We start from the raw sequence: 47,157 nt of genomic DNA, 5'->3' as shown, positions 1-47,157 counted from the left end.
ATTTTAACAAAACAAAAAAATGCAAATTATACAGAGTCTGCAATTTTTATTCAAGATTCCGATTGCAATATTATCGAACTGAGTCAATTTATGGAACAATGATTTTATTCTCCATGACAACAGTTACAATAGTTGCAGATTTGTATATGATTTTAGTGACCATATATTAGTTTTCAATAATACTAATATATATTTGTTGTTTGCTATTGTCCTCGTCCTGGTTTGCAGTCTGCGAAACCTAATGCTTCGGTATCTAGGAAACTAGCGATCGCCATTTCAATAATAGCTTCTACTGGATAGTCAATTTCAGCAGCACGGGCAATTAAAGCTGCTTTGATTTTTTCTGGTAAGCGTTCTAAGATAATTTTAGCGTCAGTAGCGGAAAGTTGCTCTAAAAGTTCTACTTGCATAATGTTACTGCTCACTTGGTATTTGAACGTTGTAAGGAGGTTCAGTAGCTCTGAGAATAATTGCTTCTAATTCCAATAATAGCCCAGGATTTTCCCAATGAGAAATTGCTTGTACTGCAATACGCACATCTTCGTCTCTATATTTATCTAGCCATGCCTATAAAAAAGCTTTGTGACCTCCACTGAAACGACTACGTAGATTTTGTGCTTTACCAATGTAAAGTAATCTTTCCGTTTTGTGTCTAATAGCGTAGATACCAGGACTTCGAGATATGTTATCAAACCTGCGGTTTAAGGGTTGACATTGCTCAAAGGAAGTAAAAGCTATTGCATCTAATATTACTTGAGCCTGAATTTTTAGATCAGATTCTTTTGCGGACATAAAAACAATCAGGGTAATTCCATAAGAATTATTCCACAGTTTAACGTTAGTCACGAAAAGAAAAAATGATAAAATCTTGTTTCAATTATCTTCAGTTTTTAGGGAATATGTGAGAAATTCTTCTAAAGTTGACAATCATCAAGTTTAGAAGAATCAGCCCTAGTTTGTTAATGCAATTTGAGGTAAAACCTGATTTAATTTACCACTACGATAGCCTTCTAAGTCTAAGGTGACATAGATAAATCCCCAGTTTTGAAATGCGGATACTAAAGTTGGTAAATCTGTAGTTGAGACAAAATCTTTAATTTTATCCGGTGATAATTCAATTCTGGCTGTATCACCTTCAGAACGGACTCGTAAATTTTGCCAACCTAAATTTCGTAAATAAATTTCGGCTCTACCGACTCGCTGTAATTTGGCGATGGTAATTTCTTCACCGTAGGGAAAGCGCGAACTTAAACAGGGTTGAGCGGGTTTATCCCACCAAGGTAAACCTAATTGTTGGGAAATTTGCCGAACTTCGGCTTTAGTCACCCCAATTTCTGCTAAAGGCGATCGCGCACCTCTTTCTTTTGCAGCTTGAATACCCGGACGATAATCATGTAAATCGTCTGCATTTACACCATCTACTACATAAGGATAACCCAACTCTAAAGCCAAAGGTTTGAGGGTATCGTGTAATTCACTTTTGCAAAAATAACAACGGTTGACTGGGTTAGATGTGTAATTGGGATTGTCCATTTCTTGTGTTTGGACAACTTTGTGAGATATTCCGATAGTTGCGGCTTGAATTTTCGCGTCTTCTAATTCTTCCGGTAATAGAGAAGGGGAAACGGCTGTTACAGCCAAAGCGCGATCGCCTAACACATCATAAGCAATCTTAGCCACCAATGTACTGTCAACTCCCCCCGAATAGGCTATTAAAGCCTGATCCATTTCTCTAAATAACTCTTTTAACTGCTCTAGTTGTTCTGTCCAACTCATCTTCCTAAAACCCCATAACGCCTAACCACTTCTATTTTAATCATTAGTTATTATTAGATCACCAATATTTTCAAGAATTTATCACCCAATACGTCAACTACGGATTATAATATTCTTCATAATCTATTCTTTACTTGCTACTGAGTGAATTACAAAGATGAGATAAGATGTAATAAACTTCGCTAATTTTTATTGAAAACCATGAGAGTTAAACGACTAAAAATGCAATCTTTTCGCGGAATTAGTGATTTGACAATAGATTTTGAGGAAAAAGAACCAACCGTTTTTATTGGTATTAATGGTGTAGGTAAATCAAGTATTCTTGATTGTTTAGCTATTCTATTATCGCGCTTTTCTAGTGCTATTCAACACTCAACAGCTTCAGGAAGGTTATTTACAGAAGAAGACATAAAAAATGATAAAAATGAAACTCATAATGAAATAATAACTGATTTTGAATCTCAAAAATTTACTTGGTCTTTGACTAAGGTTAAAAAAGGACGGATGAAAGATACAAGTACAAATTTATCTGAAATAAACAAGATTACTGAAAATATTAAACATAAATTATCCTCATCCTTATCTGAGGAATACAATCTTCCTGTTATTATTTATTACTCAACTAATCGTGCAGTTCTGGATATTACCTTAAAAATTCGCAAACAACATTCATTTGAACAAATAGATACTTATGAAAATGCACTCAGTGGTACAGGAAGTGAGTTTAGAATTTTCTTTGAATGGTTTAGAAAACAAGAAGATTTAGAAAATGAATTACGTCTAGAAAATAATCCTGATTATCGAGATAAACAATTAGAAGCAGTTAGACAAGCCATATCTTCATTAATTTCCAATTTTACTAAATTGCGTGTACGTCGTTCTCCTTTAAGAATGACATTACAAAAAGATGGTGAAGAATTAATAGTTAATCAATTATCTGATGGTGAAAAATGCTTGTTAGCAATGGTAGGAGATTTAGCGAGAAGATTAGCTATTGCTAACCCTGGTTTAGAAAATCCCCTTCATGGTTTTGGAGTAGTTTTAATTGATGAAATTGAACTGCATTTACATCCAAAATGGCAAAGAGAAATTGTCCCAGCTTTAACTAGAACATTTCCTAATTGTCAATTTATAGTTACTACTCATTCACCGCAAGTAATTGGAGAAGTTAAACCTCAAGGAATTTATATTTTAGAAAAAATAGAAAATTGTATAATTGCCAAACGCCCTGAAAGCTCCTATGGTAGGGACAGTAATCAAATTTTAGAGGATTTAATGGATGTTCCTGAACGTAAACAAGAAATTAAAAATCGTTTTCTAGAGTTGTTCAGATTAATTGATAATGGTAATATTCCTGAAGCTCGCAAATTAAAACAAAGTCTTGAACAAGATATTGGATATAATGAGCCAGAATTTGCAAGCGCAGATGTGCTGATTAGAAGAAGGGAGATTTTGGGTAGATGAAGTATATTAGAAAGAATTTAGAACCATCGAGTTTTTCTGAGTGGAAAGCTCAAGAAAATGATGATTGGAAACCTACTTGGGAAAACTTTCAGAAACCTGAAAAAAGTGATGTACATAAGGAATTACTAAAAGAACAAGGTTATATATGTTGCTACTGTGGAGTTCGTATTACAATAGATGTTAGCCATATTGAACATTTTCAACCACGTCAACACTACCCAAATCTAAAACTAGAATACTCTAATTTTTTAGGTTCTTGTCCGGGAGAAGGTGATGAACCAGACTGGAAAAATCCCCAAAAAATACCTCCAGCACAAAAACACTGTGGACCGAAGAAAGATAATTGGTATGATGCTGATTTTACAGTTTCTCCCTTATTAGAAAACTGTGCTGAATATTTTAGATATACAGGTTTTGGGGAAATTTTACACAGTAATAATTCTACAATGATAGATGCCGCAAAGGAAACAATTAATAAATTGGGACTTAATCAACCTATATTACAAATATCAAGACGTAAAGAAATTCAAAAGCTACTACCACTAATTGATGGATGTTCTCAGGAAGAAATTGAATTACTAATTCAGGGTTATCAAGAATTTGATTCCAATGAACAATTAACACCCTTTTGTGCTGCAATTATTTATATTCTTAAAACTTATTTTGATAACACAGATGAAAACATGAAATAATGAAGTAAGTAGGTGAATCGAAAAAATTAAAGGTATGTGAAGAAAAGTAAAATCGCCCAAAACTCTCTTCCTGTTCCCTGTTCCCTGTTCCCTTGTCCCAACGACAATTTTTAACGCCAACCTACTTAACAGAGGTAATAAAATTATGGATAGACTAAATTTCTATCGCCAATGTTTGCGAGAACTTCTCACCCAATACGCAAAATATGGCTCAGAAGATCAAAATATGGAAACCCAATTGATCTTTGATACAGAAAATGATCATTACCTTTTATTGCGAACTGGTTGGGATAAAAAACGTCGAATTCATTCCTGTATATTTCATTTTGATATCAAAGATGGAAAAATCTGGCTTCAGGAAAATAATACAGATATTGATGTTGGTGAAGAACTAGAAGCAATGGGAATTTCTAAACAAGAAATTGTCATTGGTTTTCATTATCCTGCACTGAGACAACATTCTCAATATGCTGTTTCTTAATTTGGAATTGAGGATTTAAAATTCTGATCTGCTCTTACTTGTTATTATAACCAAACCAAGTAATTAAAAAAACAACTATGACACAACAAGCGATACAAGTAATTGGCGGCGGACTTGCAGGAACAGAAGCAGCATGGCAAATAGCCCAAGCCGGCGTGCCTGTGATTCTCCACGAGATGCGCCCTAAACGCTTCAGTCCTGCCCATCATACCGAAAATTTGGCAGAATTGGTCTGTAGTAACTCTTTCGGGGCAATGGCGAGCGATCGCGCCGCCGGTCTATTACACGAAGAACTCCGCCAACTCGGTTCTATTGTCATCTCCAAAGCAGATGAACACGCAGTCCCCGCCGGTGGCGCTTTAGCGGTAGATAGAGGACAATTTGGGGAAGATTTGACCAAAACCCTAGCCAATCACCCTTTAATTGATTTTCGACGGGGGGAAGTTACAGCCATTCCCGAAGGTATTGTCGTTTTAGCTTCAGGACCCTTAACCAGTCCCGATTTAGCCGCAGATTTACAACGATTTACGGGCATGGAATACCTCAACTTTTTTGATGCTGCAAGTCCCATTATTGCGGGAGATTCTATCAATAAAGATATTGCATTTATGGCTTCTCGCTATGACAAAGGTGAAGCAGCTTATCTGAATTGTCCGATGAATAAAGAGCAGTATTTACAATTTCGAGAAGCACTTTGTCAAGCGGAACAAACAGAATTAAAAGACTTTGAAAAAGAAACAGCGAAATTTTTTGAAGCTTGTTTACCAATTGAAGAAATGGCCAGAAGAGGTGAAGATACCATGCGTTATGGTCCACTAAAACCAGTGGGTTTATCAGATCCTCGCAATGGAGAACGTAATTATGCGGTAATTCAATTACGACAAGAAGATAAAGCCGGTCAACTTTGGAATATGGTAGGTTTTCAAACTAATTTACGGTGGGGTGAACAAAAACGCGTATTTCAAATGATTCCTGGTTTGGAAAAAGCCGAATTTGTGAGATTAGGAGTCATGCACCGCAATACTTTTTTAAATGCACCACAGTTAGTGTCTGCAAGTTTGCAATTTAAAGAACGTCCAACGTTATTGGCCGCGGGACAATTAATAGGAACAGAAGGTTATACTGCTGCATCTGCAGGAGGTTGGTTAGCGGGAACAAATGCAGCTAGATTAGCGTTAGGGAAAGAACCGCTGATTTTGCCCGTGACAACCATGATGGGGGCTTTATTTGAGTTTATCAGATCCGCTGCTCCTAAGCATTTTCAACCAATGGCTCCTAATTTTGGGATTGTTCCAGATTTGGGTGTGAAAATTAAGAGTAAACCCGAAAAATATGGACGTTATCGCGATCGCTCTTTAGCAAATTTAGCAACTTGGAAAATGGAAAATCTAGCCGTTTAAATGAGACATTTGATGATCAATAATGTAGAGACGTTCCATGGAACGTCCATATCATCAAATTTAGGACTGACGCAAAAAACCCCTCAAACCCTGATTTCTCTGTGTCCTCTGCGTCCTCTGCGGTTCGTTCTTAGTTTAAGATAAAGCTGCATAGAATAAGATATCAAGAATTATTGACCGCAGATGAACGCAGATGAACGCAGATAAATACGGATGGATGATTATTATATGGAGCTTCACATAAAATTGGTATAAGTCGTGAAAATCAAGGTTAGAATAACAAAATTAGATTATGGTTGAAGCTATAAAAATTGTCAAAACAACTAACTAACAACGTGTTTCCCGGTTCAGTTATCAAATTAGATAATGGCTTGACATTCATTCACCAAGAGATATCCACTACACCCGTAGTGGTAGCTGACGTTTGGGTGCGTGCGGGAACTAACCTAGAACCAGAACCCTGGTTTGGAATGGCACATTTTCTAGAACACATGATTTTTAAGGGTACACCAAACCTGCTGCCTGGGGAATTTGATTATCACATCGAAAAAATCGGCGGGGTGAGTAATGCCGCAACTAGCCACGATTACGCCCATTATTCCATTACAACTGCGGCTAATCATCTAGAGCATACCCTCCCCCATTTAGGCGAATTACTCCTGAATGCAGCCATTCCTGACGATGAATTTATCAGGGAACGGGATGTGGTGTTAGAAGAAATTCGTAGTTATAATGATGATCCTGATTGGGTGGGTTTTCAATCTCTTGTTAAAAATGTTTACCAACACCATCCTTATGGACGTTCTGTATTGGGAACTGAGCAAGAATTAATGCAGCATTCTCCAGAAGCTATGCGCTGCTTTTATCGCAGTTACTACCAACCAGAAAATATGACTGTGGTAATTGTGGGGGGAATTAGCGAAACAGCCGCGAGGGAATTGGTAAACCGGACATTTGCAGATTTTCCTCAACGGGATCATTGTCCCCAATTTACCAAAGTTGCAGCGCCGGTAATTAAAGGAATTCGTCGTCATGAGTTAATTTTACCCAGACTGGAACAAGCGCGGTTAATGATGGGTTGGAAAGTTCCGGGAGCAGAACAATTGCGGGCTGTTCATGGTTTAGAATTATTATCAGCGCTGTTAGGAGCAGGAAGAATTTCTCGGTTAGTATCTGATTTGCGGGAAGAAAAGCAACTTGTGCAAGAAATATGCTGTGATTTCTCTCTACAGCAACAATCAAGTTTATTGACAATTACAGCTTGGTTAGAATCAGAATATCTGGAACGAGTTGAAGAGTTGATTTGTAATCATTTACAAGCATTACAAGATCAAGAAATTAGTTCATCAGAACTCAATCGGATTCAAAGGTTTTTATGCAATGATTATGCCTTTTCTACAGAAACACCAAATCAGCTAACTAATTTTTATGGTTATTATCATACCATTGCTAATGCTGAATTAGCTGTTACCTATCCCCAAGAAATCCAGTCTTTCAATCCTCAAGAACTGCAAAAATTAGCTCAACAGTATCTTTCCCCTGCTAATTATGCTGTGACAATTCTCCAACCTTGTTAGTTATTAACCTGTGAAATTAAAAATGCAAACTATTAATAGTCGCTCTCTAATTCATCGCACTGTATTAAGTAATGGCATTGTTTTATTAGTATCAGAAAATCAAGCTGCCGATATTATTGCAGGACGGGTTTTTATTCGCGCTGGTAGTTGTTATGAACAGCGAGAAAAAGCTGGTTTAGCGCATTTGTTATCAGCGGTAATGACAAAGGGATGTGATGGTTTATCAAGTTTAGAAATTGCCGAAAAAGTCGAATCTGTGGGGGCTAGTTTAGGGACAGATGCGGCTACAGATTATTTTGTGCTATCTTTGAAAACTGTAACTGCTGATTTTATTGATATTTTAACATTAGCCGGACAATTATTGCGATCGCCTACTTTTCCCGAAAATCAAGTAGAACTAGAAAAACGGTTAGCAATCCAAGATATTCGTTCCCAAAAAGAGCAACCTTTTGGACTTGCTTTTGAACAACTGCGTCAGGTAATGTACCCAAATCATCCCTACTCCATGTCAGTTTTAGGTGATGAAACAACCATGAGCAGCATTACCCGTGATGACTTAGTAGAATATCATCAAACTCATTTCCGTCCTGATAAGATTGTAATTAGTATTGCTGGACGCATTACAGCAGAACAAGCTGAGAAATTAGTCACAACAATTTTTGGTGATTGGGAAATACCAGATTCCGCTCAACCTCCTCTTAATTTACCGTCAATTACCGCATCACCCAAACCCTGTCTTAAACCCCTAAATACACAACAATCAATTATCATGTTGGGTTATTTAGGACCATCAGTAACCAACCCAGAATATGCAGCCCTCAAGTTACTTGCTACCTATTTAGGGAATGGTCTTTCTAGTCGTTTATTTGTAGAATTGCGAGAAAAGCAAGGTTTAGCTTATGACGTATCTGCTATTTATTCGACTCGACTTTTTCCCGCTTCCTTCGTGGTTTATATTGGGACAGCACCGGAAAACACCAAAGTTGCCTTTAATGGACTTCGCCAAGAAGTAGAATTATTATCTACCACCGAACTGTCAGCAGAAGCATTACAAACTGCTAAAAATAAAATCATTGGTCAATATGCTTTGGGTAAACAAACTAATGGACATATTGCTCAAATATATGGTTGGTATGAAATTTTGGGTTTAGGGATTGAATTTGACCAACAGTTTTCCGAATTAATTAATAATGTGACTACCACAGAAGCAATTACCGCCGCTCGTAAATATTTACAAGCACCTTATCTATCCTTAGTAGGACCAGAGGAAGCAATTCATACAGCTACTTTGTGACATACTTCACACAATACCCTATGCCTTGTGGCACGCTTGCGCGAACGGGTGAGTGTGGGCAACGAGCGCGACTCTTCTATGAAGACATTGACTAAGCTTTAGGACCGTCTAAAACCTTGAATTACTGCGGTTGGGTTGACGCAAGAAAACCCAACAAAGTAAAATCCTGGAAATATGCAGTGATGTTTGATCTTCATCCCCAAAAAATTAACAACTAACAAAGCGATCGCAACAAGTGTAAGATCAGCATCAGAAAATTATACAAAAGTTGTATGAAAAATACTTTGATAGCTAGTATTCCCAACATGATTGCAAATTCTTGGTCTTGCTTAATCTTGTTAACCGCAACACCCGCCTTAATTACTTCTACTGGGTTCATTTCCACAGCCACACCACTCAAAATTGTCCAAGTTAACACAGACATTAAAATTAATCGTCCGCCCCTGAACATGGGTAGTCAAGGTGAGCGAGTTACCGAACTTCAAGCCGCTTTAAAGCTTTTAGGATTTTATGGGAGCGCTGTAGATGGTAAATATCAACAAAGTACAGTCATTGCCGTCGCCCAATTTCAACAAGCTGCCGGTTTAAACCCCACTGGTAATGTAGATAATATCACATGGCAAAAACTATTTCCCAGCCCATCAACTATTACCGCTACCACAGCTAAACCTGCCAGTAGTTTTACAACTGTTCCCACACAACCTGCAAGAGTTACAAAACCACAAATTACCAAACGCCCAACCACCAAAAATCCACAAAATACCAGCATTCAACCCACTCCTCCCGATCAACAAATGCCCGGCATCCAATATACTGACGAAGGATGGCCAATTTTGCGTTTATCCATGAGTGGTACAGAAGTGATTAAATTGCAAAAACAACTACAAAACTTGGGGTTCTTAAATGGTAAGATAGACGGATATTTCGGAATATCCACAGAAACGGCAGTCAAAGCTGCACAAGTTCGTTATGGCTTAAAACCTGACGGTGTAGTCGGTGGTGGTACATGGAAAGTTTTCTTAAAACGCACTTCCCAATAACATTAAACTATGAAGCACTTTATTTTAACTTGGCTTGGTACTGCGGTAGCATTGTTAATTACCTCTAAAATTGTCCCCGGAATTATTCTCACGAGTTTTACTGCTGCCTTAATTGCCGCTGTTGTCATTGGTTTAGTAAATGCCATTGTCCGGCCAATTTTGCAGATTTTAGCATTTCCCATTACCTTAATAACTTTAGGTTTATTTACCCTGGTGATTAATGGTTTAACTCTATGGTTTGCCAGTGCGATAACTCCCGGTTATGGTTTTGAAATTCGGGGTTTTATTCCTGCTTTTTTAGGTTCAATTGTTTTATCAATTGTCTCTGGTATTATTAACCAAATAGTTAATATCGTTGACTAAATATTTAGTTTCTAATCACTTTTAGCCACAGCTACTGTGACTGCTCCCATTTCCCCTGATAATCGAAAAATCTGTTTAGGAACTAATAATATTATTTTCGCAGATGTGATTTTCGAGACTGCAAGCATAGCCGAAGCCTCGGCTACACTAGATGTTCCCACTAACTCAGTAATACTATGATTAGGATGGGGAACAAGGACACTATTTAAAAGTTCAGAACTAAAGACTTTTAAAGGTAACTTTTCTGAGTTACAAAATTCTACTAAACCAATTTCTGAGGCTTTTTTATCAATAGTTGCAATTCCAGATATTTCACTATATATAAGTTGGTATTTTTGAAAAACTTGTTTAATTGCAGTATTAATTAGTTTCTGAGAAACTCCTTTTTGGCAACCAATTCCTACCCATAACATTTTTTTGTCTGCCACATTATGCACTTTGTTTTGTAGTATTGAGTATCCCGCAAATAAGAACTAATTAGCTTAAAATCTGCCGATTTGTAATCCTTAAAATACGGAAAACCTATCATTGCTGGTTATATAGTCCTGAATCTATTCCTGCTTGTTGAATTAACCACCACCAACTATTGTGACTACTTCCAAGCGATCGCCATTTTTGATTTGAGTTTCCGTCCAAAATTGACGATGTAACCCACATTCCGCACCCCCCGGTGTCACAATGGGTTTTTTCTGATTTTTATCCCCATTTAATGTTGTATTTTGTACCAAAACCAAGAAATATTGGTAGGCGATAGCGAAGCGCTGCTGCAAGCAGTTCGCTAAAACCAAATCTCCAAACGACCAATTTTCGTTGTGTGACAGTTTAGGGTGCCGAAGGTAGGATATAAACCAGAAGTAGTCCGCGAAGGCGGACTTTGTTTGTATAGCCGCGATTTCTAATCGCCGGGGTTCTATTGATTTATGGCGTTGCTGAATTGAGGTATGAAATTCCCAAATTGAATCTTTAAAACTCAAACCTCAGTGCGTCTTTGCGCCTTTGCGTGAGACTAAAATTCATACCCTTAATCAGCAACGCCTGATTTATTTGATCCGGTGCAGTTGCGAAAGAAAATACTGAGTTGACAATGTAGGTTGATCTGATTCGATAAGCGATCGCACTACAGCTACCCGTCGCGCTCCTGCATTCATCACATCATTCAAATTATTCATATCTATTCCCCCAATCGCAAACCAGGGAATTTGACAATTTTGGGATACATATTGCACATACTCTAAACCCGCTGCGGCTTTACCCGCTTTAGTCGGTGTTTCATACACAGGTCCCACACCAATATAATCCGCACCTTCGGCAATTGCCCCTTGCATTTCTTGAGGATTTGTGGTCGAGCGTCCGATAATCCGCTGAGTTCCTAGTAATTGACGCGCTATAGCAATGGGCATATCCTGTTGTCCCAAATGGACACCATCAGCGTCCACAGCCAAAGCCAAATCCACCCGATCATTAATAATGAATAAAGCACCGTAATGGTGACATAATTCCCGCAGTCTTGTCGCCCGTTCTAGGCGGACTAAATCATCAGCGGTCTTTTCCCGATACTGTAACAGAGTTAAACCACCTTGAAGGGCTGCTTCGGCAATGGCGAATAAATTATCTGCGGGAGATGTTACCAGATATAAATGCGATCGCCATAATAACTGATGACGCTGATAACCCATCAAATTACTTTCTAGCGTATAAACTTGATAACGCATTTCTTTACAAGCCATACCCATATTTTCATGATAAAGCTTGCTATATTCTTCTAATACCCGCAATGCTTCTTGTACACGGCAAAAATTAGCCTGTAATAGCGATGTAATATCAGCCCGTTGTTCCTCTTGGGGGTGACTTAAATCCGTTCCTGGATCACCCGGTGTATCGCGGGCGGCGCGGATTTCTGCCGTATGCCAAACACCCAACTCTTGGCGCAGGTGTTTACATATACCTGAAAACCGGGCATTATTTAAACCAAACCGACACCATTCTTCAATAATTCGCAAACCCTCACGAGCGCGATCTAAATTAGCATCTAAAATGCGATAAACAGTTTTTTGTGTGTGACTATGGGCTGAAACCATTACAGAACCTCATTTTTAATGTTTTTATAGTAATAGCCAGCCTGATTCATATTTTAATATTTTAATATTTTAGGACTTACGCTATTGAGTAGGGTGGGTCAGATAGAGGAAATCTGTTTTTTTGTCAAAATATCATGTCTGACGCACCCTACAAGGGATAAAATTCATGATACATATTTGGGGAATCTTGTCAATGGGTAAATCCTATATTTTAATATTTTAATATTTGCTAACTAATCGTGGTCAAGTCAAGATCCCCGTCACATCGTGGACATACTACTAACAAATAGTATAAAAATAATTGTATAGTAGTTGCCAGGTAGCTGTTGATATCCAGTCTCAGATCCAAATAGACTTTCAGTATTGTTGCTATAAGTTTTAGAGGAGTTTTATAAAAAAATGATAGTCCCCCAAAAATCTGTGAACACCCGGCATAAATCCCTAAGTCGCTCAATTCTGAGTTTAACAGTTGGTTTAGGAGTGACGAGTACCATACTCTTGATGACAAGTGTAAGTGGTGTATTTGCTCAAGTTCCGAAGGTCAGCGAACAAATACTTCCAGGTGAAAAAACAATTTCTCAGATTAACCAGTCATTTGTCAACCCCAGTACAGGAAATGACAAAACAGGTAATGGTAGTATCAGCGCACCTTGGCGGACAATTAGCCAAGCCTTAGAAGCATCACCATCCAATAGTGTAATTATCCTCTCTTCTGGTACATATAGCACCCAAAGTGGAGAAGCATTTCCTTTAATGTTGAAACCAGGTATAGCCATTCAAGGCAATATTAACAATAAAGGCCAAACTGTGAGAATTACCGGTGGTGGCGAATTTCTTAGCCGCAAGTTTGGTGGTCAAAATGTGACTATTGTTGGTGCTAACCAAGCTAGTTTGAGTGGTGTCACCGTTACTAATACCAATCCTCGTGGTTATGGACTATGGATTGAATCCAGTAATATTTTAGTTCGGGAAAGTACCTTTGCTAATAATACCCAAGATGGAATTGCGATCGCTGGTGATGGCACACCCAGTATTAGTAAAAATGTTTTTGTTCGCAATGGTGCTAATGGCATAACTATTTCTGGGAATGCTCGCCCCGAAATCAGGGAAAATATCTTTCAAGAAACTGGTTTTGGGATTAATATTGCCCAAAATGCTGCTCCTGTGGTGGTAGCTAACCAAATTCAGAATAATAGATCGGGGATTATCATCCAAGCCAATGCTACACCGATGTTAAGGAATAATCTTATTCAAGGTAACAGAGAAGATGGTTTAGTCGTAATTGCCCAAGCTAAACCAGATTTAGGTAGTAGTTATGACCCCGGAAAGAATATCTTCCGCAATAATAGTCGTCTTGATATCAACGCCAAAGCTGCTAAGTTGGTAATTTCTGCGGCTGGAAATAATTTGGTTAGTAGTCGCATCAGCGGTAATGTGGATTTGAAAGGTACAACCGCATCTACAGACAGAATTTCTGGTACTAATCCTTCATTAACATCAAGTTCAGTCCGCAAACCTATCACTTTTACTCCCCCTCAAAGAACGGTAACACCCTTAAAAGTTCAACCTGTTGCCAATCCCAATCAATTGCCATCATCACCCAATAATTCAGCCAATTCACCTCAATTTAATTATACCCAACTTGATTCGGGCGCTATTGAATTTGTAGCCCCTCAAGCCGCCACTAGATCAAACCCCAAAATGTCTACGGCTACTGGTCAAAATGTCAGTTACCGGGTGTTAGTGATGGTTGCCAATAAGCAGCAAGAGAATTTAGTCGTTTCTCTAGTTAATGATGCTTTTCCCAAGGTTTGGCAAGGTCGTAGGGTGATGCAAGTGGGAATTTTCAATAGTCAAGAAAGTGCCGCTAAAGCAGTAGACCTCTTTAATAGCAAAGGGTTAAAATCAGTGGTTGAGACTGTGAAATAAAATGAACACCTACTTCCTGAAGCATAAAATGAGCTAAAAGCTCATTTTATGGTGCAAGTCACAGGAATAGGGAATAGGGAATAGGGAACAGGGAATAGGGAATAGGGAATAGGGAATAGGGAATGGGGAATGGGAATGGGGAATTGGGAATTGGGAATGGGAATGGGGAACAGGGAATAGGGAATAGGGAATAGGGAATAGGGAATAGGGAACAGGGAAATATTGAATTGATATTTTTCTTGCCTCTTGCCTGTTGCCTCTTGCCTTCTTCTCAAAATGCCAACTCCAATCTTTCACCGGTCATGGATTTGAGTTTGGAGGTGAAGGATTCGGTGCGATCGCTCTTTTGGGGCATAAACTGACCGATAGGGGGATGATTGGCTGTTGCTGGTAGCATCAACTGTTGGGCTGGTGGGGGTGAAATTTCCTCAATAACTTGTTTTTGTCTGATATTTTCGGTTAATTGCTGAGAAGAAGGGGCTGGGGCTAGGCTTTTTGAAGCATAGTCTCGTTTTTCTTCTGTTGACTGTAAATTATTATTTATTTGATACGTATAACTCACTGGAGCAGGTAATAGACGAAGATTTTTATATTCTTCCATCCTGATTTCCTGTTTGGTGGGTGGTAAAACTGGTAAGGAGACAGAAGTGAGCCGTTCAGGAAATTTGCTACAAATCATGCGCTCAAATTCCATATTGAAATGGTACGTTGTCTCGCCCTTTCGTCGCCAAAAGGTCAAGATTCGCTGGACAGATACGGCTTTATAACGACCTTGATACAAAGCTTCAATAACTGCCAAGTGTAACCAATGCAGGGGATATTCAGATTGCCATTGGGTAATCAACTCACTGACATTGTATCCGTTAAGATCAAAGCTGTAGTGAGTTAATAACTTAGCTGCTAGTTCTGCAGGAGCGGCGAAAGTTTGAGTGACCGGGGCTGTTGTTAACATGGGCTGTGAGTTATAGGCAATAGGTATAAACATTGCACCCATCGCATCTAGTCTAACGTACTTTTAGCTACATGAGTGTTTTTTTTCACCAGCAGCAAAAGTCATAGGCAGTGTTTTCCATTCTACTTGTCAATTGCTGATATGCAAAACAATATATGGTGAGTTAATAACTTTTGTGCGCTGACTGGCGACTAATGCCTGATACACCATTGCTGCAACTTCGGCACGGGTGGCTTCTCTGGTTGGTGCTAGTAAATTGGGGTCGGGATAATTAACAATAATTTTTTGCTGGGTGGCGATGGTAACGGCTGTGCGGGCGTATTCGGGAATTTTCTCTTGGTCAATGTAGGTCAGGGTTTTTTGAGCAGTTGCCACAAGCCCCAGTCCGTTGACCAGGGAGACGATGACTTGCAGCCGTTGGACGTTTTGGGTAGGACGGAAGGTGCGATCGCTAAATCCGCCTACAAAACCACCTCTGGCTGCGATTTCAATGGCATTAGCTGCCCAAAAATCCTTGGCTATGTCTGTAAATTCTGGGGACGGACGTTTGGCTGGGGGATTAAAGGCGGCCGCAATTAAAGCTGTATATTGAGCGCGGCTCATGACTTGATCTGGTTGGTATGTGCCATCAGCAAAACCCTGGGTTAAGTTCATACTAACTAATGCCCGAATAAATGGTTCTGCCCAATGGCCGACAATATCGGAAAAGGAGGGAATCTCTGTCTCTGGTTTGAGAATATAGGCGGAGGGGAGGGGATTTTCTTGACCGGTGGCGACTAATGCCTGATAAATTAGGACTGCGATTTCTGCGCGGGTAATTTCCCGCAATGGTTCTAATTGATCTGGTTGGGGATAGTTGACGACTAATAGTTTTTGCGTAGCTACGGTGGTAGCGTTGGTAGCGTAACTGGGAATTTGGACGCGATCGCGGTATACCATTAAGACGTTAGGATTACCACCACTTAAGTTTAAACCGTTGACAATGGAGACTATTGCTTGAATTTTGGTGATATTATTTCCGGGTCGAAATGTACCATCGGGAAAGCCTTTCAAAAAGCCTCTATCGGACGCACTGGCTATGGCTTTGGCAGCCCAAAAGTTGGATTTGACATCTTTGAATTTATTGAGTTGATTACTTTCCGGTAGCTGGAATGTTTTGGTGATTAAAGCTGCATATTGGGCGCGGGTAATTGGTGTGGCTGGTTGAAAAGTGCCGTCGGGAAACCCGCTAATAATGTCTTTACTGACTAAGGCTTCGACGAAAGCAGCGGCCCAATGTCCTTCTAAATCAGCAAATCTACTGCTAACTCCGATTTGACTGGGGGTGTCAGCGGTAGCAGCGATGAAATCTATGGCCCCAATTACCTGGGGAATACTTAATTGATTACCGACGGAGATAATTTTTTGATCTGTGACATTTTGTAAATCGAATTTACCCTGTTCTCGAAAAATGTTGTCGGCGGGGTCTTGGGGACTGCCTAAATCGGGAATGGCATTACCGGCGATTAAAAGACCGCCTTGGGTATTGCTGGTGATGAGATTTCGCCGTAATACTGGTTTAGCATCACGAGATAGGGCGATCGCTGTCCCATTACCTGAAAGTTGGTTATTGGCGACTAAAGGGGCGGCAAAGTCACTAATGGCTATGCCTAAGGCATTATTTTGAAATCCATTCCGCAGGACTTCTCCTTTGCTATTCTTGGCTATGACTAATCCACAAACTTTGTTATTAATAAATAAATTATCCACAATCCCTGCTTTGCTATTGCCGGTAATGAAGATTCCTTCTCTAGTACAGTCCTTAAATGTACTATTAGCCACAGTCGGTATTGATGATTCAATCCACACCCCAGTCCCTTTGCCGGCAGGATTTATCACAGTCACACCTAAAAGACTGGCATCACCTAGTAAGAGTAATGTAATATTCTGTATTCCAAAACTAAAGCTTTGATATTCCCCACTGCCGGCAATAATCGTTTCCTGACCTTTATTTGCTTCATTTCCTACTACTAATACTCCCGGTGCAATGACTAAGGGAAATACTTCACCATTGGCTGTGCTATAAGTTCCACTGGCTAACTGAATAATTGTTAATGTTTTCGCTTGTTTAAGGGCGCGGGTAATGGTTTTAAGGGGATCAGGACGAGAACCAGTATTGGCATCGTTTCCTGTCACAGGATTAACATAGAGTGTGGCAACAAGACTAGAATTAACCATAAATTTTTAAACGGGCAGGGTTTTAATGGAGACCATCCATAATTAACCATATTTTTAGCACAATCAGGAACAAGGAAACTGCGATCGCTATTTTGAAATTCCAGTAGGAGATTTATCTATCTCTATGAAAATAGCGGTCAAATAAAGCTTGTGCAGATTGGCGGTGTTGTTCCACTAATTGAGGAGGGGATAACACTTCTGCCTTGTCCATGTAACGATAAACCCAGCGACTAAATTCATTTAAAGACCGAGGTGGTAAATCTACAGTGTATTCTATACAAGTATGTTGCCCAGTTTTATCAATAAATCCAGTGGTAATTTTTTGGTGAGGATGACGAAGTTCCCCTTCTAAAATAAATGCTGATACTGGCGGAAAAAACCGGACTTTCACATTAATTAAGTTGAGAGTTCCTTCTAATTCTAATTTTTGCGGTTCTGGTTCACCTAAATTTAAACCCCAGCCATTTTCTAGTAACTTATATGCTTTAACTAAACTTTCTTTTTGTTTTTCTAAACCCCTAGGCAGGATTTTAATAAAAATACAATGATTATTAAAACGGTTTAATCTTCCTATGGCTAAATGTCCATTTTCACAATATTCATATAGTAAATACCAAGCAATATCATGGTAAATTAGCTGTAGGGGAAAAATCTGTATCCGTCCAGTTCTATTAAAACCATAAAAGTCATTAGTACGAGAAATTTCAATCGCTTCTCCCTTACTAATGGCTTTTTCTAATAATGGCAATTGATGAAATAGTGTATCACGGGTTTCTCCCTGAATTACCATTTCCTCTGGGTCAGTATGAATAATAGCACGGTTAAGATGTTGCCGAGTAGGATAAAAAAAATCACCCTTGAGTTCCATATCTAAGCCACGTAATCTTTTACTAAGAGTTTCATGAATACGTCTAGCTTGAGCATCACCCTGATATTGTGCTTGAGAGGCTAAAGCATTAAATGCTACTTTTAATTCTGCGATGGAAAGCGCACCAGTACCTAAATAATATCCCCAACGATACATCCGCCGATCAAGAATAGCATAACGTCTCAGGGTTTCTAAATCTTTGCGTAGTGTCGGAATTGCTGGATATCCTGCTGGTAATTCTATATCTAATTCTGCCGCTAATTTTTGCAGATATACTTTCACAGAACTAATTGCATCATGATTTTCATTGTTACTGAGATCAAAAAAATCAGGACTACCTATACCTGGATGTTTTAATAATGTAGCAATTAACAGCAGTAAGCGTTCAAACGCTAACCGTTCTCTATAGGGGTGAGTAGGTTTTTTAAGCATGGTAAAGGAATCACTGGCAGGAATTTATAGTAAATTAATCTCAGTGCAAAAAGAAAATATTTAGAATGCTAATAAAACTTGGCTGTAAGCATTGTCAATATTGCTATAGAGAAGATAACTATAATAATTTAGTTTATAACCTTTTTCTAGCTTTTGGCTAATTCTGCGGTTATGGTAGTCAATATCATTACTTTGAAGTCAGTCTTTTTAGCACAATGTATATTTCCCGACGTTCTGCCACTGTCAGAAATGTTTCTATATCTACTGTTAATGGTGGTATTACTTTAGTGATTTTGTTGATTGCACCTTTAGGTTTAGCAGCAGTAATTATTAATACTATATTAGTCACTGTTACTACTTATATAGTTGCCAGTGCAGCTGATAGAGTTGTTTTGTGGTTAGAACCGGAACAGAATGCAGAATTAACATCTTCTGGAAAGGGTAAATATCGTTCTCCAAAGAAATCTAATTTACAACGTTGGTGGCGTTAATAATTGATAATTCTATGCAAACTCTTTATGTTTCTGAGCAGAATTGCTATGTGTGTTTACAGAAAGAAACTTTGCTAGTTAAGCAAGGGGAAACTATTTATGCTGAAGTGCAATTACCTCTGTTAGAGCAAATTCTGATCTTTGGGAAATCCCAAATAACCACCCAAGTTATTCGTGCTTGTTTATGGCGAGATATTCCTATTGCTTATTTATCACGCATGGGTTATTGCTATGGCAGAATCTTACCCATTTCTAAGGGATATCGGCAGTTATCACGTTATCAACAACAATTATCTCCTATAGAAAAGTTGATTACTGCTAGGGCTATGATTAAAGGTAAGTTAAAAAATAGTAGGGTGTTGTTACGAAGACAAAAGAAAAAAAGGGAATCGGAGCTTTTAGAACGGGTTTTACAAAGTTTAGATTATCTAGCTGACCAAGTAGCACAGGCTGATAATTTAGAACGGTTAATGGGGTTTGAAGGTGCAGGTGCAGCTCAATATTTTTCGGCGTTTGGTGAATGTTTAACAAACCCTGATTTTGTGTTTTCCGGTCGGAGTCGTCGTCCTCCAGGAAACCCAGTCAATGCCATGCTAAGTTTTGGTTATCAAGTGCTTTGGAATCATTTATTAGCGTTAATTGAAATTCAAGGACTTGATCCTTATTATGCTTGTTTACATCAGGCTCATGATGGTCATGCAGCCTTGGCTTCTGATTTAATTGAGGAGTTTCGCGCCCCACTTATAGATTCTTTAGTGATGTGGTTAATTAATCGCAAAATTGTTAATTCTGAAGCTGATTTTGAGTTTAAGAATGGTGGTTGTTATTTGAATGATGCGGGAAGGAAGAAATTTCTTCGGGCGTTTTTACAAAGGATGTCTGAAGAAATACAAACTGATGAGGGAATTAAACAACCAAAATGGGATTTATTAACTAAACAGGTGAAGGCTTTTAAGCAGTTTGTTTACAATCCTAGTCATCATTATCAACCATATCGGATTGACTAAAATTATGTTATGTTTTTGTATGTGATTGCTTATGATATTCCCTGTAATAAACGGCGCAAAAAAGTAGCTGATTTATTGGAGGGTTATGGACAGCGTGTACAATATTCTGTGTTTGAATGTCAATTGAGTACAGAAAAATATCAAGACCTACGTCGTCATTTGCGGAAAAAGCTGAAGTTAGAAAAAGATAATGTCAGGTTTTATCCTTTGTCTCGACATACTCTATCTCAAGTGGAAACTTGGGGTGTGGGAATACCTGTGATTGAACCACCTAGTTCAATTATTATTTAGTTTGTTTTCAACAGCATAGTGTGGCGTTAGCCGTGGTTTAGGGAAAATGGCTGAGGTGTTGATTTTATGGTTGTGAACTTCGGTTGCTTATTGGATAAGGGTTACGCGGTTTTTAATGGTCGTTTTGTGGGCTGGTTGGCAGTGGTTTTTGCTGACCTTCGGAAAGTGGGTCTAGACTCTTTGCACAGTAAGGGGTTAAAATGAAGGGATTCCCACTCGCTGGGGATATTAATTGAATGGAAACTCTTAAGAAATCAACTACTTTCTTAACAGCTTTTTGAGATTCCCACTCGCTGGGGATATTAATTGAATGGAAACGATCCGCAAAAGTTGTAGGTTGTGGTTTCTGCTTTATTCCCACTCGCTGGGGATATTAATTGAATGGAAACTAACCATCGTGTTTGTCTCCTGTTTTTTTTCTTTGTTTAATTCCCACTCGCTGGGGATATTAATTGAATGGAAACTTGGTTAACTTCTGCTGCGTTGTGTTGTGCAATGGCTATTCCCACTCGCTGGGGATATTAATTGAATGGAAACTTAAGGTTGTCATAATCTGTGTCTCCTGTTTTTTCTTATTCCCACTCGCTGGGGATATTAATTGAATGGAAACTATAACCTACTTCATGATGGGTTAATCAGACTTGAATTCCCACTCGCTGGGGATATTAATTGAATGGAAACCTAAAGTTAGCAGATAAGCCAAGATCATGAATCATGCATTCCCACTCGCTGGGGATATTAATTGAATGGAAACTCAGCAGGTATCTTGACTCATAAGCATGGCTTAAAATTCCCACTCGCTGGGGATATTAATTGAATGGAAACAGCAGTAGAAGGTTTAATGACTGAAGCTGGCTTTTATTCCCACTCGCTGGGGATATTAATTGAATGGAAACATAACCTGACTTACATACTGAGAGAATTGTTTAGTCATATTCCCACTCGCTGGGGATATTAATTGAATGGAAACTTTGCTGCTTCCTTGTAGTGGAATACTATGAGCATCCTGAATTCCCACTCGCTGGGGATATTAATTGAATGGAAACGTTTTAAGTTCTTTTATTCTATGTCACGGCTATTTTATTCCCACTCGCTGGGGATATTAATTGAATGGAAACTACCCCTCAAATATTAGAAATATTTAAGGAATATGAAGATGGTATATTCCCACTCGCTGGGGATATTAATTGAATGGAAACAAGCACTTGTAGAAATGACACCACTAACCAGCATTACTATTCCCACTTGCTGGGGATATTAATTGAATGAAAACACTTTAATCCTGAAACAGATACCTATTTAGATTCAATATTCCCACTCGCTGGGGATATTAATCGAATAGAAACAGGGGAAGGAGGGGATGATCAGCAGTATATATAAATACATAATAGAGAATTTACTGATATTTTGAGAATCAGTAAATTTTAACTATCAATCAATGTTTGGTAAGGGAAACGCTGTAACTTGATAGCTGCATAAACAAGAACCCATGTCAAAGACAAAAAAATATTTGTAATAAAACTCTCAAAATGAGGAAAAGCTTACAGAGTAAGAGTTAGAGAAAACCGTACAAAAATCTTGAGATATTTTAGATTCCTAGACAAATACTGAATCCCGCTCTTATAATTCATTTATAAGCTACACAGGGAATCTACCGATGACAGCAGAATATTGGCGGGCTAAGATTTGGGGGTTATTACATGACCCTGTATTAAAAGCATTACATGACAATACAGGACGGGGTAAAAATAGCTTCTATAAACAACTAGAAGTAATGAAACCTTGGGTTGAAATTGGCAAAACCCCGGATGATTCTCGTGGTAAAGCATTAGCAAATATCCTCTTAGCAGATCATGTTGCTTCAGCAAGTGATAGATCTGCAATTGGTGGTACTACAGCCTTTGTAAATTATGCAGAAGGTAATAATCCTAACAAGGGACTAGAAATTAGACATTTATTATCTGGTGCAAAACAAAATTTAAAAGTTAATTTTCATCAGGAATTAATTAATGGTAAACGTGCAGATTTTTTATCTACAAAAGAAGAGAGATTATTAGAAATACTAGAAACAGCGCCACAAAAATTTCAAGATGAAATTCAAGATAATATTCCCAAAATTAAAGAATTATATTGGTGGCTATGGCGTTGTTTACCTAAAGTCACCTGTGATATCTATGAAGATAGTTCATTAATGTTAATGCCAGCAGAAACTAGGATTCCCGATGCTTCAATTTGGAGTCATGTAAGTATGACATCAGCCTTAGCTGGTGGTTTTGCTGGATATGATTTAACATTAGATGAAATTAAAAACTGGCCAAGAGGTAAAGCAGTTTCTCATCCTTATTTAGCAGTATTTAGTTTTAGTCCAGTACAGGAATTAATTAAATCTAGTCGCAAAATGCGGGATTTTTGGGCGGGTTCTTGGTTATTACATTATCTATCAGCCAAAGTTTGTTGGCAACTAGCCAATCAATATGGACCAGATACCTTACTTTATCCTAGTCTTTATCAACAACCATTAATAGATCATTGGTTGGTACAACAATATCGAGATTTTTCGCCATATATAAACCAACCATCACCAGAATCATTATTAACTGCTGGTTTTCCTAATGTGATAGTATTGGTATTACCAGAAGGCAAAGTACAAGCAGCAATGCAAACAGCCCAACAAACCTTGTTAAAAGAATGGTTAAAAGTGGGGGATTTAGTATTAAAAGAATTACAAAATGAACGTCATTGGATGAAAAGTTTATATCCCCATCATACCAGATGGCAAGGTTGGTTAAAATCCCAGTGGCAAACCTACTGGACAGCATTACCCATTGGTAAACCAGAAGAAGAATTTAAATTTTCTGCTAACGAAGACAAAAATCAAGAATTTGAAAACTGGTCAAAAGCACAAAATGAAACTTACAATTTAATCAATGAAAATCAGCTTTTCAAAGAAAAAGAAAAAGATTTATTACAAGAATCTTATAAAATTCGTCAACAGATATATAAAAGAGGATTTAGTGCTAATATAGGTTCATGGTGGGGTTATATTTTCGATGCTACCCGTGCTAGTTTAACAGCGGTTAAAAATGCTAGAAATTGGGAACTTCCCACAGCCTTTGGACCCCGTTCGACAATTTCTGGTATTGGTCCAGTTGTCAGTCCTGGTAATCAAGATCAAGATAAAAAAGACTGGATAACGGAAGGTGAAACCCAATATTTTTGGAAGCATAAAGCAGGGTTTTTTGATGGAAGAGAACAGTTAAATGCTACGGAGGTATTAAAGCGGGGTTTACATAAGGTTTTACCAGAATTATTAGGAGTAGATTTAGAGATATCCTATCCAGATTTAACCTCTGGAGTTGCCGGATATTTGAAAGTTAATCAAAGTAATCCTGAACATAAACGTAATTTTGAAAAAGCTTGTCAAGCCATAATTGAGAAATACCCTGATATCGAGAATACACTCACAGAAATGAGAGGTAAATGGGGTATTCCTTGGATAGATAAAAAACAGAATCTTAAAAAATACCATCCCCGTTTACTTAATGCAGGTTGGATATTAGAAGATCTACCAAATAGTGAAGCATTAAAAGCAGAATATACCGAAGGAATTAATCAAATTCTCAGTCAATGCTATCCCAACAATAACCCATCAGATTGGTATGTATTAGCAGCAGGTGATGGTGATAGTATGAGTGAATGGTTAAAGGGGACAAAAATGAAACCCTACCGCGAATATATTCCTGATGGTTTTGAGGAAAAAGTCAGAACAGCTAATTTACCATTAACTAACTTTCCAGAGTTTTTAGAAATCCAAAAACGCATGGGACCTAGTACCCACAGTGCATTAAGTCGCGCGTTATTAGACTTTTCTAATCAATTAGTTCCCTATTTGACACAAAACCGTTATGCAGGTAGATTAATTTATGGTGGAGGTGATGATGTTTTAGCCTATACGAATCTGTGGGAATGGGATAAATGGTTATGGGATATCCGTCAATGTTTTAGAGGTGCAAAAGACCCCCGTGAAGAATTTAGTAATAAGGGTGATTATTGGAAATATTTAAAAGATGATGGTGAAAAAGTTGGTTTAGTTGACCGTCCATTATTTACAATGGGAAGTGAGGCTACAATTAGTTTTGGTATCGTAATTTCCCATCATTCTGTACCCTTAGCAATAGCTTTAGAAAGCCTGTGGGAAGCGGAAGACGCAGCGAAAAAACACGAATATCATCATAGTTGCCTCATACCAACTGAAAAACATGGAGAAAAAGCCTGTTTTAATAAAAAAGACGCTGTACAAGTGCGGGTACTTTACGGAAACGGTAATACCTTAAAATCTACTGCTAAATTCGATGTTTTTTCTGAATGGCAGCAATTAATCACAAATGATTTAGAAAGTGCGATATTTGAACAAGCTGCGAGTTTATGGAGTCAACACCCCGCACCGAGTTTAGAAGCTATTGTACCTTGGACAAAAGCATTTTGCGATCGCCGTGACCAATTCCAAAATGATGAAGATGTGAAAACAAAGTTTCAAAAACAGTTAGCAAACTTTTTAACAGCATTGTTTATTACTACCGAAACCAAACAACTAGATAATGAAATTCAAAGTTGGTTAAAACTAGCGGCATTTGTCAAACGTAACCGTGATATAAAAGTAGGAGGTGAGAATTAATGAATTGGTACAAACTCACACCATTAGATATTTTAATGTTAAGAGATGCTAAACCATTTTCACCACAGGAAAGGGCATGGGCTGGTAGTATATTTCCTCCTAATGGTCATACTATAGCTGGTGCATTTAGGGGAATATTGGGGGAAAGGAAAGACTTTAAAATTTTCGGTCCATTCCTTTGTTATCAAAACACAGAAAATACCCTATATCTTCCCCGTCCTTTAGGTTTTGTGAAATCTGTACCCCTTGTCCCTTTAACTTGGGAAACAGAATCTTATATCAATAATGCCTTATGGGATAAAACTCAACCTTGTCCATTAGTTAAACCTCATAATAAAAAAAATGATGATGAAGATGATGATTTGGTTAAAGGCAATGGATTAGAAACAAAATTCAGACAATATTTACCATCCTGTGTTGTTAAGGAATATTTAAAAACCGGGGAAATAGATAAAAATGATTGGAACATAATTAAAGATAGTCATGAAGATAAACCTTGGCAAGAAGAAACCCGTTCTCATAATAGTATTGAACCGGGAACAAAACAAGTCAAAGATGCCGATGGTTACTTTGTAGAAAATGCTATTAGACTACATCAAAATTGGAGTTTTGCCATAGGCATTAATCACGAAATTACAACACCTGCGACAATCAGATTGGGAGGAGAAGGACACAGGGTCATAGTAGAATCTTGTCCAGAATTGGGGGAACAATGGCAAGAATTACAAAATATTTCAGATAGTAATTTTCAAGCTGATACCAAATCAATAGCTTATCTAGTTACTCCTGGAGTTTTTGAAAGACCGCACACAAATAAGCATAATCAAAAAGTTTCCTTATGTCGTCCTTATCCCTGGGAATGGAAACTCAAAGACGGTATTTTTGTGAGTATGTCCACAGATAAACCAGTACCAATTAGTTGTAGAATTAGGGAGAAAGAAGACAATACAAAAAGCATTACAAAAAGCATTACTGCACCCCAAGTTTTTGCTGCACCACCGGGGACATTGTACTACTTGGAAAAACCTCAAGGGTTGTTTCAGGATACAGAAATTTTACCAAATTATAAAAAAAACCGTGTAAACAATTGGCGACAATTGGGTTATTCAGAAATGTTGTGGATTAAATATCAAGGAAAAAGTGAGGAGAAATCATAATGGAATACATTTATTTATATCTACTTTCACCATTACATACAGGTGGCACAACTCAGGAAGGTAATTTATTAGGAATTGCCCGTGAATCTCATACTAATTTACCCTATATTCCTTCTAGTACAGTTCGTGGTAAAGTCCGTTCACTAGCTACAGATAAAGACCAAAAATATCAACTATTTGGCAATGATTTACAAGATGGACAACTAGAACAGGGTAATATTTGGATTGGTGACGCTTCTATATTATGGTTGCCAGTACCATCATTAAGTCATAGTGTAGTTTGGGTTAGTTGTCCCCTTTTATTACAACGTTGGCAACGTTTACAAGGAGGTAAATTACCCATACCTGTAGAATACAGTTGTAACTTTAATAATAATTCTCCGGTTTATTTAAAGGATGCAATTATCCCAAAAAATCAATTACAACCAGGACAAAATTTACAACAATTTGTACCAAAAGGTGATGCTACAGTTTCTATAAATCGGTTATTGGTTTTACCTGATAAACACTGTGCCACATTAATTCAAATGAGTTTATGGAGACAGGTAAAAATTAAACTCGATGAACATAAATCTGTAAATGGTGGTTTCCGTTATGAGGAAGCAATTCCACCCGATACATTAATGTATTTACCTTGGGGAATTACATCACAAGCTAATGGAAAATCACAACAATCCTATCAAGATTTTAAAACTTTATTAGCAGACAAGGAAATATTACAAATTGGCGGACAAGAAAGTTTAGGACGGGGTTTTGTGCAACAGTGGATGTCAACTGCTAAAGAGAATTAGAAAATTTGTCTGATAGCAAAGCGTGGCGTAAGCCATATCAGGATGTCCAGGATGAAAACGATAATTTCCTGTGTAAAAAAGATTTTTAGTCTGTAAAAGTGTAGTCAGAAAAAGGAAATTAATATGACATTTGACCCTAGAACCATTGCCACACCAACTTATGACGCTTTAAATAATTTACGCAATTTACACCGTCAAGATGACACTCGTTTAAAACAACAAAAAAGTCAAGCAGTGGAACTTTATACCTATCTTTCTACTTGGGGAATAATGCGATTAAAAGCCGAGGAAATGGCATTACCTGATGGCATGATGGGTAAAAGACAAGTAGTACAAAAATTCTTTGAATGTTTGCAAACTATTTCAGAAACACAAAATTTATCTGGACAACAAGGTTTAACAACACTAAAAAATCTTAACACAGATGAATATTTAGGTATCACAGGTTTGGGATTAGCTTTAGCACAAGAATTTAGTTTTTGGGCTACTGCAATTTACGCAGGTATTGAAGGAGAATAAAATTATGGTATTTGAAAGACCTCAAACCAATCAACCTAGAAGACCTCAACCACCTGCACCTACCACACCAGATGTAAACAGACCCAGAAAAGTAATTAACGTTCCTGTGGGTGATAATGGTCGCGGCAATGGTAATCCTGGTGGTCATGGTGGTGGTAATAATCAGCCTCCTATCCCGTCTCCCTGGTTGAATCCAGATAACCCACCTCAACCACATCCAGAAGCCAGTTTTGTAGAATATCTCCGTTGGATGCGAACTGCTTGCAGCAGCGCTTCGCTATCGCCCAATCATGATTATAAAGACTCCACTAAGGTACAAATATTACAAATGGCCGAACAAGGGTCAAAATATTCCCAGCGATTACAACAACTAACAAAACGTACTGAATTAATAGCCCAAAAAAGTTTTAAAGTTCAATGTCCTTGGAGAATTAGAGTAGGAGGACATAGAGGACCAGAAAGTATTTTATTACCCGCTTTTGATGCTTTGGGTATTCCTTATATTCCCTCTAGCAGCTTACGGGGTGTAGCCAGAACCCAAGCCATTAGGGAAATCATGGCTAAAGACAAGATTGAATGGCAAGAAGCAGAAAAACAAATTGCCTCCTATTTTGGTTCAGTAGAAACTCAAGATAAAGCCAATCAAGCGGGTAAAGTTGTATTCTTAGACGCTTATCCTTTACCGAATCAAAATCAAAATGTATTAGCTGTGGATATAGCTAATAATATTTGGCAATGGGATAATAATTCAGCCAATAATACACCTAAATATAGCCCCAATCCTAACCCATTTTTCAGTTTAGAAAAGCCCATGTTTGTGATTGGGTTAAGATTAGCTAGTAACTGCCAGGATAACGATATATTAGAACAAGTCAAACAGTGGTTAATCAAAGGTTTACAAGCTGGTGTAGGTTCTCAAGTTAACACTGGTTATGGTCAATTAAATCCCGCAGGAAAACTTGAGAAGAATCATGAATTCTTTAGAGTTGAATTTGTTATAGAAGGCCAGTTAATACATGGTAGACAGAGGTTTAGAAATGTTAACCAACCTTATCAAAGGGGAAATGATGGTAGATTTAGAACTGATAATAATGGTAAGTTAAGAACTGACAATATAGCTACTTCAGAAGTCCGCCCGGTAGCCTTTAAATCAATGTTACGTTATTGGTTTAGAACCTTTGCATTAGGGGTTTTAGAACCTACACAAGTTCAAGAATGGGAAAATAAAATCTTTGGAGGGATCAATCCTAGTAAACAATATGGCTGGTTAATGGTCAGAGTATTAGAAGGAAAAACTATTAGAGATAATGCTACAAATCAAAACGATGATTTTGGTGAACAATCAGGAATACTCACATTAAACTATTCACCGGAAATTCCCCAGTCTCAAAAACAGAACTTAGAGAAATTAATAAAAAATCTCACCTGGTTAATGTTTCATTTGGGTGGTATTGGTCAAGGTGCAAGAAGACCATTATATTCTCGAAAAAATCGTAATCCTCCCCGTCCTCCTTGGTATCGTGGCTGTAATTTAATTACTGAAAGTGATGATAATTTTTGGACATTACCAGATAATACTAAACAATTTCAAGAATTATTCAAAACTAAAATCAGGAATTTTTATGAAGCATTACAAACCTTAGGTGTTAATTTTAATTCTGGACAATTAAGAACTTGTGGAATAGTTAGAAATAACCAATGGACAGAAGCAATAGACGCAAATTGTCGCATATTTGTATGTTCTGGAGACGAAAAATTCGGTAAATCTTATGCCCTATCAGTTTTACATAGTGATGAACTAAAATTTAATAATAATTATGACGGTAATCTTTGCGGTAAAACTCAAGGTAATAAGGTTATTCCTTCCCCTGTATGGATTGCAAATTTAGGAAATTACCAAGTAGTAACAGTATTTGGTGCTAATGAAAATCCACGCCGAAAATATTTAGAAACATTACAAAGTAAAGTTCAAATCTTCCCACTATGACAACAACAAATAACACAAATCAAGTTAGCACCCTCATCATTACCATAGGAACTCGACAAATAGGCTGGCGGTGTAAAGATGGTCTTATCCGTTCCTTTGGTGCAGATGGTAATATTAGTTATCCTCCACATATCAACGAACTCTATCAAGAACTAGGAATAGAACGGGGTAAACATCAAGACCAAGATCGTAAAACCTATCCCTGGAGTGGTCGAGATTTAGGTCAAAGATATTATGATTACTGTCAAGTATGGTTAGGTGGTGATTTTAGTAATGTCGAATTATTGTTAGATAAAACTGTCATTGAAGGAGGAGTAAAACAAGGCTTAAAACATATTATCCTATGGGGAACAGACCAACCGGAAAGTATTACCTGGAACTTTCGCCGATTAGATACTTTATGGTTAGCAGAATTAATGAAAGGAAAAATTAAAAGTTTATTCCCTGATATTAGAGTTGATGTTCACGCCCCAAAAATTAATGCTGGTAATAGTGATGAAATTCGAGAAGAATTAGAACACCTGGTTTTGAAAGAAGCTATCAATGCTAACAAAAATCAAGAGTTTGTTCTCTGGATTCAAACTAAAGGATGTACCCCTGTAATTGCTTCTAATGTAGAAATTTGTGCAGCAGCTTTAGTCCGTCAATATAAAGTATTTAATGCTAGTCCCGATGAACCAAAGGAATTTTTTACCACCTTAGAAAATGGTTTAGTTACTGCTAATCATTCCCAGAATTTTCAACTTATTACTATGAGTAAATATTTCTGGGCGTTAGAAAAAGTAAAGATTAAATCAGCTTGGGAAAGAGGGGATTTTTCGGAAGCCCAAATTTGGCTAAAAGTTCATGAAAGTCGTCATTCAGTATTATATAAATTAGCTGGTTTTTTAGCACAATATAGTAACTGGGAATCTAATCATGATTTTCACCAAAAACTCAAAGATTGGATAGGTTGTAATGATGTTAGTAAAATAACTGATTCAGAAAAAATCATCAATTGGAAAAATCAAATCCAAAAAATACAGACTGATAATCTTAGCAAACTTTGGGAATCAACAATTATCTTAGAACTTTCTCTAAACCGAGAAAATTACACCACTGCATTTATTCAGTTTGTCCAACTTTTAGAACAATTATTGTATATTCAATCAACAGCCCAAAATTGGACTGCTAAAGGTTGGATAGTAAGTAATAAAGATGAACCAAGTCTAGCAGAATTAATGCAAGGTTGGTGTATTTACAATAAATTCAAAGAAGATAATAAATGGTCAAAATTAATGGCCGATATTAGGAAAAAGCGCAACACAATTATTCATGATGGCGAATCTATAACTTCAACGAAAATTGGCTATCTTTGGGCTAACAATGGATTTGACGGAGTTAAGATACCAACAACACCACAAATCATTAAAAAGCTGATGATGGAACTACTCAAGAAAGTTAGCACTCCCCCCAATCTCAACAATCTATTAATGCGTTCTTTGTATCACTGGGGATTGCAATACTTAGAAGATACAATTTAACCAATAATTGAGCGATCGCCCATACATCAGAGCCAAACAGTTAACAGTTGGGAAAATAGGCATTTTCAACCTTCACCTAAAGCATCTTTTTTTTGACTGAAGCTCTAAACTGGTGAAAATGAGTGTCAACACTCATTACCTGTTCCCTTTTTGCAACAAGTTAAAATGAATAGCAATGATTTAGCTTTTACTCCGGCTTTAGAGTTAGCACAATTAATCCGTCTACGGGAAGTGTCGCCGCTGGAGTTGGTGGAAGTATATTTGGAAAGAATTGAACGCTTGAATCCCCAATTGGGGAGTTATTTTACAGTTACGGCAGATTTAGCGATCGCTGATGCTACAAATAAAACGGAATTACTGACGACCATTTCCGAATTACCGCCGTTTTTTGGTGTGCCAATTTCTATTAAAGACTTAAGTGCAGTTGCAGGTGTTACTTGTACTTATGGAAATCCAGCGCTGTTGAACAATATTGCCAATCATGATGATGGCGTGGTGACGAAAATTAAACAAGCGGGATTTATTATTCTGGGTAAAACCGCAACTTCCGAATTAGGTTCTTATCCTTACAGCGAACCTATGGGATTTCCCCCAGCAAGAAACCCTTGGAATTTAGAATATACTCCGGGTGGTTCTAGTGGTGGTGCAGCGGCATCGGTAGCAGCAGGATTAAGTGCGATCGCTCAAGGTTCAGATGGTGGTGGTTCGGTGCGTGGTCCGGCGGCTTGTTGTGGTGTTGTGGGCATCAAACCAGCCAGGGGAAGAGTTTCTAAAGCCCCTGTAGGCGATCGCTTGGGGGGCATCGCTGTTGATGGTCCCCTTGCCCGCACAGTGGCGGATGCAGCCGCTATGTTAGATGTCATCTCTGGCTACGTTACTGGTGATCCTTATTGGCTACCAGATCCCCAACCATCATTTCTGTCTGCAACTCAATTTAAATTAGATCCTTTAAAAATTGCCTTTAGTACCAATATTCTTCCTTTTGGAGAAGCTGACGCTAACTGTCAACAAGGAGTATTAAAAACAGTTGAATTACTAGCACAATTTGGACATCAAGTTGAGGAAAAATATCCAGATTTTAGCAGTTTAATCGAACCATTTAAAGTAGTTTGGCAAGCAGGAATAGCAGCAGCGGGAATCCCGTCACCAGCTTTGCAACCTTTGAACCAGTGGTTATTCGCAAAAAATGGTTCTGTTGCTGAATATCTGCAAGCACTTTCCCAAATGCAAATTGTCTCTCGGCAAATTATCGCATTTTTTGATACTGTGGATGTGTTGGTATTACCAGTCTATCTCCATTCTCCCATTCGCGTCGGTGAATGGGCAGATTTGAGTCCAGAAGAGACATTCGCCAAAATTGTCCACTGGGTCGCGCCTTGTCCTGTCGCAAATGCTACTGGATTACCTGCGATCGCTCTTCCCGTCGGTTTTGATAGCAATGGTTTACCCCTGAGTGTACAGCTAATTGGTAAACCTGCGGCTGAATCTACCCTCATTAGTCTAGCAGCCCAACTAGAAGCCGCTAACCCTTGGATTCAACATCAGCCAGCACTTTAGGAGGTAGGGGCGCAGGGCCTGCGCCCAAAATATCGCCATATTCAATCCTGTTAATCCTTCAATCCTGAGCATCCTGATATGGCTTGCGCCACGCTATCAGACATATTAATTAGCCAGTTTTGCCTGTTCACGAGCATCAACAACCAAAACCAAACAAAGCGCTGCAACTGCTTTTTCCCATTCTTGACGCACCTTCACATCTTCCACACCATCAAACAAACCTACCAACCGGGGAACAGCCTGTTCTAAAGCTGCATGGGGAACGGGACGATGTAATTCAACCAAATGATTGATACTTTCCTGATTATTCAGAAAACCAACTACCCATTTTGTTGTATGGTCTGGACTATCAGGAACATTCTGGACACCTAATTCATTTTTTAGCCAATCATAAAAAAGTGGTAAATGTTCAGCTAAAACTGCACCGGCTGTGGGTAAGGTTTTTTTGAGTAAGCTAATATCTAAACTATCTAACTCTTGTTTCAAAGCCGGTGAATTTAGCACCTCCTTTAACGGTGTGGAAAGTATTGTTTCTATTTCCGATTCCGAAAAATCTAAATTTTGAGTGAAAGTTGCAATTAAAGGTTTCATTTTGTATACTCCAGAGATAATTCTCTAAGCTGCACAATGATTATAGTAATGTTAATATTACAACCTATTACGGGGTAATCCTGCATCTATTTCCCTTGTACTGGAGCATTCGCCAAAATTCATCAAAAAATTAGATTTTATTTGCTAATTGTTATTTACAAAAGTTAATTAATCTACGATTGATTTAACATCAGCAGCAATACATACACCACCATATTTTTTGATGACTGGTCGAACAGCTTCAGCTATTTGCCGTTCTTGTTCTTCATTGCAAATAGTCATTACATAACCATTGGTAAGTGCATGACCTTCTAAATCGTCAATAACTCGACCTCTGTATCCCTTACCTGTAACATCCTCAATAATTGTATATCCAGAAACACCTATATGATCTAGAATTTTCAACACCTTTTGTAGTTCTAAGGAATTGATAATTATTTCGACTTTTTTAACAACTTGCACCTGGTTATACTCCTATTGTCTTGATAATGTTGAAATACAAAGGTATACCAACAATAATATTAAACGGAAAGGTGATAGCTAAAGCCATAGATACATATAAACTAGGGTTAGCTTCAGGGACAGTCATTCGCATTGCTGCCGGTACGGCAATATAAGAAGCACTAGCACAAAGTACGGCAAACAAAAGAGCATTTCCTTCAGACATCCCAATTAATTTACTGATAAAGATACCAATAATGGCATTAAATACAGGCATAATAACGCCAAAAGCAATTAGGAAAAGACCTGTACTTCTCAATTCTTTGATTCTTCTAGCAGCTACCATACCCATATCTAATAGAAAGAATGATAGCACTCCATAGAATATATCTTGGGTAAATGGATGTAATTTTTCCCAACCCTTTTCTCCTGTAAGAATTCCCACTATCACACTACCAATGAGGAGAAATACAGAACCATTTAAAAAGGCTTCTCTTAACACTTCACCCCAAGAAAATTTTTCTTCCTCTACTTTTCCTTCTTTTGTTTCCAACTGACTTTTAGCAAAGAATCTCACTAAGACAATTCCCACAATAATTGCTGGAGATTCCATGATTGCTAAAGCAGCTACCATGTGTCCACTAGAATCAATATTGAGAACTTTGAGAAAAGATTGAGCCGTAATAAAAGTAACGGCACTAATAGAACCATAGGTTGCAGCAATAGCCGCTGCATTATAGGTATCCAGTTTCAGTCTTAAAATGAAAAATGAGTAAATAGGAACAACAGAAGCGATGAATATAGCCGCTAACAGAGTGAGGACAACTTCTGGATTAATGGCACTTTCTTCAATTTCATATCCACCCTTAAAACCAATTGCGAGTAACAGATAAAGAGAAAATAATTTGGGTAATGGTTGGGGAATTTCCAAATCAGATTGCAGAAAAATCGCCAGCATTCCTAAAAAGAAAAATAACACTGGCGGGTTTAAAATGTTAGACAATAAAAGGCTAGAATTCATTTTTTATTAATTTGATTCTGAGTTCGTAATTTTATATTTCAGGCTTAACTTTTAAATATACCTGTTGATATAGTATTTTGTAAATGGGTAGCATAATTAGTAATAATTTTAACTGTGTGAACTTCGTTCGCGTAGTAGCGTTTATAAAGTGTACCAAGGACATATTGATATTCGCAAAAAAAATTCCGATATCCTTGAGGACTTATTTAAGGAAGCAGGAATCAGTATATATAAAACTCTGAAACTTTAATATCTTAATAATAAACTTTTGCAGTTCTTCGGTGATTAAATCAAAAAGTTTAGCCATAATTGGTGGATATTTTTTGTAACCTTAGTATTTTATACTATTCTCATAAAGAAGAACTTTTTTTGGGAAATGCCGTCAAAATTTTTTCCTCCACTTATTCAACAAATTAATAGTGAAATTGGTGATAATGCAGGTGTTAAGTTATATGTCTTACGCTTGGATCTCATGCACCCCCAAATTAACGGTAATAAATGGTTTAAGCTGAAATATAACTTGGTAGAAGCTAAGGAGAAAAATTTATCCACAATCCTTACCTTTGGTGGTGCTTATTCTAATCATATTTATGCTACCGCAGCCGCAGGAAATCTGTTGGGTTTCCGCACTATTGGCTTAATTCGTGGAGAAGAAAATATCCCTCTCAATCCTACTTTACAATTTGCAGTAGCACAGGGAATGGAATTAGTATATATTGATCGTCAAACATATAAAAAACGTCATACAGAACAATTACAAAATCAATTAAAACAGCAATTTGGAGAAGTATTTATGATTCCTGAAGGAGGTTGTAACTTAAATGGTTTGCGCGGTTGTATAGAGATATTACAAACAGTGAGAGGATTTAATACTATCTGTTTGGCTTGCGGGACAGGAACAACATTAGCAGGAATGACACTATCATTAAGTCAAGAACAAAAAGTAATTGGTTTTCCTGTTTTGAAAGGTGGTGATTTTCTCAACGAAGATATCAATAACTTATTAACAAATTATCTAGCTTCTGGTTTACCAACACCTGTTAATACTCCTGCACCTTGGCAACTTGTATCTGATTATCATTTTGGTGGTTATGCTAAGGTAACTAATAAATTAAAGCTATTTTGTCAAGATTTCCAACAACAACATGACATACCTTTAGATTATGTATACACGGGAAAAATGTTTTATGGAGTTATGGATTTAATCACTCAAGGGTTTTTTCAATCGGAATCTTTGCTATTAATCCATACAGGAGGTTTACAAGGTAATCAAGATGAAAAAATATCTAAATTAAGCGTGTAAATTAGCCTGTTGTTGTAACCAAGGATCTACAGGTTGTCCGTCTTTACGTTTGAGTTCTATTTCTATTACCATGACTTCTTTAGAACCAGGAGGTGCGGGTTTTTTGTGGAAGAGAATTTCAAAATCTAAGGGGTTTTGATTATGTTCTTTTAACCAATCTTGAACTTTTGTCAAGGCAAAAAATGATTGTCCTTGAGCAAACATTTGAGTAATTTGCATTTGTAATGTGTAGGGATTAATGCGACTCATTTTTATTGACTCCTTTGGTATTTATGATTATGATCATCTCACGCAGAGGCGCAAAGAGGAAGATTGAGTTTTTTATTCTTCGGTGTTGAAGTCTACTTTATCATAAATATCTGCTAACAAGATTTGGCAAGGAATAGAAGATAGGTTTAAGCTACTATCTCCATCTGTAAATTCAGAAAATATCCATTTATTGTTATCAGTTTTAAAATATTGTTCAATGTGCATTGTATATTGGTCAATTAAAATATATTCTTGTAAGCTGGGAATTGTTCGATAAGCTGCGAATTTTTCATCTCTATCATAGCTTTTGGTAGATTTTGATAATACTTCTGCAATCATCACAGGATTTACTAAGGTGTCTTTTCTTCCTTCTTCATATTCTAAGGGATTTTTCACAACCATAATATCAGGGTAGGTATGAATTTTTCTGGTGGGAATCCAAAGACGTTGATCTGTAACAAAGACTTGATAAGGTTGACGTTTAAGTGCAAAATTTAACATTGCGTAAAAATTGCCCGCAAGTTGATTATGATTGGGTGTTCCACCGGTCATGGGTATAATTAATCCGTTGATATATTCGTGACGTATTTCTGAGTTTACCTCTAATTCTAGGTATTCTTGGAGTGAATAGTAGCGTGTTTCTTGTGCGAGGGTCATAATTTTAATTTATAGGTTTTATGGGTTGGGTATCGCTTCTACAAATTTCTCGACTAGGTTATGATTATAAATTTTGTAGGTTGGGTTAAGCGACAGCGCAACCCAAGAAATGCTTATAAATGTTGGGTTTCGTTCCTTAACCCAACCTACATAATTCTATTTTTTGAGTTTAACCGATAAGTATTGGGTTGGGTATCGCTTCTACAAGTTTCTCGACTAAGTTATATTATACTTGATGGCTTGATGTATTTGTCTACCTGGTTCATCTTGCCATGCTAACCAGGCTCATTTAATCTTCTAGCTGTATCCCAAATCATTTTCCACATATCAGACATTGCAATCCCCGACTTCTCAAAGAAATCGGGGATCTAAATCCTATTTCAAAGCTGCTAATAAATCATTTTTCGCAGTTTCTAATGCTTCTGGTAATTTACTTGCGTCACGTCCCCCAGCTTGCGCGAGGTTGGGTTTTCCACCACCTCCACCTCCACAAATTTTAGCTATGGTTCCCACAAATTTCCCAGCTTGGACACCTTTTTTATTAACTTCGGGACTAAATGCTGCAACGATACTCACTTTTCCGGCTTCGGGAATAGAACCTAAAACCACTGCACCATTACCGATTTTTTGCAGCAATCTTTCCGCCGCATCTTTTAATGATTCTGCGTCAATATCTTCCATTTGAGCGATGATAATTTTGTGTTCTCCGATTGTTTCCACAGTTTGTAATAAGCTGTCAGATTTGACTATTGCTATTTGTGATTTCAGACTTTGAATTTCTTTTTCGTTGTTGCGGAGTTCGGTTTGTAAAGTTGTGATTCTGTCGGGTATTTCTTCTGGTTTAACTTTAAAGCGATCGCACAAATCCTTCACAACTATATCACGCACATTCAAATAATCCAATACCGCAGCCCCAGAAACTGCTTCTATTCTTCTTACCCCAGAAGCAACTCCCGCTTCAGCAATGATTTTGAAAACGCCTATTTCCGCAGTATTATTAACATGAGTTCCTCCACATAATTCCATAGAAACGCCAGGAAAATCAATCACGCGCACTTGATCACCGTACTTTTCCCCAAACATCGCCACTGCACCTTTAGCTTTTGCTTCTGCTATGGGCATCTCTTCTATTGTAGCAGAATGAGCTTCGGAAATCCAACTATTTACTAACTCTTCAATTTGGATAACTTCCTCAGTCGTTAAAGCGCGGGGACAGTTAAAATCAAACCGCAATCTATCAAAAGAAACTAAAGAACCCGCTTGAGAAATTCCTTCATCAACAACTTTCTTTAAAGCAGCTTGTAATAAATGAGTTGCTGTATGATTAGTTTGAGAACGACGACGACAACCCCGATCTATTTGTGCGGTAATTTCATCACCAATTCTAATTGTTCCCCTTTCAATGCGTCCAAAATGAATAAAGAAATCAGATTCTTTTTTCACATCTTCAATTCTGACTAAAACACCATCACCACTAATATATCCTTTATCGCCAATTTGTCCCCCAGATTCAGCGTAAAAAGGTGTTTTATCCAAAACAATTTGCACTTCTGTTCCTGCTTCTGCTGCTTCTTGGGAAACACCAGAAACTAATAAAACTTCGATTTTTGCAGTAGTTGTTAGTTGGGTATAACCAATGAATTGTGTAGAGTGAATATGTTCTGCAAGTTTATCCAAAGAACCTTGTACAGTTAAATCTATGGTTTCGTGTGCAGCTTTTGCCCGTTCTACCTGTTTTTGCATTTCTGCATTAAAACCATCAACATCAACAGTTATATTATTTTCTGCTGCAATTTCTTGGGTTAATTCTAATGGAAAACCGTAGGTATCATAGAGAGTAAAAGCACTTTCTCCACTAATAGAAGTTAATCCTTTTTGTTTTACATATTGGATAATTTCAGCTAATAGCTTTTCTCCTCTATCAAGAGTTTTCAAGAAATTAACTTCTTCCCTTTGTAATTCCGCTTTAATTGCAGTTTCTCTTTGTCGCAAATTGGGGTAAATTGATTCCGAAAGAGAAATTGCGGTTTCTGCAACTTGGTTAATAAATTCTCCAGAAATTCCTATTAATCTTCCATGTCTCACAACGCGACGAATTAAACGACGTAAAATATAACCTCTTCCCACATTAGAAGCACGAATTTCATCAGCAATCATGTGAACCACAGACCGGACATGATCACCAATTACCTTTAAAGAAACTTTCGTATTTTCATCACTTTGATGATAATCAATTTTGGCAATTTTTGCCGCAGTTTCAATAATCGGGAAAATCAAATCTGTTTCATAATTATTCGGCTTCCTTTGCAGGATTTGCGCCATTCTTTCCAAACCCATTCCCGTGTCAATATTCTTATTTTGCAACGGAGTCAAATTACCACTAGCATCCCGATTATATTGCATAAATACCAAGTTATAAAACTCAATAAATCGGGTATCATCTTCTAAATCAATATTATCTTCACCGCGTTCTGGGTGAAAATCATAATAAATTTCCGAACAAGGGCCACATGGACCAGTAGCACCAGAAACCCAGAAATTATCATCTGCACCCATACGCTTGATGCGTTTTTCCGTTACACCAATGGTATCGCGCCAGATGGTAAAAGCTTCATCGTCATCTTCAAACACGCTGACAACGAGATTCTGGGGGGAGAAACCAAACACTTGAGTGGATAATTCCCAACCCCAAGCGATCGCCTGTGGTTTAAAATAATCACCAAAGCTAAAATTACCCAACATCTCAAAAAATGTATGATGGCGTTGAGTCCGTCCCACATTTTCGATATCATTCGTACGAATACACTTTTGCGAAGTCGTAGCACGTTTAAATTCCGGTGTCCGTTGTCCCAGGAATATCGGCTTAAATGGTAACATACCTGCTATAGTCAGCAGCACAGTAGGATCTTCAGGAACAAGGGAAGCACTTGGAAGCGGTTGATGTCCTCGCTGCGTGTAGAAATCAAGGAATACTTGACGAATATCGTTACCGCTAAGATACTGAGAGATTGAAAGCATGAGTGTTTAAGCGATCAAATTTAGTTAATTGAGGAAAATCTGCAAAAAGCATCATTATTATTTATAACTTATGACAGGAAAGATGAAATATATTCAGCTTTCATTGCCGATTGGTATCAAATTAACATCAAATGATGCTAAACTAACTATATATAGAAAAAGAAGTTAAAGAAAAATTAGCTAAATTAAAATCAATTCAACCAGAGGAGTCAGAAGAATGAATTTACCTTATACTAATCATTATTCAGTGGAGTAGTGAAAATAAATGTTATTTAGTTCATTTACCTGAATTTCCTACTCAAAAATATCATACTCATTGTGATACTTATGAAGAAGCTGTGAAAAATGCTCAGGAAGTGATAGAACTATTAATTGCTGCATATCAAGAAGATGGAAAACCTTTATTTTAGATGACAATATTTTTCCCATGTCAAGGATGAGGAATCTCGAAAGGTTTATATTCCTTTACTCAAATAGTGTTGACAAGCATAAGGATCTGATGGAGATTGGATATAAAAATATTAGACATCTTGTGAAAATTATCGTAGGGACAATTCATCAATTGTCCCTACAAGAGTTTCAGGTTATGCACATTTAATGACCAAAGATGTCTATTTAATTTATCTCTGGTTCAACACCTAAAGCACGCAATTGTGCAATTAATTTTTCTGTTTTTTGTCTTTCTTGATCTGCGCGTTGTCTTTCTTGATCTGCGCGTTGTCTTTCTTGATCTGCGCGTTGTCTTTCTTGATCTGCGTGTTGTCTTTCTTGATCTGCGCGTTGTTTTTCTTGATCTGCGCGTTGTTTTTCCGATTCTGCGGGAGTTAATACCCAATTACCATTTTTATCATACCAACGCAACCAAGGCATATTGACGTTTTTATAACTTCCTTCCCAAACTCCTAAACCTAATTCTATACTGGGTATCCAGAAGCGGAAATTTGTTAAATTTGCTTCAGTATAGCGATCGCCATTTAACTGAAACATTCTAAACTCAGATTGATAACGATCAAAAATTGCGTAATAAGGTACTCTTAAAATCTGCTCATAAATCTCCCATTTAACAGGGGGTTTTTCCACATCTCGCAATGTTTGACCTAAATCTTCTTTTTCTGTTCCTGGTGATAGCAATTCAACGATAATATAGGGATTAACAGCTTCTTGCCACACTACATAACTTAATCTTAAATCTTGATGATCACCATATAAATATGGTACACCTAAAACCGCAAACCAATCAGGACGTTTATACCACAATGGATGACGAGAATCATAATACAGATTCATGTCACTACCTGTAAATATTTCCTCACTTTGATAATTAGCAGGTGTAAATGTTTCTGATAATAATTGTGGTTGCAATAAATGGAATTGATCTGGCAAACCTTTCTCCTCTGGATCTTCACTCGGTAGATCATACATTGTGGGTAATGTTTCTTTAGGGGAAAGTGGCGGATCTATTTGATACATTTTTCACCGTCCTCAAGCTATAATTTATATTTTTATTATGGCGCACTCTCACGAATCACCTTTTTACACTCTTCAACAGAAACCCGTTCTCTCATAGCTGATACCAAAGCTTGATAACTTTCCCAATTCTCCTGAATCAGATTTTTAGATTGAAGCAAATGAAACCGTTGTTTTTGTTGATAAATATCCTCAGAAACACCAAGAACTTGTAAAAATTGCATTAACTTAATTTTATCATCATTTCCACCTTGATGAGCATCAAAAATCAAAGTCTCCGCAGCGATTCCCGCCATTAAAATTGTACAATAACGGTCTAAAATTTGGGGACTAATTTCACATTTTTCTATTTGGGTTGTTAACTCATCTATTGATACCCCTCCTTGTCCTGTTTGTCCTTGTTTCCAAGCTTCCCACGCACTAAGAGTATAGCCAGTTATGGGGATTTCTAACAAGTGAGCCACGAGAAGATGACCCGCTTCATGATGTAAAATACGTTCTTTATATTCTGGAGAAAATCGTGCCAGGAAGTCTAAAAATATCGTTCCTCCCTTACCTTGAAAACTGAAATTATCTAAAGTTGCAATTCCTAAAAACGTCACCGTAGCTAAAGCTGGTATTGTGGGAGAAAGATGTATTAACGGTCCTAATAAAGTGGAAAAAGTCATCAGAAAAACAGATATAGCAACGAGATTTATCGCAGTTTGGCTCATGGGAAGTTTTTTAATCTAATAAAATAGAATTATACCTAATTTCTCAGCCATCAAATCAAAATTATGCAATCTCCATTAAGTATTTTTAGTGTTTAACAATACCTAGAAGCTGAAAAATCTAGCGATATTCGCCATGAATATGTGGCCGGACAAGTTTTTGCAATTGCGGGTGCAAGCGAAGAACATAACCTGATTGTTACTAACATTATCGCTATATTACGTCCTCATTTGCGTGGGAGTTATTGTCGTGCTTTCGTGTCAGATATGAAAGTAAAAGTTAAAATCAGAAATGCTAATATATTCTACTATCCTGATATTATTGTTACTTGTGATCCTGAAGATAAAGAAAGGTACTTTAAAACTCGTCCTAATTTGATTATAGAAGTTTTATCTAATTACACAGCAACAATAGACAAACGGGAAAAACGCATCAATTATCAAACTATAGATAGTTTAAAAGAATATATTCTAGTGTACCAAAACCAAATGAAAGTAGAAGTTTATCGTCAAGATGATCAAGGAAATTGGTCAACAGAAGTCTTAGGAACAGATGATAAATTACATTTAGAATCAGTTAACTTAACTTTGACAATGGCAGATGTTGTGGCTCAGGATGGTGGTAGAGTCAAGGGGATGAGCGATCGCATTGATACTTTGAAACAATTAGTAGAGATTGTTACTACTATAGCAGTATGCACTTGCATGAGATACATCATAGCCCCCTCATCGCTTGCGGGGAGGGGGTTGGGGGTGGGGTTCTTGTATCTCACTCAATCGAGAACCGCTATATCATTTACACTTATTCCCACGATTACAGCTACGGATTTAGCAAATGCTTGGGTATATGCAGAGGCTTATCCTGATGAGATAGAATTGGCGATTGAGCAGAATGAGGCGGCTTAGAGCATTAAGGCTCCATTTCCGCTAATTCCAACCATCGTTCTGTGGCTACATCAATATTTTTCTTCAGCGTTTCCACCTCTTCATACAACTTCTGCACTTGACTATAATTTCCAGCTAGAGTTACTAATTTCTTTTCTACTGCTGTTTTCTCTGCTTCTAATTTGGCAATCTTTCCTTCCAATTCCTCAAATTCTCGTCTTTCCCAATTGGATAACCTGCGGCATTTTTTAGTCTCTGTAACTGGAGATCCAACCTTTTCTTCGACAATCACAGGTTTTTGTGTTTCTTGTTTTTCTGCTTCCTCAGCTTTTTTATAATCTAAATAAATGGAATAATTCCCCGGATATTGACGTAAACCCCCACCTTCTTCTAAAGCAAAAATTCTATCTACCGTCCGATCTAAAAAGTAACGATCATGAGAAACTACAATCACACAACCATTAAAATCTTCTAGATAGTCTTCTAATACCGCTAATGTCTGCACATCTAAATCATTAGTCGGTTCATCCAAAATTAACACATTGGGCGCACTAATAAGAATACGCAATAGGAATAAACGACGTTTTTCTCCGCCAGAAAGTTTATGAATGGGTGCATATTGTTGATTTCCCGGAAACAAGAATCTCTCTAACATTTGGGAAGCAGTGATTTTCGTGCCGTCGGAGATTTGGATAAATTCCCCTTCTTCCTTAATATAATCAATCACGCGCTGATCTTCATTTACCGCCGTCAACAATTCTTCTGAATGTTGGTTAAAATAGCCAATATGAATTGTAGTCCCAATTTCTACACTACCAGAATCCGGTTTAATTTTGGCAGTCATAATATCCATTAAAGTAGATTTTCCTGCACCATTACCGCCAATAATGCCAATCCGATCTTCTGGACTAAATTGATATGTAAAATCTTTAATTAAAGTTCTCCCATTGTAGCTTTTACTAACATTCTGGAGTTCAATAACTTTCTTCCCAATCCGCCTACCAACGGTAGAAATATCCACCTTACCATTAACTTGTTTAAACTCAGTATCTCTCAGTGCATGAGCGCGTTCAATTCTAGCTTTTTGCTTCGTACTTCTAGCTTTAGGTCCTTTTTTTAACCATTCTAATTCCCGCCGTAAAATCCCTTGATGTTTCCGTTGAGTGCTAACGGCAGATTCTTCAGCTAAAGCTTTCTTTTCTAAATAATAGGAATAATTACCTGTGTAACTGTAAATATCACCTCGATCAATTTCGATAATTCTATTAGTAACTTTATCTAAAAAATAACGATCATGAGTAATTAATAAAAGTGCGCCGCGATAGCGATTTAAATAACTTTGTAACCATTCTACAGACAGGGCATCAAGATGGTTGGTAGGTTCATCCATTAATAACAAATCTGGTTCTGATATCAAGGCTGCTGCTAAAGCAATGCGCTTGCGATATCCCCCGGATAATGTGCCAACTTTCACATCAAAATCAGCAATTCCTAATTTTGTTAAAATGATTTTGGCGTTGGTTTCTACTTCCCAAGCACCCGTCGCATCCATCCGCTGCATTACACTAGAAAGACGAGACATTAACTGACTATCATCGGGATAATGTGCCAATTTATCAGATAATTCTTCATACTCCCTAACGAGATTTATTTGTTCACCACTGTCAGCAAATACCTGTTCTAAAACAGTGTGATTTTCGTCCATATCTGGTTGTTGGGGTAAATAAACAATTTTTGCCCCAGAATTAACTAAAATTTGCCCACTATCAATTGATTCTAACCGAGCAATCATTTTTAATAGAGTTGATTTCCCAGAACCATTAGTGCCAATTAAACCAACTTTGTCATTAGTATCCAGACTAAAACTAGCATCTTTTAAAAGTTCTTTAATTCCAAAATCTTTTTTAACTGATTGTAGGGTAACAATGCTCATATTATGCGGTAATTAGTGATTAAGAATGGGGCGGGCATTGCCCACCCTACAGATGATTGTAGATGAAATTCTAGACAAATAAATCGAGGGGTAAATGTCCATACATCTCGTTAACTCCTCCCTCTTGATAAGACTGGCAAGATACTAACACTCCCCGATGATGCCCAGAATAGGAATCGAGATAACACAGGCCATTTTTGCCATTTAATTTGATATAAACTGGTCCTTCTGGATGTGGTAAATCAGTTGGTGCTTGATAACCCAAAGCGCGAGAATAGGTTTTCATGGCTAAAATTCCCTCTTCGGCTGTATCAGCACAAATACCTAAGATTTGATAATCGGTAAGACTGGTGAGAAAAATTAATGCCTCACGAGTGGGAGCTTTTTCTGACGGTTTAAGAATGGGGGCAATATCCAGACAGTTAAATTTGTTGAGTATTTTCTTGGCTTCTGGGAGTGAGAGTTGCTGATGATTGGGAGTAGACATAATATTGATTTGTCTAGTTTTACGTCTGGTTCTGGTTTAGGGAGGGAGATTTGCTCACATTAGTGGCATTTTTGAACAAAATCAAGATTGATATGGCATATTCCCTAAGTTTTAGCAGGAATTTTGGCTGTATTGGTAGTCTTCACTGAAAATTAGCACATCTGGTTTATTGACAAGGTTATTATACCCTGCTGTTTGCTGCTGGGAACAATAATTTGAGCGACAATATTTTCTAATATAATTCCCAAAAGTGAAGTTTGCCAAATTACAAGTTACCAATTTCTCAAAATTATCTCTTCTGTTCCTCAAGGAAGATAACTGTATCTATTGCTTCAATACTGATAATAAATCAACTCAATTATATGGTAGTATTAGCTCCAAGTAATTATTAATTAATGTGGCTATGCCATTTATGATGTGTTTTTATTTCATGGTACAGTGGGAGAAAAGATTGGCTATGGGACTTTTCCGCTACGAATGAAAACATCATCATGGCGGCGAAAATCGCCGAGGCTCGTGATTTTATCATGAGTTTGCCCCAAGGTTATGAGACAATAGTAGATGAACGGGGGCAAAAGTTATCTGGAGGACAAAGACAACGAATTGCGATCGCTCGCGCAGTGTTGAAAGATCCACCAATTTTAATCTTAGATGAAGCTACTTCAGCGGTAGATAATGAAACCTAAGCCGCGATTCAGCGTTCTTTAGAACAAATTACAGTTAATCGGACTACAATCGCGAGCTGACAAGTCAGCGCTTACGCTATCGCTCACCGTCTTTCCACCATTCGCAATGCTGATTGTATTTATGTTGTGGAAAATGGAAAATTAGTCGAAGCCGGCACTCATGAACAACTATTAGAGAAAAATGGCATTTACACCAGTCTCTGGCGTGTGCAATCTGGGTTAAAATAAATGTTATTTAACAAATATCTTGTAGGGTGCGTCAGAGTTAAAATATTGCTTAATATCCACAAATTTTCATGTCTGACGCACCTTACTTGTATATAATGTATTGCCAACTCTAACGTGTGCAATCTCGGTTAAAATAGAAAAATAAAATTACCAATTAATGATCATGTTTAGTATTCCCCAACCCGAAACAGCAGAGAATAAATGGCGCGGACAGTTAGATAGATTTGTCAAAAACAATCAACCAGAACTAGCCGCACTTTTTTGGGGATTGTGGTTAGAAAATGGTAATAATCAGGGAACTATCGGGATTGATTTACAACCAACTCCCCATTTTGTTTATTGTCCCCAAACCGAAATAGAAAAACTAAATGAGCGAGTTGAAAATCGCCTTCAAGAAATTTTAGGAATTATTGATAACAACAAACCCGAAACAGAAGTAGTCATGATTGGAATTGGGAAAGGAGAAATTAAATTAATTCAATTTGCACCTAAAACATCACCAGAAACTTGTTTTCAGGAAGTGGGGAAAAATGTAGATGAATTGTTAGATATACTAGAACAACGATTAGTTGAACAAATCAGGGATTGATATAACCATTAAGAAAAAGAGGTATCACCAGAAAGATGATGATTTTGGCTCAAAGCTTAACTATTGACTCGGTTTTAGTAAACAACTGTATTCAGTTCACAACCTGGGGATTTTCCTCCCTCTTACTCGCGGAAGTTGTCAGAGATGCTTATCATGCTTTGTGCCATCAAATAACATGGTTAGCAAAATGGCACAATAAACATCATGCTGTATACCGACGAGATTTAACTTTAATTTCCCAAAAAGCCTACATAGATTCCCAGTTGTATCACGATATCGTCGAATCGGGTATATTGGTAGTCATTTTAACCATAATTGCCTTACTAGCACA

General features: G+C 37.5%; 43 protein-coding genes, 2 pseudogenes and 1 CRISPR repeat array (1 of these 46 only partly in view). Of the genes and pseudogenes, 25 read left to right on the top strand and 20 right to left on the bottom strand.

Going from position 1 to position 47,157, the window contains the following annotated elements:
* Positions 1-203 precede the first annotated feature (203 nt).
* From CA730_RS17030 to larE, 4 genes are all read right to left on the bottom strand, one after another.
* Positions 204-410, bottom strand: coding sequence for a hypothetical protein (locus CA730_RS17030; protein ID WP_096669087.1), 207 nt, complete (start codon positions 408-410; stop codon positions 204-206).
* A gap of 4 nt (positions 411-414) precedes the next feature.
* Entirely contained in the window at positions 415-537 is a 123-nt protein-coding gene (locus tag CA730_RS26115) for a hypothetical protein (RefSeq protein ID WP_269076477.1), read from the bottom strand.
* A gap of 30 nt (positions 538-567) precedes the next feature.
* Positions 568-846, bottom strand: coding sequence for a GIY-YIG nuclease family protein (locus CA730_RS25740; protein ID WP_231939868.1), 279 nt, complete (start codon positions 844-846; stop codon positions 568-570).
* A 105-nt stretch (positions 847-951) separates the two neighbouring features.
* A complete protein-coding gene (gene larE / locus CA730_RS17020; RefSeq protein WP_096669084.1) occupies positions 952-1,776 on the bottom strand; it encodes an ATP-dependent sacrificial sulfur transferase LarE in 825 nt (274 codons plus the stop codon).
* Between the two features lie 201 nt (positions 1,777-1,977).
* On the opposite strand from larE, the gene CA730_RS17015 reads away from it, so the two are divergent.
* From CA730_RS17015 to CA730_RS16980, 8 genes are all read left to right on the top strand, one after another.
* Entirely contained in the window at positions 1,978-3,240 is a 1,263-nt protein-coding gene (locus CA730_RS17015) for an AAA family ATPase (protein ID WP_096669082.1), read from the top strand.
* Positions 3,237-3,932, top strand: coding sequence for a retron system putative HNH endonuclease (locus CA730_RS17010; protein WP_096669080.1), 696 nt, complete (start codon positions 3,237-3,239; stop codon positions 3,930-3,932). The genes CA730_RS17015 and CA730_RS17010 overlap by 4 nt, the downstream gene beginning before the upstream one ends.
* A gap of 145 nt (positions 3,933-4,077) precedes the next feature.
* Positions 4,078-4,413, top strand: coding sequence for a XisI protein (locus CA730_RS17005; RefSeq protein WP_096669078.1), 336 nt, complete (start codon positions 4,078-4,080; stop codon positions 4,411-4,413).
* A gap of 77 nt (positions 4,414-4,490) precedes the next feature.
* Complete coding sequence (gene trmFO, locus CA730_RS17000; protein WP_096669076.1) at positions 4,491-5,813, top strand: FADH(2)-oxidizing methylenetetrahydrofolate--tRNA-(uracil(54)-C(5))-methyltransferase TrmFO; 1,323 nt, start codon at positions 4,491-4,493, stop codon at positions 5,811-5,813.
* 335 nt (positions 5,814-6,148) lie between these two features.
* Entirely contained in the window at positions 6,149-7,390 is a 1,242-nt protein-coding gene (locus CA730_RS16995; protein WP_096669074.1) for a M16 family metallopeptidase, read from the top strand.
* A gap of 22 nt (positions 7,391-7,412) precedes the next feature.
* Positions 7,413-8,684: a M16 family metallopeptidase gene (locus CA730_RS16990; RefSeq protein WP_096669073.1), complete on the top strand. Its 1,272-nt coding sequence runs from the start codon at positions 7,413-7,415 to the stop codon at positions 8,682-8,684.
* A 272-nt stretch (positions 8,685-8,956) separates the two neighbouring features.
* Positions 8,957-9,724 (top strand): peptidoglycan-binding domain-containing protein, encoded by a 768-nt coding sequence (locus CA730_RS16985; RefSeq protein ID WP_096669071.1) that lies wholly within the window; start codon positions 8,957-8,959, stop codon positions 9,722-9,724.
* 9 nt (positions 9,725-9,733) lie between these two features.
* On the top strand, positions 9,734-10,087 hold the full coding sequence (locus CA730_RS16980; RefSeq protein WP_096669069.1) for a phage holin family protein: 354 nt from the start codon (positions 9,734-9,736) through the stop codon (positions 10,085-10,087).
* Positions 10,088-10,098: 11 nt separating this feature from the next.
* Here CA730_RS16980 and CA730_RS16975 read toward each other — a convergent pair whose 3' ends face one another.
* The 3 genes from CA730_RS16975 to CA730_RS16965 form a co-directional block, all read right to left on the bottom strand.
* Positions 10,099-10,515, bottom strand: coding sequence for a cobalamin biosynthesis protein (locus CA730_RS16975; protein ID WP_330221269.1), 417 nt, complete (start codon positions 10,513-10,515; stop codon positions 10,099-10,101).
* 141 nt (positions 10,516-10,656) lie between these two features.
* Entirely contained in the window at positions 10,657-10,857 is a 201-nt protein-coding gene (gene thiS / locus CA730_RS25735; RefSeq protein WP_157750013.1) for a sulfur carrier protein ThiS, read from the bottom strand.
* Between the two features lie 270 nt (positions 10,858-11,127).
* Entirely contained in the window at positions 11,128-12,165 is a 1,038-nt protein-coding gene (locus CA730_RS16965) for a thiamine phosphate synthase (protein ID WP_096669065.1), read from the bottom strand.
* A 399-nt stretch (positions 12,166-12,564) separates the two neighbouring features.
* Here CA730_RS16965 and CA730_RS16960 point away from each other — a divergent pair, with 399 nt between their 5' ends.
* Positions 12,565-14,094, top strand: coding sequence for a DUF1565 domain-containing protein (locus CA730_RS16960; RefSeq protein ID WP_096669063.1), 1,530 nt, complete (start codon positions 12,565-12,567; stop codon positions 14,092-14,094).
* A gap of 271 nt (positions 14,095-14,365) precedes the next feature.
* On the opposite strand, the gene CA730_RS16950 is transcribed toward CA730_RS16960, so the two are convergent.
* The 3 genes from CA730_RS16950 to CA730_RS16940 form a co-directional block, all read right to left on the bottom strand.
* Positions 14,366-15,046 (bottom strand): hypothetical protein, encoded by a 681-nt coding sequence (locus tag CA730_RS16950; RefSeq protein ID WP_096671598.1) that lies wholly within the window; start codon positions 15,044-15,046, stop codon positions 14,366-14,368.
* Between the two features lie 129 nt (positions 15,047-15,175).
* Positions 15,176-17,263, bottom strand: coding sequence for an S-layer homology domain-containing protein (locus CA730_RS16945; protein WP_096669061.1), 2,088 nt, complete (start codon positions 17,261-17,263; stop codon positions 15,176-15,178).
* A gap of 112 nt (positions 17,264-17,375) precedes the next feature.
* Entirely contained in the window at positions 17,376-18,563 is a 1,188-nt protein-coding gene (locus tag CA730_RS16940) for a helix-turn-helix transcriptional regulator (RefSeq protein ID WP_096669059.1), read from the bottom strand.
* A gap of 215 nt (positions 18,564-18,778) precedes the next feature.
* Here CA730_RS16940 and csx18 point away from each other — a divergent pair, with 215 nt between their 5' ends.
* From csx18 to CA730_RS16890, 10 genes are all read left to right on the top strand, one after another.
* Positions 18,779-19,054 (top strand): CRISPR-associated protein Csx18, encoded by a 276-nt coding sequence (gene csx18, locus CA730_RS16935; protein ID WP_096669057.1) that lies wholly within the window; start codon positions 18,779-18,781, stop codon positions 19,052-19,054.
* Positions 19,055-19,068: 14 nt separating this feature from the next.
* On the top strand, positions 19,069-20,061 hold the full coding sequence (cas1, locus tag CA730_RS16930) for a CRISPR-associated endonuclease Cas1 (RefSeq protein ID WP_096669055.1): 993 nt from the start codon (positions 19,069-19,071) through the stop codon (positions 20,059-20,061).
* 9 nt (positions 20,062-20,070) lie between these two features.
* Positions 20,071-20,352: a CRISPR-associated endonuclease Cas2 gene (cas2, locus tag CA730_RS16925; RefSeq protein WP_096669053.1), complete on the top strand. Its 282-nt coding sequence runs from the start codon at positions 20,071-20,073 to the stop codon at positions 20,350-20,352.
* A gap of 208 nt (positions 20,353-20,560) precedes the next feature.
* A CRISPR array of direct repeats spans positions 20,561-21,698; the repeat unit is 36 nt; unit sequence ATTCCCACTCGCTGGGGATATTAATTGAATGGAAAC.
* A 311-nt stretch (positions 21,699-22,009) separates the two neighbouring features.
* The gene (cas10, locus tag CA730_RS16920; protein ID WP_096669051.1) at positions 22,010-25,027 is read left to right on the top strand and encodes a type III-B CRISPR-associated protein Cas10/Cmr2; all 3,018 of its coding nucleotides are present in this window, start codon (positions 22,010-22,012) and stop codon (positions 25,025-25,027) included.
* A complete protein-coding gene (locus CA730_RS16915; protein WP_096669049.1) occupies positions 25,027-26,184 on the top strand; it encodes a type III-B CRISPR module-associated Cmr3 family protein in 1,158 nt (385 codons plus the stop codon). Before cas10 ends, CA730_RS16915 begins: the two co-directional genes overlap by 1 nt.
* The gene (gene cmr4, locus CA730_RS16910; protein ID WP_096669047.1) at positions 26,184-26,975 is read left to right on the top strand and encodes a type III-B CRISPR module RAMP protein Cmr4; all 792 of its coding nucleotides are present in this window, start codon (positions 26,184-26,186) and stop codon (positions 26,973-26,975) included. The genes CA730_RS16915 and cmr4 overlap by 1 nt, the downstream gene beginning before the upstream one ends.
* Before the next feature lie 123 nt (positions 26,976-27,098).
* A complete protein-coding gene (locus CA730_RS16905) occupies positions 27,099-27,494 on the top strand; it encodes a hypothetical protein (RefSeq protein ID WP_096669046.1) in 396 nt (131 codons plus the stop codon).
* Between the two features lie 4 nt (positions 27,495-27,498).
* The gene (gene cmr6, locus CA730_RS16900; protein WP_096669044.1) at positions 27,499-29,481 is read left to right on the top strand and encodes a type III-B CRISPR module RAMP protein Cmr6; all 1,983 of its coding nucleotides are present in this window, start codon (positions 27,499-27,501) and stop codon (positions 29,479-29,481) included.
* A complete protein-coding gene (locus CA730_RS16895; RefSeq protein WP_096669042.1) occupies positions 29,478-31,004 on the top strand; it encodes a hypothetical protein in 1,527 nt (508 codons plus the stop codon). The genes cmr6 and CA730_RS16895 overlap by 4 nt, the downstream gene beginning before the upstream one ends.
* A gap of 165 nt (positions 31,005-31,169) precedes the next feature.
* Positions 31,170-32,561 (top strand): amidase, encoded by a 1,392-nt coding sequence (locus CA730_RS16890; RefSeq protein ID WP_096669040.1) that lies wholly within the window; start codon positions 31,170-31,172, stop codon positions 32,559-32,561.
* A gap of 105 nt (positions 32,562-32,666) precedes the next feature.
* Here the strand turns inward: CA730_RS16890 and CA730_RS16885 are convergent, their stop codons facing one another.
* The 3 genes from CA730_RS16885 to CA730_RS16875 all read right to left on the bottom strand — a co-directional run bounded on the left by CA730_RS16885 (position 32,667) and on the right by CA730_RS16875 (position 34,614).
* Positions 32,667-33,152 carry a hypothetical protein gene (locus CA730_RS16885; protein ID WP_096669038.1) on the bottom strand — a complete coding sequence of 162 codons (486 nt, stop codon included), beginning with the start codon at positions 33,150-33,152 and terminating at the stop codon, positions 32,667-32,669.
* Positions 33,153-33,320: 168 nt separating this feature from the next.
* On the bottom strand, positions 33,321-33,614 hold the full coding sequence (locus tag CA730_RS16880) for a P-II family nitrogen regulator (RefSeq protein ID WP_096669036.1): 294 nt from the start codon (positions 33,612-33,614) through the stop codon (positions 33,321-33,323).
* 4 nt (positions 33,615-33,618) lie between these two features.
* On the bottom strand, positions 33,619-34,614 hold the full coding sequence (locus CA730_RS16875) for a sodium-dependent bicarbonate transport family permease (RefSeq protein WP_096669034.1): 996 nt from the start codon (positions 34,612-34,614) through the stop codon (positions 33,619-33,621).
* A gap of 376 nt (positions 34,615-34,990) precedes the next feature.
* On the opposite strand from CA730_RS16875, the gene CA730_RS16870 reads away from it, so the two are divergent.
* The gene (locus tag CA730_RS16870) at positions 34,991-35,917 is read left to right on the top strand and encodes a 1-aminocyclopropane-1-carboxylate deaminase/D-cysteine desulfhydrase (RefSeq protein WP_096669032.1); all 927 of its coding nucleotides are present in this window, start codon (positions 34,991-34,993) and stop codon (positions 35,915-35,917) included.
* Here the strand turns inward: CA730_RS16870 and CA730_RS16865 are convergent.
* From CA730_RS16865 to alaS, 3 genes are all read right to left on the bottom strand, one after another.
* A complete protein-coding gene (locus tag CA730_RS16865; RefSeq protein WP_096669030.1) occupies positions 35,906-36,166 on the bottom strand; it encodes a hypothetical protein in 261 nt (86 codons plus the stop codon). The two genes, CA730_RS16870 and CA730_RS16865, sit on opposite strands and share 12 nt — an antisense overlap.
* A 72-nt stretch (positions 36,167-36,238) precedes the next feature.
* Entirely contained in the window at positions 36,239-36,823 is a 585-nt protein-coding gene (locus CA730_RS16860; protein ID WP_096669028.1) for a Uma2 family endonuclease, read from the bottom strand.
* Positions 36,824-37,198: 375 nt separating this feature from the next.
* The gene (gene alaS, locus CA730_RS16855; protein WP_096669026.1) at positions 37,199-39,841 is read right to left on the bottom strand and encodes an alanine--tRNA ligase; all 2,643 of its coding nucleotides are present in this window, start codon (positions 39,839-39,841) and stop codon (positions 37,199-37,201) included.
* A gap of 236 nt (positions 39,842-40,077) precedes the next feature.
* Between alaS and CA730_RS25730 the strand changes: the two genes are divergently transcribed.
* Positions 40,078-40,251, top strand: a complete 174-nt coding sequence (locus CA730_RS25730; protein WP_231940137.1) for a type II toxin-antitoxin system HicB family antitoxin — start codon at positions 40,078-40,080, stop codon at positions 40,249-40,251.
* Positions 40,252-40,456: 205 nt separating this feature from the next.
* Here CA730_RS25730 and CA730_RS16845 read toward each other — a convergent pair whose 3' ends face one another.
* Together CA730_RS16845 and CA730_RS16840 are read right to left on the bottom strand one after the other, a co-directional pair.
* Positions 40,457-41,311, bottom strand: coding sequence for a Uma2 family endonuclease (locus CA730_RS16845; RefSeq protein WP_096669025.1), 855 nt, complete (start codon positions 41,309-41,311; stop codon positions 40,457-40,459).
* 35 nt (positions 41,312-41,346) lie between these two features.
* Positions 41,347-42,021 carry an ATP-dependent Zn protease gene (locus CA730_RS16840; protein WP_096669023.1) on the bottom strand — a complete coding sequence of 225 codons (675 nt, stop codon included), beginning with the start codon at positions 42,019-42,021 and terminating at the stop codon, positions 41,347-41,349.
* 108 nt (positions 42,022-42,129) lie between these two features.
* Between CA730_RS16840 and CA730_RS26270 the strand changes: the two are divergent.
* A pseudogene (locus CA730_RS26270) lies at positions 42,130-42,924 on the top strand (Uma2 family endonuclease); the annotation flags it as partial.
* Positions 42,925-42,928: 4 nt separating this feature from the next.
* Here CA730_RS26270 and CA730_RS16830 read toward each other — a convergent pair.
* Positions 42,929-44,836 (bottom strand): ABC-F family ATP-binding cassette domain-containing protein, encoded by a 1,908-nt coding sequence (locus CA730_RS16830; RefSeq protein WP_096669021.1) that lies wholly within the window; start codon positions 44,834-44,836, stop codon positions 42,929-42,931.
* 70 nt (positions 44,837-44,906) lie between these two features.
* On the bottom strand, positions 44,907-45,323 hold the full coding sequence (locus CA730_RS16825; protein ID WP_096669019.1) for a DUF1824 family protein: 417 nt from the start codon (positions 45,321-45,323) through the stop codon (positions 44,907-44,909).
* A gap of 399 nt (positions 45,324-45,722) precedes the next feature.
* Here CA730_RS16825 and CA730_RS16820 point away from each other — a divergent pair.
* From CA730_RS16820 to CA730_RS16810, 3 genes and pseudogenes are all read left to right on the top strand, one after another.
* A pseudogene (locus tag CA730_RS16820) lies at positions 45,723-46,237 on the top strand (ATP-binding cassette domain-containing protein); the annotation flags it as partial.
* 163 nt (positions 46,238-46,400) lie between these two features.
* Positions 46,401-46,826: a beta-carboxysome assembly chaperone CcmS gene (gene ccmS, locus CA730_RS16815; protein ID WP_096669017.1), complete on the top strand. Its 426-nt coding sequence runs from the start codon at positions 46,401-46,403 to the stop codon at positions 46,824-46,826.
* Between the two features lie 38 nt (positions 46,827-46,864).
* Positions 46,865-47,157 carry the 5' end (the start) of a bifunctional sterol desaturase/short chain dehydrogenase gene (locus tag CA730_RS16810; RefSeq protein WP_096669015.1) on the top strand. Its footprint extends 931 nt past the window's final position, so only the first 293 of its 1,224 coding nucleotides appear in the window; the start codon lies at positions 46,865-46,867; its stop codon lies off the right edge, out of view.

The sequence above is a fragment of the Dolichospermum compactum NIES-806 genome, assembly GCF_002368115.1.
Lineage (GTDB): Bacteria > Cyanobacteriota > Cyanobacteriia > Cyanobacteriales > Nostocaceae > Dolichospermum > Dolichospermum compactum.
Note: the sequence above shows the minus strand (reverse complement) of the source record. Positions and strands in the feature narration are given on the sequence as shown.

What these genes read in the sequence shown, in the direction of transcription:
- CA730_RS17030 (WP_096669087.1), bottom strand. Translation starts at nt 410, where the DNA reads ATGCAAGTAGAACTTTTAGAGCAACTTTCCGCTACTGACGCTAAAATT.
- larE (WP_096669084.1), bottom strand. Translation starts at nt 1,776, where the DNA reads ATGAGTTGGACAGAACAACTAGAGCAGTTAAAAGAGTTATTTAGAGAA.
- CA730_RS17015 (WP_096669082.1), top strand. Translation starts at nt 1,978, where the DNA reads ATGAGAGTTAAACGACTAAAAATGCAATCTTTTCGCGGAATTAGTGAT.
- CA730_RS17010 (WP_096669080.1), top strand. Translation starts at nt 3,237, where the DNA reads ATGAAGTATATTAGAAAGAATTTAGAACCATCGAGTTTTTCTGAGTGG.
- CA730_RS17005 (WP_096669078.1), top strand. Translation starts at nt 4,078, where the DNA reads ATGGATAGACTAAATTTCTATCGCCAATGTTTGCGAGAACTTCTCACC.
- trmFO (WP_096669076.1), top strand. Translation starts at nt 4,491, where the DNA reads ATGACACAACAAGCGATACAAGTAATTGGCGGCGGACTTGCAGGAACA.
- CA730_RS16990 (WP_096669073.1), top strand. Translation starts at nt 7,413, where the DNA reads ATGCAAACTATTAATAGTCGCTCTCTAATTCATCGCACTGTATTAAGT.
- CA730_RS16985 (WP_096669071.1), top strand. Translation starts at nt 8,957, where the DNA reads ATGAAAAATACTTTGATAGCTAGTATTCCCAACATGATTGCAAATTCT.
- CA730_RS16980 (WP_096669069.1), top strand. Translation starts at nt 9,734, where the DNA reads ATGAAGCACTTTATTTTAACTTGGCTTGGTACTGCGGTAGCATTGTTA.
- CA730_RS16965 (WP_096669065.1), bottom strand. Translation starts at nt 12,165, where the DNA reads ATGGTTTCAGCCCATAGTCACACACAAAAAACTGTTTATCGCATTTTA.
- CA730_RS16960 (WP_096669063.1), top strand. Translation starts at nt 12,565, where the DNA reads ATGATAGTCCCCCAAAAATCTGTGAACACCCGGCATAAATCCCTAAGT.
- CA730_RS16950 (WP_096671598.1), bottom strand. Translation starts at nt 15,046, where the DNA reads ATGTTAACAACAGCCCCGGTCACTCAAACTTTCGCCGCTCCTGCAGAA.
- CA730_RS16945 (WP_096669061.1), bottom strand. Translation starts at nt 17,263, where the DNA reads ATGGTTAATTCTAGTCTTGTTGCCACACTCTATGTTAATCCTGTGACA.
- CA730_RS16940 (WP_096669059.1), bottom strand. Translation starts at nt 18,563, where the DNA reads ATGCTTAAAAAACCTACTCACCCCTATAGAGAACGGTTAGCGTTTGAA.
- csx18 (WP_096669057.1), top strand. Translation starts at nt 18,779, where the DNA reads ATGTATATTTCCCGACGTTCTGCCACTGTCAGAAATGTTTCTATATCT.
- cas1 (WP_096669055.1), top strand. Translation starts at nt 19,069, where the DNA reads ATGCAAACTCTTTATGTTTCTGAGCAGAATTGCTATGTGTGTTTACAG.
- cas2 (WP_096669053.1), top strand. Translation starts at nt 20,071, where the DNA reads ATGTTTTTGTATGTGATTGCTTATGATATTCCCTGTAATAAACGGCGC.
- cas10 (WP_096669051.1), top strand. Translation starts at nt 22,010, where the DNA reads ATGACAGCAGAATATTGGCGGGCTAAGATTTGGGGGTTATTACATGAC.
- CA730_RS16915 (WP_096669049.1), top strand. Translation starts at nt 25,027, where the DNA reads ATGAATTGGTACAAACTCACACCATTAGATATTTTAATGTTAAGAGAT.
- cmr4 (WP_096669047.1), top strand. Translation starts at nt 26,184, where the DNA reads ATGGAATACATTTATTTATATCTACTTTCACCATTACATACAGGTGGC.
- CA730_RS16905 (WP_096669046.1), top strand. Translation starts at nt 27,099, where the DNA reads ATGACATTTGACCCTAGAACCATTGCCACACCAACTTATGACGCTTTA.
- cmr6 (WP_096669044.1), top strand. Translation starts at nt 27,499, where the DNA reads ATGGTATTTGAAAGACCTCAAACCAATCAACCTAGAAGACCTCAACCA.
- CA730_RS16895 (WP_096669042.1), top strand. Translation starts at nt 29,478, where the DNA reads ATGACAACAACAAATAACACAAATCAAGTTAGCACCCTCATCATTACC.
- CA730_RS16890 (WP_096669040.1), top strand. Translation starts at nt 31,170, where the DNA reads ATGAATAGCAATGATTTAGCTTTTACTCCGGCTTTAGAGTTAGCACAA.
- CA730_RS16885 (WP_096669038.1), bottom strand. Translation starts at nt 33,152, where the DNA reads ATGAAACCTTTAATTGCAACTTTCACTCAAAATTTAGATTTTTCGGAA.
- CA730_RS16875 (WP_096669034.1), bottom strand. Translation starts at nt 34,614, where the DNA reads ATGAATTCTAGCCTTTTATTGTCTAACATTTTAAACCCGCCAGTGTTA.
- CA730_RS16870 (WP_096669032.1), top strand. Translation starts at nt 34,991, where the DNA reads ATGCCGTCAAAATTTTTTCCTCCACTTATTCAACAAATTAATAGTGAA.
- CA730_RS16865 (WP_096669030.1), bottom strand. Translation starts at nt 36,166, where the DNA reads ATGAGTCGCATTAATCCCTACACATTACAAATGCAAATTACTCAAATG.
- CA730_RS16860 (WP_096669028.1), bottom strand. Translation starts at nt 36,823, where the DNA reads ATGACCCTCGCACAAGAAACACGCTACTATTCACTCCAAGAATACCTA.
- alaS (WP_096669026.1), bottom strand. Translation starts at nt 39,841, where the DNA reads ATGCTTTCAATCTCTCAGTATCTTAGCGGTAACGATATTCGTCAAGTA.
- CA730_RS16845 (WP_096669025.1), bottom strand. Translation starts at nt 41,311, where the DNA reads ATGTATCAAATAGATCCGCCACTTTCCCCTAAAGAAACATTACCCACA.
- CA730_RS16840 (WP_096669023.1), bottom strand. Translation starts at nt 42,021, where the DNA reads ATGAGCCAAACTGCGATAAATCTCGTTGCTATATCTGTTTTTCTGATG.
- CA730_RS16830 (WP_096669021.1), bottom strand. Translation starts at nt 44,836, where the DNA reads ATGAGCATTGTTACCCTACAATCAGTTAAAAAAGATTTTGGAATTAAA.
- CA730_RS16825 (WP_096669019.1), bottom strand. Translation starts at nt 45,323, where the DNA reads ATGTCTACTCCCAATCATCAGCAACTCTCACTCCCAGAAGCCAAGAAA.
- ccmS (WP_096669017.1), top strand. Translation starts at nt 46,401, where the DNA reads ATGTTTAGTATTCCCCAACCCGAAACAGCAGAGAATAAATGGCGCGGA.